The sequence below is a fragment of the uncultured Fibrella sp. genome, assembly GCF_964250085.1.
Lineage (GTDB): Bacteria > Bacteroidota > Bacteroidia > Cytophagales > Spirosomataceae > Fibrella.
Genome location: NZ_CAXUEC010000004.1, coordinates 230461 through 288131, shown reverse-complemented (window position 1 = coordinate 288131; position 57671 = coordinate 230461). Strand labels below are relative to the sequence as shown.

The window sequence follows — 57671 nt, the reverse complement described above, 5'->3', positions numbered from 1 at the left end:
TTTGATGAGCAGCAGCATGACCGTGCCCAACACGCCACCGATACCTACAGTGTGGGCGCTTATTTTCCAGACGGTGTTGATAAGGCCCACCAGCAGGATCGACAGGGTAATGCTGCCCAGGATAATGGCTACTTCAGGCGATGTTTCTGAAAATAAGCTCATCCGAAACGCGAACAGGTACGTTACCACCAGATACACCATACCCGTGATCAGATAGGGAAGCCGCCGGTCGGTACGGTCGGGCATGTTCAGGTCGGTGAGAAAGCCGGTTCGGTAGAGGTAATAGATCAGCAGGCTGGGTACGGCAAAAGTGCCGATAAACACCAGAACAAGCAGGCTGACCCGCAGGCTGGGAGAGTACGTATCAACGTTGAGCCGGGCCGGAGTCACGTAAAGCAACAGCCCAAACAGCCACGTAGGCATCAGCAACGGATGAAAAATAACAGACAGGATGTAAGCGAGGCGGGGATGCAAAGTCAATTATCAGTTATCAATGAACAATGATCAGCGAATCCAGCTACCTCTTTTTTGAACCGATCCAAGTAGCTGGATTCGCCGATCATTGTTCATTGATAACTGATAATTGACTAAAGCTGTTTCCGCAGCCGGGCCACGGGGATATTTAGTTGCTCGCGGTATTTGGCCACCGTGCGCCGGGCAATGTTGTAGCCCCGGTCGTTGAGCATTTTTTCGAGCTTATCGTCGGAAAGAGGATTGACTTTAGGTTCGGTGTCGATCATGTCTTTCAGAATGTTCTTCACCTCGCGACTACTGACATCCTCGCCCGAGTCGGTGGCGATCCCTTCCGAGAAGAAATATTTCAGCGGATAGATGCCAAACTCCGTCTGAACAGCTTTGCTGTTGGCCACCCGCGAAATCGTCGATACGTCCATGTCGATCATCTGGGCAATGTCTTTCAGGATCATCGGCCGCAGTTTGTTCTCATCGCCGGTCAGGAAGAAGTCATACTGGTAGCGAACGATGGCGTTCATCGTTTTCAGCAGCGTCTGTTGCCGCTGTTTGATGGCATCGATGAACCACTTGGCCGCGTCGAGTTTCTGTTTGACAAAGCTGACGGTTTCTTTCAGCGATTTGTTCGTTTTATTGCTCCTGTCGTACGTATCGAGCATATCGGCAAACGACCGGCTGATCTTCAGTTCGGGCGCATTGCGAGAGTTCAGCGTCAGTTCGAGTTTGCCGCCGTTGTTGGTCAGCAGGAAGTCGGGCATCAGGTACTGCACCGCACTGTCGTCGCCTTCGACCGAACCCGGCTTTGGATTCAACTTGATGATAATCTCGACCACTCGTTTCAGGGCCTCATCGCTAACGTTGAGCCGCCGCTGAATTTTGTCGTAATGTTTCTTGGAGAACTCGTCGAAAAACTCGTTGATGATCCGAATAGCCAGTTGAACGTAGGGGTCGGTCAGGTCTTTACGGCGAAGTTGTAACAGCAGGCATTCCTGCAAATCGCGGGCGCCAATGCCGGGTGGGTCGAACGTCTGTATTTTATGGAGAACGTCTTCTACCTCATCAGCATCGACGAAGATATTTTGCGAAAAGGCCATGTCGTTGACAATGGCCTGTAATGACCGGCGGATATAACCGTCGTTTTCAATGCTACCAAGTAATTGCAGACCAATGGCGCGTTGCTCGTCGGTGAGCCGGAGGTAGCCGAACTGCTGCATCAACGAATCCATCAAACTCGACATGGTGGCAATGGGCATTTCGCGGTCTTCTTCGTTGTATGAACCGTCGCCCTGCATTTTGTACCCGGCAAACTCATCGTTGGCCAGGTATCCGTCGATGTCCAGGTCGTCGTTCCGGTCGGTGTATTCGTCTTTATCGTCGAACTCCCCGGGTTCATCAAACTCGTCTTTTGTGTCGTATTCTTCGTCCATACCCTCTTCGAGGGCCGGATTAATTTCCAACTCTTCCTCGATACGGGTTTCCAGTTCAGCCGTCGGTATTTGCAGCAACTTGATAAACTGAATCTGCTGGGGAGACAGTTTTTGTTGTAATGACTGGCTTAGGCTAAGTTTCTGCATACGTTAAATAGCGCCGAAGCGGAAGTGGGTTAGATAAGCGAGGGGGCATGAAAGATGCGCGGCCCAAGAGCCGCCCTCAATTATCAGACCAATTTAACTTTGTTTTGTTGGTACTGTCAAGGAAAAATTCAGAATCAGTATAATAGGCTAGATAGGAAGTGCGTTGTAACTAGTTGTTTTAGAGGAAATAGGCTTATTTGATACGTTTAGGGCAGATTGAAAAAAAAGATGGACCACCAAAATGACATGCTACTAAATTAAACTTAGTTACCACTCTTCGGTAGATCTGGTAACCTATGGGCTCATTTCCGGTTAGTCATGGTATGACCTCTACCGAGCGCTTTATAGATCAGTTCGACGTGATCCTGCTTGACCTGATGGACACGCTGATGTTTGGCGGTAATCGCTTTTCCAATGAGCAAGCCTACGCCCAGACATACCGGAAACTGGGCGGAACGTATCATTCAGACAGTGAGGTGCAATGGGTGATTCAGCAGGTGTATGACACCATGAACGAGCATTATGCAGACCCCGCCTACCACGAGAATTTCCGCCCCGCCAGCACGTATCTGGCCGAAACGCTCGACTCGCTCGGCCTGCCGCAAACCGATGCTGCCCGCCTGCATACGGTGTTTGCTCACCATGAACTGGGACACATACCTGACAGCCACTGCCACGCCCTGCGCCAGTTGGCGAAAACTCACCGGCTGGGCCTGGTGAGTAACCTCTGGTCGGAGAAAGCGCTGTTTGTCCGCGCTTTTCGGCAGTGTCACATTCATCACCTGTTCGATACGCTGGTGTTTTCATCAGAACACAGTATCGTCAAGCCGTCGCCGAAGTTATTCCAGAAAGCGCTCGACCGGTTCAACGCCCCACCTCACAGAATCCTGTTCGTCGGCGACAGTCCCGAACGCGACATGGCTGGTGCCGAGGCCCTCGGCCTGGGTACGTTGCTGGTTACGGGTGGTAACGAAACAACGTACCCAGGCCACACTGCGGTTGACATCTGTCAGTTAACGAATCAAGTTTAATAGCCTGACGACAGGCAATGGGTCTACAAAAAAAGCAGCCCCGCTAAAGGCGAGGCTGCTTCGGGGTGATTTCCGATGGTTGGTTAGGCAATCTGCCGACCGAATACTTCCAGTGCTGAAGCCAACTGTTGCAACGAACCCTGTGCGTCGCCACCAGCTTGTGAAGAGGCTGCGGCTGTCTGCTGAGACAGGCTCAACAAAATAGAAGAGATTTCGCTGCTGTCAGGAGCACCATCTTCTAGCGCTTCTTTCAACGAGTACAGATCATCGCTGATCGGGCTGTCTTCGCCAAGGGTAGCGATCCAGCTATCAATCAGTGAGGTGCCGTCGGTAGGCGATACGCTTGATGGGTCACCATGCAGGGCCTGAACGGTTTGGCTGGCCAGGGTTGAGGCGTCTTGAGGTTGAGAAGTCATGATTTTGTTTTTGTAGTTAAAGACTATAGACTAAAAGGTTTTATGGTGTCTTTTTGTTTATGCTCATTTGATTAAGAAAATACAGACGTTGGTAATTACTGGGTAACAGTAAACGCCAGAATCAGGAGTCGATAGAACTACCCCGATGCAAGCCGGGTTTTTTGTTCCGTACTAACCCAGCAAACCCTTTCATGCCGCATCTTTGTTAGCCAAGTACACAACTCGATCATTCGACCTTGAAACTGCTAAAAGTTGCCGCTGGGGTACTCAATCAGACCCCGCTGGATTGGGACCACAACCAGCAAAATATCATCAATGCCATCGACGCGGCCCGCCAGCAGGGCGTTAGTCTGTTGTGTTTGCCCGAACTATGCATTTCTGGCTACAACTGCGAAGACATGTTCCTGGCGCAGAATACGATCGATCAATCTATCGCGTCGCTGCTCGATATTGTGGGTCATACGGCCGATATTGCCGTGTCGGTAGGGTTGCCCATGCGGCATAACAACCGCACGTTCAATACCGCCTGCTTCATAGTCAACAAGCGGATTCTGGGCTTTGTGGCCAAGCAGTACCTGCCCGGAAACGGCATTCACTACGAACCCCGCTGGTTTCAGCCCTGGACGGTGGGCGTACGGGATGAGACCCATATTGGCGAGTTTAGTTACCCGTTTGGCGATATCGTGTTCGACCTGTCGGGCATTCGGATCGGCTTCGAGATTTGCGAAGACGCCTGGATTGCCAACCGGCCGGGGCGGGCACTGTACGAACGTGGCGTCGATATCATTCTGAATCCATCGGCGAGCCATTTTGCATTTGGCAAATCGGTTACCCGCGAACGACTGGTGGTCGATGCGTCGCGGTCGTTTGGCGTCAGCTATGTGTATACAAACCTGCTGGGCAACGAGGCGGGCCGGGCTATCTACGACGGCGATGCGATGGTGGCCTCCAACGGCGAACTGCTGGTGTCGGGCCCACGACTGAGCTACGAAGACATGCACATTGTTCCGGCTGTGGTCGATGTGGAGATGACACGGCTCAATCAGACCCAGAACCGGGGAAACCTGGCCTTTGCCCTGCCCAACCTGCGCGTTACGGATCGCTTCAACTGGCCGGAGATTAGCCCGGTAGTGCAAAAGGCGGAGCTTGAACCCTGGGAGCGGTTTGGTAGTATCAAGGAAGAAGAATTTGCCCGTGCCGTGGCACTCGGCCTGTTCGATTACCTTCGGAAAAGCCGGTCGCAGGGGTATGTGCTCAGCCTGTCGGGCGGGGCCGATTCGTCGGCGATTGCGGCTACGGTGTACCTGATGGTGCGCATGGCCGTGGAGAATATTGGCCTCGACGGGGTAAAGAAAAAACTGCACCATCTGCCAGCCGTTCAGGACTGCGACAGCGCCGAGGCGATGGTTGGCAAGCTGCTGACAACGATTTATCAGGGCACCTCCAACTCATCGGACGACACGTTTAATTCGGCCAAAGAACTGGCCGAGAGCCTGGGTGCCACCTTCATGAACATCAACATCGACGGGCTGGTGGATACCTACACGGGCCTGATCGAAGGACAGATAGGCCGGAAACTGTCGTGGGATAAGGACGATCTGGCGTTGCAAAATATTCAGGCGCGGGTACGTGCACCGGGCGTCTGGATGCTGGCCAACCTGAAAAATGCGCTCCTGCTCAGCACCTCAAACCGATCCGAAGCGGCCGTTGGCTACGCCACGATGGACGGTGACACGGCGGGCAGTATCTCGCCCATCACCGGCATCGACAAGCATTTTCTGCGGGGCTGGCTGCGCTGGCTCGAAACCGAGGGCCTGAATGTGGTGAACACCCCGAGTCCGGCCGACCGAATTAAACTGTTGGGTCTGAACCGGGTAAATAACCTGCAACCCACCGCCGAACTGCGCCCCCTTGACCGGAACCAGACCGACGAGGCCGACCTGATGCCCTACGACGTGCTAAACGAAATTGAAAACGCCGGTATTCGCGACAAACAGGCCCCTGTAGAGGTGTTCAAGCAGATTGAAGTGAAATTTGCCGGGCAACATAGCCGCGAAAATCTGCTGATGTGGGTAGAGCGATTCTTTAAGCTCTGGAGCCGCAACCAGTGGAAACGCGAACGCTACGCCCCCAGCTTCCACCTCGATGACCACAGCCTGGACCCACGTACCTGGATGCGCTTTCCGATCCTCTCCGGCGGTTTCGAAAAAGAGATCGCCCACATGCGCGACTGGGCCAGCCAACAAAGCGGCAAGAGCGCAAGACGCGGGAAGATTGGGTTTTAGGAAAAAATAGTCATCAGGTTGTCATTCGCTTCGCTGTCATTGGGCGGTCATTAATCGGTAAAACAAGCAATGCCAGTTTAATGACAGCGTAAGAACTTTTTATCTGTATCTGTGCATTCGTCTCCGCGTTCCAATCTGCTCATTTCGGGCCTTTTATTTGCCATGCTGTGGGCGTCGGCGTCGGTGGCCACGAAGTTTGGGGTGCAGTCGGCGGCACCGCTGGTGTTGGCTACGGTGCGCTTCCTGATCGCCGGGGGCGGTATGTTGCTGGTGGCCTACGTGTTTCAGAAAGGGAACCCGATGCCGGTAGGGGCGGAGTGGAAACGGCTGACGATTTTTGCCGCCCTGAATACCACCATTTACCTTGGGCTTTTTGTGCTGGCGCTGAAACAGGTGTCGGCCGGTATCGGTAGCTTGTCGACGGCCACCAATCCGCTGTTTATTACGCTGATGTCGGCTGTGTTTCTGCGGCGGCCCCTGCACTGGCGCGAAGCAGGGGGGCTTGGGCTGGGCCTGATCGGTGTGTGCGTGGCGGCGTATCCATTGCTGGGGCAGGCCTACGCCACCGTCGAAGGGCTGCTGATTTTGCTGGGGAGCATGTTGTCGATTTCTGCTGCAACCGTCTACTACGCCCGGTTCAACTGGCGGTTGCCCAATTTGGTTATCAATGGCTGGCAGGTGCTGATCGGCGGACTGCTTATTCTACCTATCACCCTGCTGACGACCGATATCAGCGCCACCACCTTCGACGGGCAGTTCTGGGCGTCGGTGGCGTGGCTCATTGGTCCGGTATCGGTTGTAGCGCTTCAGCTATGGTTTCGGCTGGTGCGGGCCGACGCGGTTAAAGCTTCGTTATGGCTATTTCTATGCCCTATCTTCGGCTTTGCCTACTCCTCACTGCTGCTGGGCGAGCCAATTACCCTGTATACCATTCTGGGTACGTTACTGGTTGTCGGCGGACTAGGCCTGGGTCGGCAAACCAGGGCGGCTACAGACTAATTTATGTATATGATGAGGCGGCTGCGTTCGTTACGAGTGTGATGGAGCGTGAAGCAACCCCGCCGCTGGCCGAATCGGAGCAGGGCAGGCTGTACCTGAAATGCTCAACGGACAGACCGCCTTTAAATTAATATTTCGTGTATGAATCGATTCTATCGAACTGCCTTAATCGTCCTTTTTTGTGGCTTAAGCAACTGGCTGTCAGCGCAGCAGAATCAACGGTATCTGCTGCTGTCGCTTGGTAATAACTACATCGGAAGCGGAGATAATGGAATTGAATCGATCAATCAGCTAAAAGCGAATGGCGGCAACGGTGTAATGATCACGATGCTCTGGAGCACGATCAACAACTGGCGCAAAGATGACCCGAATCCCTGGCAACAGTACGACGATCAGGTGGCAGCGGCGCGCCGGAATGGCATGAAAATCGCCATTCGTATCTGGATCGATAACCAGCGCTTCGATACACCTTCTGACCCCAACAATAACTTTGAAGATGGTTTTAATGGCTGGAGTGCCGCCGACCGCATGCAGGGGTACAATGTGTTTGGGCAGGACCTGAGGGTATACCAGCATTTCGACGGCCTGTATCAAAACCGGGGAACGTTCCGGGTATTTACCAGCTTCGCCGCGCCAGCTACGATTGAAAAAGGAACCACGTTTGCCGCCCGGGTAGCCCAGCGATACAGTTATTTGCTCAATACAAATGAGCTGTTGTTCATGTGCGTGGCCAATAACGGGCAGGGGGAGTTTGGGTATCCGTATACGACTACAAAAGGCCTTACGGGCGACTACGAACGCCTCTTCGACTACTCAGACCCAATGGTTAAAGGGTTTAGAAATTGGTTGAAAGCTAAATACAGAGGGTCGATTACCCGGTTGAAATCGGCCTGGAAAGGAGACGGTCAGCCAGGTTCCAGCTTTGACCAGATTAGCCCCAAAGCACCCAATGGCGAGTTTAAAGGGGCTTTTGAAGGTGAGGCTGGCCGGGACTGGTATCGGTATCGGCATGGCGTTATGAAAACCTTCCTGTATGAAGTAGCAGCGGCAATTAAAGCCGTGGATAACCGATTCAAAGTTATTCCAGAATACGGGGCCGTTCATGACAAGCTGTCGGTTCAGCGGGGCACCTTTAGCTTCAAAGACATCGGCGAAAGCATGGACGGGATCAAGATAAACGATGGCAACTTCTCCGATTTTCGCTTTTCGACTGATCTGGTTCGCTCCAATATGCCCGGAAAGTTGATCGTCAATGAAGTGGGGGGAAACGCTGGCCGAATCAATGATCCGGTTCCCAGAAGTGAACAGATCAGACAGTTTACGGACTGTTATGAATTCGGGACCCAGATCATTACGATATTCAATTTTGACCTTACCTACCCGCCCGACCGCGACGTTGTCAGAGAGGTAGCCGCCCGATACCTGGCCACAACCGCCAACGTCATTCGTAAACCAGAGCAAAGTGCCACATATACCACATCGGGCATCCTGACCGCGGGCGGGTGTAATGCAACTGGCGCGTCTCCGCTTGATTGTCAGGCGTATAAAGACTGGCGAACGGTACATGAGCTCAACGGGGGGAAACCCGTCAACTTCTATCAGCAGGATGATATTCTCTTTCCGCCTACAGTAGAAATACCACGTTATAGTCGGGTTCTGGTAATCGGTAATGCGCTGACTGAAAATGCACCCGACGCAACCATTGGCTGGACAGGTGGCCCCTGGGGTATGGCCGCAACAAGCCGGGCCAACGACTATGTGAGTTTATTGACCGAGAAACTGAAAGAACAGAATCCCGACGTGTCGGTGCAGCGGCTACGGCTCGACGACTGGGAAAAGACGTACGCCAGCAAGGCATTTCCGTACAAAACGGCGGTTACGGATAAAGTAGCGGCATTCTGGCCGGGAAACAAACCCGACCTGGTGCTGATCTCGCTGTCTGAAAACGTAAGTCAGACCAATTTCGACGCGGCTACGTTCAGAGATGAAGTGTTGAAACTGGTTGTGTCTACGGGCTTTACCACCGGTGTGGCTGTGTTGCGCAATTCGTTTCTTCCTGGTAAAAGCCAATCCAACGCTGTGTTGCGCCGGGTAGCTGACGAAACGGGCTGGCAGTTTGTCAACTTAGCCTGCATTCGGGGCGATGTGACCTACACGGCAGCAACCGACTGGCCCAAAGCCGACAGTTTGGTGAAGCAATATCCGGGCAACGCAGGCATGGACGCCATTGCCAATTTGTACTGTAGCCAGATTCCCGGTCTGAACTGCAATCAGATAGGACCTACGCCAACGATATCTAAAATTCGCATTCATTTCGGCGTCGACTCCTGTCAAACGTGCAGCGACCGGTGCCGGAATGGCCTCATTCAGGGTTCGCAGGATAGCACCTCCTGGACAACGCTGGCTATTCTGTCTCAGCCCGCCCGGGGCTGGAACGAGTTTGTGGTCAATGCCAATCAGCCGTGGCGATACGTCAGGTACGTGGCGGCCAAAAATTGCTTTGCTGAGCTGACCGAACTGGAGTTTTATGAAGGTAACCGCAAACTGGCAGGCAAGGTGTTCAATAGTGGCACCAGCTCGTCTGGTAACGGGTATCGGGCTGCGCTGGACGGTAATCTGGCGACCGTGTGGCGAGGTACCACGCCCGGCCCGCAAAACACGTTAGGCCTCGATTTTGGCGTGCCTTCGACCGATCCCGACCCGATTGTCTGGTGCCCGGAAGCGGATGAATCGAAGCAGACAGCCCAACTGGAACTGGCTCCCAATCCCGCCGATGAGTTTGTAACGTACCTGTACCAGATGCCTACCACCGAAGCCGTTACCATTGATGTCTTCGATATGGCTGGCAGGCGGGTGAGTCATCAGCAACTGGCTGGTAGCGACGTTCGTCAGCAGTATAGAGCGTATGTCGGCGACTGGCAGGCGGGCCTCTACATCGTTAAAATAAAAGCAGGTACGTTCGCCGCCTCAAAAAGAATCCTGATCGCCCGTTGAGGGAAGCTGGTTATTGGTTATTGTGATCGGAGGCTCTGCTGGAGCCCTCGCGCGTCCGTAATAACCAATCACTGCTTAATCACTCGCATTTCGACGCGCCGGTTGAACTGGCGGCTCTTCTCGTAGTTGTTGGTCGCTACCGGTCGGGTGCCTCCATAGCCTTTCGTGAAAATACGAGTGGCGGCAATGCCTTTGCTGACCAGAAATGATTTCACCGTCTCGGCTCGTTGCCGGGAGAGCGTGACGTTCTGATCAAAATCGCCCTGATTGTCGGTATGCCCGGCCAACTCAATACTGATAGTCGGGTTTTGCGTCAGGAATGTCAGCAGGCGGTCTAGGTCGGCCTGGGCTTCGGGCACCATATCGGCCGTGCTCTGGGTGAACTGGATGGCCCTTAACTCAACGGGTTGGTCGGTAATCGTCAGTGGTTTGGCCGCCGTGCTGGCTGGTGCCGATTTTGGCGCGGGCGACGCCTTTTTTTGGGCAGATGAAGCCGCGGCTACAGGTGTAGACGTTGGTAAGGTCCTGTTCAGGTAAATAGTCTTCCCGAAAAGGCGAACAGCCCGGCTATCGGTAAATGCCATGCGATCTTCCGTGGCTATGTAACCAGCCGCCTGAGTCACAATCCGGTACGATTCCTTCGCGCTCAGGTTAAGCTTGAAACTGCCGTCAGGTGCCAGTGACTTTGCCTGCGTGGCATTTCCCGTCTGTGTCAATGCCTGAACCGTTGCACCAATGATCGGTTGGTGAGTAGCCGCATCAAGGACCAGCCCTTCGAGCGACGCCTTATCACCCTGGCTAAATCCGGGCAGTGTACTACAAAAAAGGCCCCAGACGAGGCCTGCTTTACTGAATATAGTCATACTAATTAAGCAACGGGAAATGGCCGCTAAAAGTACACCGGAGCCTGCGATTTACCGCAAAAAAAGCCTGTCAACTGACGGTGAAAATGGTGACAAAATGAGTCGAAAAATAGTTTGTAATTAGCTGTAAATGAGGAGGTTGATTAGGTGTGAAAGCTATTGAAAATTGAACTGGTGAATAGTCTTCTTTGTTAGTAGTGTATGAGAGAAACAACCAATGTGTCGATGGCTTCCAGGCCTACGCAACTGCCCGTGCAAGCTGCCCAGGCAGACGAAATATGGCGGGATGCTGCCCAGCGAAAATCGATTCCGGCGCAGGTGTTTTTGAATCACTTCTTCGCCATGGATTTCCATATCCAGCATCAGAATGACCTGTTCGATCTAGCTAAATTCCCCATCTTCCGGCAGTTTGGCGGCTTGGGCGCGGCCGATCGGCAGGCGGCGTTAGAGAAGTTATTGCTCAATAGCTGGAGCGCCGAATATGCGCTTCGCATAACGCCTGTCCTCAACGATCGGTCGGCCGATTCGGAGCAGTATCTACAAAGTTCGCTGCACTGGACGTTTCCGCAGGCTTACTACAGCGTGCTGTTTAGTGCCCGTGCGTTTCTGGCTGTACAGAATATCAATGTAAGCAATGAAGAGCTGATCCGTAAGCGGATTGGCAACATGGTGGTGCGGGGCCATTATCCGGCTTCTGTGGGTTACTACGCACTGGGGCCAATCAATAATTACCGCATCCAGCGCCTGCCGATGGCGAAGCGGATGGCCGAAGCCGGTCGTTCGGACCTGGCGTTGCCTTCGCGGCATACATCAGCGCAGATCGAGGTGGCCCAGTTCCTGAAAACCACCCGCGACCAACGAATCAAAGCACTACGTAACGCCGTTCAGAATAACCCCAAAACAGCGCTGCGCTCGCCCCGTACCGGTGAGATCCTGCAGAAGTTTGGCCCTGAACAATACAAGGTGCTGGCCCGCCAGATTGGGTATACCAGCTACTTCGATATGCTGAGTCGCCTGCGTATATCATCAGCCAACGGCAACGGCGCACCGCGTGAGATCGAACGCTTTGTCGATTCGGAAGTTGATGTGCGGCTGTTTCACCAGAGTCTGGTCAGCATTGTTACGCATGTGAACTCGATTCACGAAGCCTATATTGCTAAAGCGCTGGGCATTGAACGGTATCGCCAACTGGTGGCCAAACTGCCAACGTACCTACAGGAGAGCTTTGTGCGCGAACGGCTCAACACGGTCATCGAGCCGCTACTGGCCGCTGCCGCCGAATAAACCTGATCGTCAGCCTACTTCCTCGCTACGTGCAGGCCCTCATCTGTTGCCATGATGAGGGCTTTCTTTTTTAGGTCTGTCGCTTACGAAGGCAAAGCCACGGCCTGCTTCAAAACGGCAAGGCCAACGCCTGAATCAGCCGCCCCGTAATAGACCCACCACTCGTTGGAGCCACTAGCTACCCAACCGTTGCTGAACACAACGTTGGGGAAGAAGCCTTCGCGCTCCCAACTCAATTCGGGCGTGAGCAGTGGCGCAGCAGACCGGCCTAGCAACGTACCTGGCTCGTTGGCATCCAGCAAGGCCAGTGCCAGGGCATATTCGTGCTGTTTGCTTGCCCCGTGGTAAAGGAGCAACCAGCCTTCATCGGTGCGGACAGGTTCGGGTCCGGCCCCGATTTTCAGGTATTCCCAGTCTGAGCCGAGGGCACCGAACACGTACCTGTGGTTGCCCCAATGTACCCCATCGGGCGACTCGCAAATCCAGATCGAAGGTTTGCCAATCTCAGAAACCATGGGCCGGTGAAGCATCAGCAGCTTACCATTTACACGCTCCGGAAAAAGGCAGGCATCTTTGTTGGGGGGCGGCAATACCATACCAACCCGCTCTACATGGACAAAATCGGTCGTTTTAGCTAAGCCTACTCCCGGCCCATTCGCCGACACGGCCGTATACGTGATCCAGTAGGTGCCGTCGATGCAGGTGATGCGGGCATCTTCAAGGCCAAAAGCTTCGTCGGGGCGGGCGGGAAACAGGAATGGCTGATCGTCGATGGTAAAGTGAACGCCATCGCGGCTACGCGCCAGCCTGAGGTGACTCAACGAGGTCAGGTACGTTTGCCCGTCGATGGTCAGCACACGCGGATCGTAGGGGCCGTCGGGCTCGCGGAGAATCTTTACGGTCAGCATCGATTGCCCGTTTATTGTCTCGACAATGGGAATGTGTAACCAGCCCGGCTCAGACTTCGGCGCTTCGGCCACGCGAAGCAGCAATAGTATTTCGTCGCCAAATCGGCAGGCGGCAGGGTTGAACGCCCCGAGCACCTCAAATCCATCTCCGTAGGGCTTAACATCCTGTGTTGTGAGCACGGGTTGATCACTATACCGTTGAAGTGTGTAATTTTTCATCCTGTTAGAAGGCCATTGGCTCAAAATTCATATTACCTTAACTAACCAACCACAATTCGGTCGGTTATTGGAGTTCGGAAACCTATTCAACACGCAACAATGGCTTATAATGATGACCTGCTCGACGATGAGCAAGACGATGTACTGATGATGAACCCAGACCCAGATGATGATGACGCTGAATTTGGCGACGAAGGTTCAGGCGCAACAAGCGGCTACGGCGACACCATCGATGACGACTTGAGCGACGATGGGGATATAGAGGAACCACTCGAAGTAGACCCCGACGATGATCTTCAGGGCGATGACTTTGAGGATGAAGATGATGACCTATAATCAACAAAATGATGCCAGAAGACGCAGAAAAACCAGGCCAGGACGAGTCAGTAGCTCCCGATAGTGAAACCCAGTCGTCGGCAGCTTCTGCCCAGGGCGAGCGCAATAATCCCGAGATTAACGAAGAAAAAACCGGAAGCCGGGAGAACGAACCCGCTGAAGGGTAGGAGGTAATTGGTTACTGGTAATTAGTGATTGATAGCTTCGCCAGGTAACGTTGCTTAGCGGAGCTACCAATCACTAATCACCAGTAACCAGTCACCAAGTTACCAACGATGAAGAAGTGCCGTGACGGGCTCGTAGAGCTTTACCCAGGCTAGCCGGGCTGCCACGATGATGAAGACAACGCCCGTGATGCGGTTGAATGCAAGGGCGACTTTGGGCGTAAAGAAACGCTTCAGCTTATGGGCAAAGATGGCCAGTGCCGATTCGGCAGTTGTTACGCCCAGTAGCGCAAATCCCATAAAAACAACCTGCTGGGTGGTATTGTAATGTAATGAGTGCTGCATGTAAGCGGCGATAGTCACCCACGACACAAAGTTGATCGGGTTTAGCGCGTTCAGCAGAAATCCCGTTGTGAAGTAGTAGGCATAGTTGCCAAATTTGGTCTTGGGATAAGCGATACGTGGCGTTCCTTTGATGATGTTGAACAACCCCAGCGCTACCAGAAACAGCACCCCTACGGCCGCTAAAATAGGCTCCAGTGCTTCAGAATGGGGAATAATGGACGTACCCAGCAGGGCAAACGTGACGTATATCGTGTCGCCCAGCACAACGCCCAGGGTAATGGTCAACCCGGCCTTGTAGCCGTTGTCGACACTATTCTGGATAAGGGCGAAAAAAACGGTTCCGAAGGTCAGGCAGAGTGCCACGCCAGTCAGAAAGCCGAAAATAATGGGTAAAAGCATAGAAAGTCGATAGTTGGCAGTGGCAGTTGGCCGATCAGGTACGTGTTCCAACTGGTCGATCAATCAGCGCACCGATACGTTGTACCGTACTTACTGCTACTGTCAACAACCACTTTTTGTTTTCAGATACCAGGCGGTTACACCCCCCTGAGCCGGGCAACCAGTAATAAACCCGCCATACTGATCGAGTCGGTGATGCGGCCATCCATCACCATCGCGACGGCTTCGGCCAGCGGAAGCTTCAGTAACTGAAGATCTTCGGTTTCTTCCGGCGCATGAGGGCCTGGCGTCAACTCTTCGGCGACGTAGATAAACCCTTCTTCATCGGTAGCTGAATTGGAGGTGTGAATACGGGCAAGCTTCGTCCACCGATTGGCGACAAATCCGGTTTCTTCCTGTAGTTCGCGTTGCGCCGAGGCCAGGACGTCTGTACCAACCGGGGAGCCGCCTTCCGGTATTTCCCAGGTGTACTCGTTTAGTGCGTAGCGATATTGCCCAACCAGGTACGTATAGCCCTGATCGTCGATAGGGATTACGCCTACCGCTTTGTTTTTGAAACTAACCACCCCGTAGATACCTGGTGTACCAGCGGGGGTAATCACGTTTTCGTGCCTGATTGACAGCCAGTTGTTTTCGTACTTAACTTCTGAGTCGAGCGTTTGCCAGGGGTTATGCGTCGTGTCCATGCGGCGAAAATACGAACGATTTGTTCGGTTAACCGTATCTTTACGGAGTCTATGAAGCTACTACAACACAGCAAGACCCGCTGGATGGCCGTATCGCTACTGGTGGGTATTGTGCTATTGGTGCTGAAATTCACAGCTTTTTTCCTGACCAATTCGACGGCAATTCTTACCGATGCGCTGGAATCGATTGTGAATGTAATTGCCAGTGGATTTGCCCTCTACAGTCTATATATCGCCGGTTTACCCCGCGACCAGAACCACCCCTATGGGCATGGAAAAGTAGAATACCTGTCGTCGGGTTTCGAGGGGGCACTGATCCTGTCGGCGGGGCTGGTGATTATTTACGAGGCAGTGGTCAGCTTTTTCGAGCCAACCGTTCTGACTGATTTAGGCTGGGGACTGGGGCTCATTGCCTTCACTACGGCCGCTAATGCCTTGCTCGGCTACACCTTGACCAAACAGGGCAAACTGGCCGATTCACTAGCCCTGGTGGCCGATGGTAAGCATTTATTGGTCGATAGCGTAAGTAGTGTAGTAGTGGTCATTGGCGTAGGTCTTGTCTGGTTCACCGGATGGACCTGGCTAGACCGGGTGCTGGCTCTGGCCTTATCGCTGTTCATTATTTACAACGGCTGGTCGCTGGTGCGTCAGTCGGTTGGGCGATTACTCGATGAAACCGATCTGCCAACCATTGATCGCGTGGTGACGGTGCTTGCCGAGAACCGGCAGCGGAACTGGATCGACGTGCATAACCTGCGTGTTCAGAAATACGGTGCCGACCTGCATATCGACTGTCACCTCACCTTGCCCTACTACTGGGATCTGCTCAACACGCACGACGAAGTGCAGCGGTTTGAAAAGACGTTGCAGGATGGGTTTTCCAGCGAAGTAGAAATTTTCGTCCACGCCGACCCCTGCCTGCAGGAGTGCTGCCACTACTGCCGCGTGGCCAATTGCCCCGTCCGTGGCCACGAATTTGTGAGAGATGTGGTCTGGACGGCCGAAAACCTGCCGCTGAATCAGAAGCACTTTGTGCCAATTAACAATTATCAGTGAACAATTATCAGTGGTGCTGTTGAACAACGTACCTAAGCAGGGCATTTGATAATTGTTCACTGATAATTGTTAATTGATTTGACATATTCACTGAAAAAATTGTACCTTTCGACTGTATCATTTCGCTGATGCCAACGGGTTGGTTCACCAACAGAATGATATTCAGGTTGTATTCTGAACTGGAAAGACGGGTTGCCCTACAGCCCGCCTTTTTTTATGCCGTAGATTCAGCCGGTTACTATCTTATACAGTGACAAACTGACAATCATATAGACGCTATGAGTAATCTGAATCGCCGGTCGTTCCTGCAAACAGCCGGAGCACTTGCCGCCACAGTTGTACTGCCTGCCTGGGCCGAAGCGGCCCCTGAAAAACTTGCCTTCGATATTTCGCTGGCCGAATGGTCGTTGCACAAAGCGTTGTTTGGAAAGCAGATCACCAATCTGGATTTTCCGGGTATCGCCAAAAAAGAATTCGGCATCAGCATTGTCGAGTATGTGAACCAGTTTTTCAAAGACAAGGCGCAGGACAAAGCCTACCTGGACGAACTGCTGATGCGCTGCAAAGACAACGGCGTAACCAACCACCTGATCATGATCGACGGTGAAGGTCCGCTGGCTGATCTGGATGCTACGAAGCGTAACCAGACCGTAGAGAATCACAAAAAATGGATTGAGTGCGCCAAGTATCTGGGCTGCAAGACCATTCGTGTCAATGCGCAGGGCAGCGGTTCGCCTGAAGAGGTGGCTAAAGCGGCGGTTGAGGGGTTGAGCAAACTGGGCGAAGTTGGCAAGGCATCGGGTATCAACGTGATCGTTGAAAACCACGGCGGCATCACCTCAAACGGAGCCTGGCTGGCTGGTGTGATCAAGCAGGTGGGCATGAAGAACGTAGGTACGTTGCCCGACTTCGGTAACTTCTGCATGAAGCGCAGCGCCACCGGTTGCGACGATTCGTATGACCGCTATAAAGGCACGCAGGAGTTAATTCCGTATGCCAAAGGTCTGTCGGCCAAAACGTATGATTTTGATGAGAAGGGGAACTGCGTGGAAACCGATTACACCCAAATCATGAAAATTGTAAAAGACAGCAAGTTCAAGGGGATTATCGGAATCGAGTACGAAGGCAGCAAACTCGACGAGTACGCCGGTATCCGTAAAACAAAAGAACTGCTAGAGCGGGTGGGGTAAAAAAAGTTTACCGTTTACGGTCTTCTGTGGCTTCGCTTAGTTACGATACTTAATCAAACGAAGCCACAGAAGACCGTAAACGGTAAACTTTTTTACTTACGCTTTCTCGCAGAACTCTTCGAGGGCCATTTCCAGGTGCTGGGCGATCATTTGGGCCGAGCGACCTTCGATATGGTGCCGCTCGATGAAATGCACCAGATCGCCATCTTTGAAGATACCAATGGCGGGCGACGACGGAGGGTAGGGGAGCAGGTACTCGCGCATCTTCGCTGTAGCGTCGAGGTCAGCACCGGCAAATACCGTGACCAGGTTGTCGGGCTTCACGTCGGTTGTGGCCAGAGCCATTTTCACACCCGGGCGGGCAGCACCAGCGGCACAACCACATACTGAGTTGACAACAACAAGCGTTGTGCCTTCGGCGGCCATAGCGGCGTCGACATCGGCAGCGGTAGTCAATTCCTGGAAGCCCACGCTAGTGAGGTCTTCCCGCATGGGGGCAACTAAATGAGGAGGATACATAATTTTTTAGTCTTAAATTTTACATGAATCCAAGTTCTAACTTGGCTACTTCCGACATCATATCGGATGAGTAAGCGGGGTCGAATGTTAGTTCGACACTGACATCATTGACGCCTTCCACGTTACGCACTGCCTGTTCAATCTCGCCCGGAATAGACCCGGCCGATGGGCAGGAAGGAGACGTCAGCGTCATCAGGATATAGACGTTATTGACGGGAAAAATCTTGATGTCGTAGATCAAGCCAAGCTCGTACACATCCACCGGAATTTCGGGGTCATATACGGTTTTGAGGGCCAGGACGACCTGCTCTTTCAATTCAGTTTCTGACATAATTGTCGCATTCATAGAGTGTCAGGCGTTTGCCATAGCAAACGATTTCATGCGTTGAATCATTGAGGCCATACCGCCCGCCCGCCGCGAGGTAACCAGGTTGCTGAGGCCAATACGGTCAATGAAATATAACTGGGCATTGGCAACATCCTCCGGTTTTTCGTCTGACAAGACCCGGATGAGCAGGCTAACCAACCCCCGGCTAATCTGGGCCGTTGGTTCGGCATCAGCTTCAAAATGCACTACATCACCGTTTAGTTCGCTGTTCAGCCACACCTTCGATTGGCAACCGGGAATCAGGTTCTCAGGTACGTGTAATGAATCGGGGAGGGGGGGCAACTTCTTGCCGAGGTCGATGATGTACTGGGTCTTATCCAACTGATCATCGAAGAGGTCAAACTCCTCGATGATCTCGTCTTGTTTCTCGTTTATCGTCATACTCATAGAGTTCCCAACTGACTAGCCATATGCTTAATGGTGAGAAGATTAATGATCGAGTTCTGGTAAGAGTAGATTATTCGGTAGTCCCCAGCAAATACCTCTCTTATGAATCGAATACGTTTCTCTGGCACGATCCGGCCCATTTCTGGGAATTGAGTCAACAACTCTATTTTGTGAATTACTTCATCTCCCCAGCGATTGGCAGAAGCGGCCGATTGCCTGTCTAGAAACGTACAGACAGCATTGAAATCATCTTCTGCTTCCTGCGACCAGTTTACCGTTGCTGCCACTGACGAAACTTATCAATAACCTCATTATGAGGTGTAGTACGACCTTGCTCAACATCTTCTAGACCTCGCTCTATCTTAGACAATGTGATAATGCGATCAAGCATCTCCTCTGCCGAGAATTGATCTGGCATATCGCTGAGGTACGTCAATACTTTTTGTTTATCAAGGAGTTCCATAATCAATTCAGTTTAGCAGCTTACGCCATCATGGTTTTTACGCGGTGTAACCCTTTCACGAGCCGGTCAATTTCGTCGGTTGTGTTGTAAACCGAAAACGAAGCCCGCGTGGTTCCGGCAATGCCAAGGCGGCGCATCAGCGGTTGGCAGCAGTGGTGCCCCGTGCGCACGGCGATGCCTTGCTGGTCCAGAATGACGCCGGTGTCTTCGTGGTGAATGCCATCCAGCACAAACGAAATCACGCTGACTTTATCCTTCGCCTGACCCACAATGCGCAGACCATCAATGCTTTGCAGCGCGTCGGTGGCGTAGGCAAGCAATTCGTGTTCATAGGTGGCGATATTTTCTTTACCCAGCGCATCAACATAGTCGATGGCGGTTTTTACCGCAATTACATCGGCAATGTTGGGTGTGCCTGCCTCGAACTTATACGGAATATCGTTGTAGGTCGTCTTCTCGAACGTCACTTCCTTGATCATCTCGCCACCACCCCGAAACGGCGGCATGGCTTCCAGAATGGCCCGCTTGCCGTAGAGTACACCCATACCGGTTGGACCAAACAGCTTGTGGGCCGAGAACACATAGAAATCACAGTCGAGGGCCTGTACGTCAATGTCGATATGTGAGGTAGCCTGCGCCCCGTCGATCAGAACGACGGCGCCAACGCCGTGCGCCTTGTCGATGATCGTTTTGATGGGGTTGATGGTTCCCAGCGCATTCGAGACGTGAACAACCGACACGATTTTGGTACGCTCGGTGAGTAGCTTTTCGTACTCATCGATCAGTAGTTCGCCCTCGTCGTTGATCGGAATGACCTTCAGCACGCAGCCACGTGCTTCGCAAAGCATCTGCCAGGGCACAATGTTGGAATGATGTTCGAGTGTCGAGATGATGATTTCGTCGCCCGGCCCCAGGTACGTTTGGCCGTAGGTTTTTGCCACCAGGTTGATACCGTCGGTAGTACCATAGGTGAAAATAATCTCTTCTGCTTCGCCGGCATTCATAAAAGACTGGATAGCCCGGCGGGTCGCTTCAAAATTGGCCGTGGCCCGTTCGGCCAGCGTATGAATACCCCGGTGAATATTGGCGTTGTCGTGTTCGTAGTAGCGGGTAAGCGCGTCGAGCACGGCACGGGGTTTCTGCGTGGTGGCGGCGTTATCGAAATAAACGAGCGGCCGACCGTTAACGAGCTGGTCGAGTACCGGGAAATCGGCCCGAATCTTCTGAATATCGAGCGGTGTCTGCGTAATGGCTTGCATGCTTATAGAACACCGGAACAGCCCCAAAAAGTTGGTTGCGCGCTGAAGAATATGCCAGTTGAGAGCAAGGCTACTCTTCACTGAGTCATTCGCCTGTAAGAATGGAGAAACGCAAGACAGTACTGACTAGCCTACTGTGGTTCTGTGGCGAAAACTGGCTGAACTGGTGGGTATATACCTGAGAAAAGATCATATGGTATACGTAGAAGAACACGTAGCCGTGACGACCGTGACGGCTACAGGTGAGCAATTTTGCCGCTGAGATGGCCCCTGGCAGAGTAGAATCGGTTACTTGGTTTGATGCAGAAGTTGGTAGAAAATAGTAGCCTGGCTAACTACAAAGGTAGACCTGCTGACTCTGAGCCTCAGCGTAAAAAAGCCCAGTTTTTTATATGAAAAGAGTGCTCCTTTTCTTCAATAGTAATAATTGTAAACTCTTTAAGAATCAACTATGAATAGTAACCGTAAAACATTTATGCTGTCGGCGAGCTTTGCAATTTTGGCAGGATTAGCCTTACAAGGTTGTTCCGTTACATCAAAAGGTCCCGGTAAAAATACGGCAAAAAGTGATACCACGCGACGTATTGCGCCTTACTTTAATCAGGCGACAACTTCCAAAAAAATACCGGACTCCGACGGCTTTATTCAGCGTTGGTTGCTGTTGGAGCCAATCAATAAACCAAACCGTAGTAATACTGTTTTTACGGATAGTTATGTCAGAACTGCCTTAACGGCTGACTATTTTAAAGATCAATTTACGGTTATTCCAAAGGGAGGTGAAAAGGTAAAAGTAGGTGAGCAGGAATTAACCTGGCATGCACTGGAAAGCACGAATTTTAACGTCAAGCTATTTCGTTTTGCGTATGGTCTGAGAAAGCCAACTTATGGCGTTCTGTTTTGGGCAGTAACGGTAATCAACAGTCCGCAGGAAATGAAAAACGTGCGCATGGCTGTTGGATCTAATGCTGCATCAATGTGGTGGCTGAATGGTAAGGAAGCCGTTCTTCTTTCCGGCGATAGACGAATGGTAATGGATGATTGCGTCTCATCTCGCCTGACACTAAACAAAGGGAAAAATATAATCCGGGGAGCCGTGATTAATGGGCCTGGAATGAGCGATTTCTGTGTTCGCTTTCTAAACGAAAAAGGAGAACCGGTAAAAGATCTCTCAATTAGCTACGAATGAAATTAATTAGCCATCCAGTTTTACTAGCTCATTTGTTTGGAAATTTATATTATCATGGAAGTAAGAAATAAATTAATGGGTGTACTAACCCTTTTTTTAGTGTGGTCAGCCGGAAATGCGATAGCGCAGGTTGGAAAACCATTTATCCATGATCCATCAACGATCGCGGAATGTGAAGGGAAATACTACACGTTCGGCACAGGCAGAGGCGGGTTAATATCCGACGATGGCTGGACATGGAACGGTGGCGCAGAACGACCAGGTGGCGGAGCCGCGCCGGATGTACTGAAGATTGGTGATCGCTACCTTGTTGCTTATGGCGCAACGGGCGGAGGGCTGGGAGGCGGACATAATGGCCGGATACTCACCATGTGGAACAAAACGCTTGACCCCAAGTCGCCTGATTTTAAGTATTCAGAGGCTATTGTAGTGGCCTCGTCTGATGGTGTTGAGGATAATGACGCCATTGATCCGGGTTTGCTACTCGATCCAACCGACGGTCGTTTATGGCTGTCGTACGGCACCTATTTCGGGTTTATCCGCCTGGTAGAACTGGACCCTAAAACAGGCAAGCGTGTAGAAGGCAACAAGGCAATCAATGTCGCCATCGATTGTGAAGCCACCGATCTGATGTATCGTGATGGCTGGTATTACCTCCTCGGCACCCACGGAACCTGCTGCGATGGGGCAAACTCAACCTATAATATTGTGGTTGGTCGCTCTAAAAAAGTAACCGGTCCATACCTGGATAACATGGGAAGAGACATGTTGAAAGGGGGTGGTAAAATGGTACTTGCCGCTGGCGGCAGAGTGAACGGCCCCGGCCATTTTGGCCGTTTCATTCTTGGCGATGGTGTCGAAAAAATGTCGTGCCACTATGAAGCGGATCTGGATCAAAGCGGGCGTAGTGTATTGGGTATCCGTCCGTTACTCTGGAAGAATGGATGGCCGGTCGCTGGAGATAACTTTAAGGAAGGGACATATGAGATCGAGTCTGAGCGAAGAGGATATGCCCTGGAATTAATCGTCGACTTTACACGGATGCCCGTTGCTCCGCGAGGGGCCAATCGTAACAATGATGAACCGATAAAAGCCGTACCATCGCAGGAATTAGCTGATGTACTTAAAACATGGCCAACCGGAAATATTGGTGTGCGAACAGGGGATTACATGTTTCGTCCCCACCAAAAATGGACGATCACCGCTGTTCCGAATTCGGGAGGTTATCTAGGTGGTACGTATTACAAGATACTAATCGCAGGAACGGACCGAGCATTAGCGGCCACAGCCGAAGCTGAAGTGATAACGGTACCAGCATTTACCGGTGCGCCGGAACAACTATGGCGAATTGATCAATTGACGGATGGTACGTATCGAATTATGTCTAAAGTCGTACCGAATTCAAAAGAAAATTATGTGCTCGTGTCTTCCGGAGACAGCACACCGACACTGGCAACGTTTGATATGAGTAGTGACAATTCCAAATGGAATTTTAAGGCTCACTAGCTAAAATCTGACTTCACATTTTCGCTGCAGGTAACAAGCGATAAATTCAATAAAAAAGGGAACGCTGCACAGTTGCAGCGTTCCCTTTTTTATTGAATTTATACGTACCTATAAGGCCAGCTTTTCGCGGATAATTCCTTCCAGATATTCGCGGATGGGCTGGATTTTTATGTTACTCACTACTTCTTCGGCGAACGCATAGAGCAGCAGCGTCCGGGCAGCATCTTTTGGAATACCACGCGCCTGCAAGTAAAACAGAGCGTCTTCGTTCAGCTTGCCCGTGGTGGTTCCGTGCGAACACTTTACATCATCGGCATATATTTCCAATTGCGGTTTCGTGTTCATGCTCGCATCGGGTGAGAGCACCACGTTTTTGCACGACTGATAAGCGTTGGTCTTCTGCGCGTCGGGACGAACGTAGATTTTACCGTTGAAAACGCCCGTGCCTTTATCGTCCAGTATGCCTTTATACAGCTCGTTACTGTAGCAATTCGGCATGGCGTGGTCAACCAGGGTGTGGTTATCGACATGCTGCCTGCCATTGGGCATGTACAGACCGTACATGAACGTTTCGCAATGCTGACCGTTCAACACGATATTCAGGTCGTTGCGAACGAAGCCGCCGTTGAGCGTAATGGTCGCATTGTAATAGTGGCTATTATCGGCCTGGCTAACCTGGGTACGTCCGATATGGTAGGCGCGTTCAGAGTCGTTCTGGATGCGGTAATGCTCCACACGGGCGTCGGCGGCGACAACCACCTCCGTCACTACGTTGGTGAAACTGGCTCCGTTGCCCAGTGTTCGGTACGATTCGGCCACTTTCACTTCAGCATTACGACCCACCACAATCAGATTGCGGGGCTGTACGGCGACGTTTTTTTGCCGGGTGTCTGTGATAAAGCGCAGAATAACAGGCTCTTCTACCACTTTATTGTCAGGAACGCGGATAAATACGCCGTCCTGGGCAAAAGCCGTATTCAGGGCAGTAAACGCGCTATCCTGAAAATCGGCGTAGCGGCTGAAGTGGAGGCCAATCGTCTCAGCGTCTGTTTGTTGGGCTTCGGCGAAGCTCCGAATCTGTAGGTGTGTGGCCGGGCTAACGATCTGCGACAGGTCGGCTCGGTAATGCCCATTCACGAAAAAGAGAATGTTTCCTTCCAGATTCGGAATCTGCAACGGTTCCAGCTCATCAGCGCTAAGTGCCGTTCCTTCGTCGAACGCATACTGCTCGCCGATCATCGTTTTCACGTTCGAGTATTTCCACTCTTCATGCCGGATGGTGGGGAACCCCAGCGTCTCAAACGATTGCAGGGCTGCCCGACGTACCTGATGAAAGGCCGATTTACTTTCGCCGTTCATGCGTGCCTCTCCCTCGCGGAACGCCGCAATGAGCTGGTCTTTGAAAGACGTATATTCTTGATTTGGAGTCATCATAAAAACAGTTTACAGCGGTCGCCGCTGCTATTTGCAGTTTGCCGTTTTCAGTTGCGTTGCACAGGCACGTTGTAGTAACGTAGCAAAGCAACGGTAAACTGAAGACAGTAAACAGTAAACTTTTTTAAGCCGCCTCAACTTCGGCTTTGATCCAGTCGTAGCCTTTTTCTTCGAGTTCGTAGGCCAGTTCTTTTGTGCCTGATTTCACGATACGGCCTTTGTAAAGTACGTGTACGTAGTCGGGAATGATGTAGTCGAGAAGGCGCTGGTAGTGGGTCACCACGATAGCCGACCGGTCTGGCGAGCGGAGTTTATTCACACCTTCAGCTACGATCCGAAGCGCGTCGATATCGAGACCAGAGTCTGTTTCGTCGAGAATAGCCAGTTTCGGTTCGAGCATGGCCATCTGGAAAATTTCATTTCGCTTCTTTTCGCCACCCGAAAACCCTTCATTCAGCGACCGGCTCAACAGCGATTGGTCGATGTTGACGAATTTCATCCGCTCTTTCATCAGTTTCAGAAACTGCACGGCATCGAGCGGGTCCAGGCCGCGGTACTTACGGATTTCGTTCAGGGCTGTTTTCAGGAAGTTCGTCGTGCTCACGCCCGGAATTTCGATGGGGTACTGAAACGCCAGAAATATCCCTTCGGCTGCCCGTACTTCCGGCGACATATCCAATAGGTCTTTGCCGTCAAAGACAACGTGACCGTCTGTAACCTCATAATCTTCGCGCCCGGCCAATACCGACGCGAGTGTACTCTTACCCGAACCGTTTGGTCCCATGATGGCGTGCACTTCACCCGGCTTTATTTCCAGGTTGATGCCTTTCAGGATCTGCTTATCGCCAATGGAGGCCTGTAAGTTACTGATGGATAGCATATTATCTTATATGTGTCAGCTAAAATGAAGGGGCAAAGGTACGCTTTTAGCCCCAATGTACCTGTATCGTTAACAAACAATTCCGGGTAAAAGTTGAGTGCCGGGATATATCCATACAGACCAAAAAAGCCGCCTGCTGTGAAGCAGGCGGCTTTTGAACGCTACTAAAACTAGTCAGGACTACTACCTGATTTTGCGGATCATGATCGGTACGCAACCAGGCGCCGGACATGTGCAGGCCGCTGGGTCGAGGGTCACCGTCACGGTGCTGGTGCAGATACCATCAACGCCGTAGAGGCGGATCAGGTACGTTACCCGCGCCGTTGGGTTTGGCAGGTTCGTGAACGTGTAGGTACCACCCGTTACTGGTGTTGCGCTGGCGAAGTCAGGTAGGGTAGTGCCATCGGCTGCCGAGATGCTCACCCGAACCGTGTTTTGCAGACCTGTCAGGGCAATGCTGGCGTCGTTGTTGGCCGTTGCTCCGTTGCAGGTTGCCCGCGTAGCAACTACGTTGGCAGGTGCTACCGTTGGGGCAGGCGTAACGGTCACCGTCGTTGCAATCGTGGCCGAGCATCCAGTCGTCAGTACACACGTTGCTGTGTATGACGTTGTCTGGAACGGCGTGACTTCCAGTAGCGCACCGGTAGTACCCGCAGACCAGGTTACGGTACCTGCGCAGCCCGTGAGGCTCAACGTTGCCGATGACTCCTGGCAGATCGTTGGACTGTTGACGGTCAGCACTGGTGTTGGGTTCACCGTGATGGTGGTCGAAGCAACCGCCGCACAACCTGTATCCGTGTTGCTAACCGTCACGGAGTAAACCGTTGTGATGGCTGGCGTTACCGAGATGGCTTGTGTGATTTGCGCCGTAGACCAGAGGTAGCTGTACGATGTGCCGCCGGTTCCTGCTGCTGTCAACTGAACCGTAGTGCCCTGGCATATAGTCTGGCTAGGTGCAACACCGATGGTGGCCGACGTAGCAGGGTTCACCGTCACAGTGGCCGTAGCTACCACCGAACAGCCGTTGCTGTTGGTGATCGTCACTGAGTAAGGCGTTGTGCCCAGCGGTGAAACAACCACACTCTGCGTTGAGCCTGTTCCCACTGGCGACCAGGCATAGGTGAAGCCTGTTCCGCCCGATGCATTCGCCGTCAGCGTGGTTGAGGTGCCGTAGCAGATCGTTTGGCTGGCGACTGTAGCCGTTACCGCCGGGTTGACCGTTATCGTGCCCGTCGCTATAGCCGAACAACCGTAGATGTTGGCTACCGTTACACTATATGGTGTGGTCGTTTCGGGTGAAACAGCCAGTAGACCTGTGCCATTGATCGTGCCATCGCTGAAGGTGTATGAGCTACCGCCCGTTGCGATAAGCGTAGCCGTAGTGCCGTTACAGATGGTGGCACTGCTCAGCGTAGCGGTTACCGATGGGTTGACGGTCACCGTGGCTGTAGCCGTTGTCGAGCAACCGAAGCTGTTGGTAACCACAACCGTGTAAGTCGTTGTTGCCGACGGCGAGACAGTCACACTCTGGGTCGAGCCTGTGCCCACTGGTGACCAGGCATAGGTGAAGCCTGTTCCGCCCGATGCATTCGCCGTCAGCGTGGTCGACGTCGTGTTACAGATCGTCTGATCGGCCACTGTAGCTGTTACGGCTGGGTTCACCGTTACCGTCGCTGTGGCGATGGCCGAACAACCGAAGCTGTTGGTGACTGTCACTGTATAGGGCGTAGTTACCAATGGCGAAACCGTTACCGACTGGGTTGCGCCCGTGCCCACTGGTGACCAGGCATAGGTAAAGCCACTTCCGCCTGATGCATTGGCAGTCAGCGTTGTCGAGGTGCCGTAGCAGATAGTGCTGTTGGCCACCGTTGCCGTTACCGCCGGGTTCACCGTCACTGTGCCAGAAGCCGTACCGATACAACCGTTGCTATTCGTCACCGTGACACTGTAAGCTGTGGTCGAGCTTGGCGAGATAACTAACAGACCTGTCGTGTTAACTGTGCCATCGCTGAAGGTGTATGAGCTACCGCCCGTTGCGATGAGCGTAGCCGTAGTGCCGTTACAGATGGTGGCACTGCTCAGCGTAGCGGTTACCGATGGGTTGACGGTCACCGTGGCTGTAGCCGTTGTCGAGCAACCGAAGCTGTTGGTAACCACAACCGTGTAAGTCGTTGTTGCCGACGGCGAGACAGTCACACTCTGGGTCGAGCCTGTGCCCACTGGCGACCAGGCATAGGTGAAGCCACTTCCGCCTGCCGCCGTTGCGATGAGCGTAGCCGTCGTGCCGTTACAGATGGTTTGATTCGCTACCGTGGCTGTTACGGCTGGGTTCACCGTTACTGTCGCTGTGGCGATGGCCGAACAACCGAAGCTATTGGTGACTGTCACCGTATACGGCGTAGTTACCAATGGCGAAACCGTTACCGATTGGGTTGCGCCCGTGCCCGCTGGTGACCAGGCATAGGTAAAGCCACTTCCGCCTGATGCATTGGCAGTCAGCGTTGTCGAGGTGCCGTAGCAGATAGTGCTGTTGGCCACCGTTGCTGTTACCGTCGGGTTCACCGTTATCGTGCCCGTAGCTACTCCCGTACAGCCGTAGATATTGGTGACCGTCACCGAGTAAGGCGTAGTCGACGTTGGCGAGATAACCAGCAGACCCGAGTTGTTCACCGTACCATCGCTGAAACGGTACGACGTACCGCCCGTTGCAACCAGTGTAGCCGTAGTGCCGTTACAGATGGTGGCGCTGCTCAGGGTGGCCGTTACTGATGGGTTGACGGTCACCGTAGCCGTGGCCGATGCCGGACAGGCGTCTGCTGCAGATGGCGAACAGGTTACCGAGTAGCCGGTCGTAATAGTGGGCGATACCGTAATGCTCACGGTGGCTGCCCCCGTGCTCCAGGCAAGTGTTCCGGTACAGCCGGTTGCCGTTAATACAGTGGATTCACCCACGCAGATAGATGTTGACGTAAGCGCTACCGTCAGGTTGGGAAGTGCCCCGTTGTAGATAATGATCGGGCAACAGCTACTCGCCTGGCAATCACTGCCCACCGTTGTCGACGTGTAGCTATACGTACCTGCCGTGGCAATGGTGAGGCTATTGCCGGTGCCAACCGATACGCCCTCTCTGAACCACTCCACATTGGTCAGGTTTGCCGACAGGCTGGTTACGTACGTATCGCCTGCGCAAAGTTTAACCGGTACCGTAAAGCAGGTGCGGGCCGTGTTGTTGCGGGGCGTTCCATCTGCCGAAGCAGCCGTAACGGCGGCCACGTTAGACAGCACACCATCCATAATGGCCCGCGTCGTGACGGAGTAATTAACCGTAGCCCCCGCCGCAATAGTGCCGGTTACCCAGGTTACCTGCACCTGCCCTGAAGCGAGTAGGGCCGTTGTGCCGGTTGGCGATGATGACACATATTCAACGCCGGGGTCGAGTGTATCACGGATGACTACCCCCGTAGCTGTGCTTCCGCCCAGATTCGTTACTGTAATGTTACAGGTCGCCGTAGCGCCTTTGGTGACACTAAAACTATCGCTGACATTGGTGAGCACCAGGTCGGGGTCACCGGCGGCATAACCGAAACCGAAATTATTGGCCAACGTACCTGCGGGGCTACTTTGCGTTACGATCACCGCCGTGTTACCAATCAGGCTGGCATCACTATCGGCAAAATCGTCGCTCCCCTGATTGGCCAGTACCAGTTTACGATTGGCCGGGGCATTGGCGCCGGTAATCCGAATGTCGTAACTGGTAGTAGGCTGAATTGTACTGGTAAACGAAAACTGACCCGTCGATGTAGTCAATGTCGTTTCACGTAGCACCCCATCACTCGTGTACAGGTTCACCTGCACGTTGGCAATACCAACTTCAGCCGCGTCGAAGATGTTGTTCTGATTGTCATCGCGGAAGACGTAGTTACCCGGTGGGGTAGGACCGGCCAGGTGGACCGGGGGTCGGGACGGAGCTGCATAAGCGCCTGAGTAGTTACTCAGGAACCCTAGCAGCAACAGCAGGCACAACGGCCAGCGTAGCGGATAAGTAACGGTTTTCATAGAGTGTAAGCGGTTATTATTGAGAAGATTATTTATTGCTTTCTAATCCGTGCCGGTTGGCACAAGGGGGGTAAACAAGACGAACAGGGGTTCACCTGACCCGTCAGACGGGCCGTTCGGCAACCTGTATTTGCACTGGTGTTATTACTGTCGCGGATAGTGAGTGAGTAGATAGACGAGCCATTGGCGAGGAACCCTCGGGCGTTGGGTTGCCCCACGCCACCCACCGTTGCCGAAGTGCCATAACTAGTGCCTCCTGGGTTGAGCACCGTGCCGCCCAAACCAGTCGCATCGGCACCCAGCACCACGTCGTAGCGGCCCGAAATGCCTGGCGTGCCATTGGTCGCCTGGATCGTCACCGTGAAATAGTCGTCTGTGGCGGTTGCGTCTGTGCCGTTGTTCAGGCAATTGCTCTGCGTGAAAAGAGTAACGTCTACACCGGCCACCTGGGCTACTGTGGTAGTGGTGGTAGTGGCGCAGCCCGTTTGCACGTTACTCGCTACCACCGTATACGTACCTGGGTTGACCACCGTAACACTCTGGGTGGAAGCCGCAAAACCGTTTGGCCCCGACCACTGGTAGGCTAGTCCCGTCTGGCTGCTGGTAACCGAAAGCGTAGCTACGGGCGTCTGGCAGGTAAGGGTAGCGCTATTGACTGTGGCAGTGATTGCCTGGTTTACCGTCACCGTGCCGGTTGCAATGGCTGAGCAATTGCTGGCGTTGGTGACCGTGACAGTATACGGCATAGTGGCGGTGGGAGCAACAACGATTGCCGGTGAAGTCGCACCCGTCGACCAGCGGTAGTCAGTACCACCCGATGCGGTGAGCGTAGCGGAAAGACCAGCGCAAATACTCTGATTCGTGACAACGGCCGTCACCGCCGGGTTGACCGTTATAGTGGCCGAGGCTGTAGCCGTACAGCCGTTCACGTCCGTTACGGTTACCCGATACACACCTGACTGCGCCACTGATGTTGTCGCCACAACCAATGGGTTCGCGTTTCCTAAACTGCCAGCCGGTCCGCTCCAGACGTAGGTAACGCCGGTAGTCGGACTAGCCGTTAAACTGATGGGGTTGCCCGCACAGTAGACCGTATTGCCGGCAATGGATGGCACTGGCGGCGAAGGAACCGGGTTGATGGTGACGCTCGTGGGCAGCGACACGCAGCCTGTCGTGTTGTCTTTTACCCGAAGCTGATAGACGTCTGGTTGCAGCCCCGATTGCGTTGGCGACACCTGATACGATATGCCGTTGTTGAAACTGTACTGTACCCCCGAGGCAGGTGTCAGCACCTGAATGGTGCCCGTCAGCGTCACGCAGGTTGGCTGCGTAACACTCACCGTTGGCGCGTTTGGCAGCGGGTTGGTCGCAATGGTTATGGTCTGTGCTGTTACACAACCATTGGCGTCGGTAACCACAACTGAATAACTACCACCAGACAGACTGCTCACGTTGGCCGTTGTTGCGCCGGTGCTCCATGAGTAGGAGTAAGGCGATGTACCTCCCGTTACTGAACTGGCAATGGTGCCGGTCGTTTGTCCGGCACAAACGGGGCCGCCGCTGGTCAATGTAACCGCTAGTACCGGCGGTTGCGTAATGGTTGCGGTCTGCGTCAACGAACAGCCATTGGCATCGGCAACAATGATCGTGTAACTGCCCGCTACTGTTTGCAGCGTACTCACGCCCGATGTGGTGGTGGTTGAGATCAGCCCGCCGCTGTTGAAATACCGAACTGTGTACGGAGCCATACCGCCACTGGTTGTTACCGTAATACGACCCTGGGCGTTGAAACAAAGGGCATTGGCTGTTTGTGTGTTTACCGCCAGCGGGTCGGGCGTCATAACCGTTACAGTGGCCGTATTGCTTTGGCAACCGCTGGCATCCGTAACCAGCAGGCTGTAGGTGTCGGGTGTGCTGAATGATGGATTGGGAGATGTGGAAATGACCCCCGCCGCACCCGACCGATACCAGGCATAGCTAATGGGCGGCGAGCCACCGGTAACCTGGGTCGAAATGGCCACCGCTGGCTGATTGTTGGCACAGGTGATGCTGGTGTTGAGAATCTGCACCACGGGCACCGGCTTCACCGTCACGTTGTACGTGGCCGTAGCCGTACAGCCATTGGTATTCGTAACCAGCACCTGATACGTACCTGAATTAGCCGACGTACTGTTGGCAATCGTAAGCGGATTTGCACTGCCCAAACTGCCCCCCGGCCCGCTCCAGGCGTAGGTAAGGCCGGTTGTTGGCGAGGCGGTCAGGGAGATAGGCTGCCCGGCACAAAGCGTTGCATTGCCCGAAATCGTAGGTTGGGGTAATGAATTCACCACTACGGTAGCGTTGGCTACCGCCGTACAGCCTTCAGCCGATGTCACCGTAACCGAATACGGGTTTGTGCCGATGGTGGTTGGCGAAACCGCTAGCCGTCCGGTTGTATTGGTATTGCCTGGTCCGAAACGGTAACTGACCCCTCCCGTAGCGATGAGCGTAGCCGAGTTACCAGTACAGATGGTAGCACTGCTGAGCGTAGCCGTTACCGATGGGTTGACCGTCACGGTAGCCGTTGCCACGGTTGAGCAACTCGTATTATTGGTGACCGTAACCGAATAGGTTGTAGTTGCGGCTGGCGAGACCACCACCGTTTGCGACGTACCTGTACCCACCGGCGACCAGCTATAGGTGAAGCCAGTTCCACCGGCGGCGTTTGCTGTCAGGGTCGCTGATGTGCCAGGACAGATTGTTTGGTTACTCACCGTCGCGGTCACCGCTGGATTCACCGTTACTATAGCTGTGGCGACCGCCGAACAACCGTTGTTGTTGGTCACTGTAACGGTGTAGGCCGTAGTGACCAGCGGCGCAACCGTCACCGTTTGCAACGTACCTGTACCGGTTGGTGACCAGGTATAGGTGAAGCCCGTTCCGCCCGAAGCGTTGGCTGTTAGCGTGGTAGATGTTCCGTAGCAAATCGTTTGATTCGCCACTGTGGCCGTTACCGCCGGGTTGACCGTCACCGTCGCACTGGTTACGGCCGAACAACCCGTGCCGCTGGTCACCGTCACACTGTAAGCCGTTGTGCTGGTGGGCGAAACGGTGATGGCGGCTGTAGTAGCACCCGTTGACCAGAGGTAAGCGGAGCCACCCGAAGCCGTCAGCGTAGCAGAGGTGCCGTTGCAGATGGTGTTGCCGGGGCTGGCCGTAACGACTGCTGTCACTGCGGAATTAACTGTCACCGTTGCCGTGGCGATGGCCGAACAACCGTTGCTGTTGGTCACCGTGACGGTATAAGGCGTGGTAGCCGTTGGTGAAACAACAACACTCTGGGACGTACCTGTGCCCGTCGGCGACCAGGTATAGGTAAAGCCCGTTCCGCCACTGGCGGTAACCGTCAGGGTAGTAGACGTGCCAGAGCAGATGGTGCTGTTGGCCACTGTGGCCGTCACTGCCGGGTTTACCGTGATGGTCGCCGTAGTTACCGCTGAGCAACCCGTGCCGTTGGTAACGGTGACACTATAAGCCGTTGTGCTGGTTGGCGAAACGGTAATGGCGGCTGTAGTAGCACCCGTCGACCAGCGATAAGCCGTGCCACCCGACGCGGTAAGCGTAGCGGAGGTGCCGTTACAGATGGTGTTGCCGGGGCTGGCCGTAATGACCGCCGTCACCGCCGGGTTCACGGTGACCGTCGCCGTGGCCACGGTCGAACAACCATTGCTGTTGGTGACTGTCACCGTGTAGGGCGTGGTGCTGGTAGGCGAGACGATTACGCTCTGGGACGTACCTGTACCGGCGGGCGACCAGGCATAGGTGAAGCCACTTCCGCCGCTGGCATTGGCCGTGAGTGTGGCAGAGGTGCCATTGCAAATGGTCTGGTTGGCCACTGTGGCCGTCACTGCCGGATTGACTGTGACCGTGGCCGTGGCGACCACCGAGCAGCCATTGCTGTTGGTCACCGTGACGGTATAAGGCGTGGTGGCTGAAGGGGCAACAACAACGCTTTGAGTTGTACCTGTACCGGCGGGCGACCAGGTATATGTAAAGCCCGTTCCGCCACTGGCGGTAGCCGTTAGGGTAGCACTGATGCCGTTGCAAATGGTCTGGTTCGCCACCGTGGCCGTTACCGCCGCATTCACCGTCACCGTCGCCGTAGCGATGGCCGAACAACCGTTACTGTTGGTCACCGTAACGGTGTAGGGCGTTGTCGCAGTTGGTGAGACAACGACACTCTGCGTAGAGCCTGTGCCCACCGGCGACCAAGTGTACGTAAAGCCACTTCCACCCGAAGCATTGGCTGTCAGCGTAGCAGAGGTGCCGTTGCAAATGGTCTGGTTGGCCACTGTGGCCGTTACCGCCGGGTTGACCGTCACCGTCGCACTGGTTACGGCCGAGCAATTGCTGGCGTTGGTAACGGTGACACTATAAGCCGTTGTGCTGGTGGGTGAAACGGTAATGGCGGCTGTAGTAGCACCCGTCGACCAGCGATAAGCCGTGCCACCCGACGCGGTAAGCGTAGCGGAGGTGCCGTTACAGATGGTGTTGCTGGGGCTAACCGCAATAACCGCCGTTACTGCCGGGTTGACCGTGACCGTGGCGGTGCTTACTGTTGAGCAGCCATTGCTGTTGGTTACCGTCACCGAATAAAGCGTAGTGGTTGTAGGTGAAACCACCACCGTTTGCGACGTACCTGTGCCCGCCGGCGACCAGTTGTAGGTAAAGCCACTTCCACCCGAAGCCGTCGCCGTCAGAGTAGTGCTGGTGCCGTTACAAATGGTCTGATTAGCCACCGTGGCCGTTACCGCCGGATTGACCGTGATAGTCGTTGCCGTGATAGCTGAGCAACTGTTGCTATTGATGACGGTGACGCTATAGGCCGTCGTGCTGGTAGGAGAGACGGTAATTGCCGCCGTACTGGCACCCGTTGACCAGAGGTAAGCGGAGCCGCCCGTTGCCGTGAGGGTAGCGGAGGTGCCGTTACAGATGGTGTTGCCGGGGCTGGCTGTAATGACCGCCGTCACGGCTGGGTTCACGGTGACCGTAGCCGTGGCCGTTGCTGAACAACCGTTGCTGTTGGTCACCGTGACGGTATAAGGCGTGGTGGCAGTGGGTGAGACGACCACCGTTTGCGACGTACCTGTGCCCACCGGTGACCAGGCATACGTAAAGCCTGTTCCGCCCGAAGCCGTCGCCGTGAGGGTAGCGGAGGTGCCGTTACAAATGGTCTGATTAGCCACCGTGGCTGTCACTGCCGGATTGACCGTGACCGTAGCCGTGGCCACAGCCGAACACCCATTGCTGTTGGTGACTGTCACCGTGTAGGGCGTGGTGCTGGTAGGCGAGACGATTACGCTCTGGGACGTACCTGTGCCCACCGGCGACCAGGTATAGGTAAAGCCACTTCCGCCACTGGCGCTAGCCGTAAGCGTGACAGACGTTCCCTGACAGATGGTGTTGCCGGGAAGGGCAGAGACCGAAACTGTTACCGACGGATTCTGCGTGACCGTGGCGGTTGTTGTGCTTGAACAGCCCGTTGTTGGGTTTGTCGAAACAACCGTATACGTACCTGTTGCCGTGGCTGTCACGCTCTGGGTATTGGCCGTAAAACTGCCGGGGCCAGACCAGCGGTACGTTAAGCCAGTCTGGCTGCTCGTCGCAGTCAGTGTAGTTGACGTAGCCTGGCAGGCAATTGTAGCGCTATTGACCGTTGTGACTGGTATTACCGCGCAATCATTCACAACACCCAGGCGCAGGTTTACCGATAATCCATCGGCGGGGGGGGGACTAAGAAATAGCCAGGTATAAGTTATCGTACCTGTCAGTACAAAAGCCTGGTTTAGTTGGGATGACCGCAAAATAGCGTTGTCAGCATTACCGATAACAAGGCTGCTGGCCGACAGCGTAGTACCCAGAGAGTTTCCATTCAGTGCCAGATTGGTGACGTCTACAGTGGCTCCGAGCAGACTGCTTGCCTGCGCTGATAATTGGATGGCATTAAACTGTAAGGGAAGAGCCGTTCCGCTGGTGAGCGATTGTGGATTAGTCTGGATACTAACCGTCTGTGATCCTGACGACAGGGTGAAAACGGCTCTGTTCTGACCGGTGAGCGAGGGGTTATAGGCAAACGTAAAGGAGTTAGGCGTATTACTTGTCCATGTATACTGGCCAGTTGAGACCGTGGACGTAGCCGGTGTTATTCGATTGAAATCAAGTTCATGGGTGCCATCAGTTGCATTGTTACCGTACCGGGTTTCGGCCGAAAGGGTCTGATATTTAAACTGGGCAACTGCATCTGCCGTTATGTTGTAATTTGTAACTGATACCGTACTGCAACTAGTGGCACACGCGACGAAACACGCCGACGGGCTGACAACAGCCGTTGTTGCCGTGCCGCAACTGGCCAGCGACGTCGAGATCGTTCGTGTCGTTCCGTCCGATTCGGCCACAAACGTGAACGAGACTGCCGTGGTCGAGGTAGTCACGGCCACCGTTTGCGACTGCACCCCGTTGCTGATAAACAACGTACCCGCAACAGGTACGTTACTGAGCCGGACGGTGCCGGTAGTTGTAAACTGGTTATTGGTCGTGCTACAGGCCCCCGTTACTACGTTGGTCAGCGAAATGCCGCAGCAGGTGGCCACCGGAATCGTCACCACATAATCCTGAAAACAGTTGGTGGCTCCGTTGAACAGCCGGACGGTGTAGGTTGAACCGCTCGATAGCCCCGTGAACGATGTAGCTGCGCTAACCACCGTCTGGTTCGTCGGGTCGTTGAAACCCGCCGCCAGCGTATAGGTGCCTCCCGGCGAGATGTTGACCTGCGTGGCATTCGTAATGGCCGTTACGGCAATTCGGGCTAGGGGCTGAGGCACCCCGTTGAAGCAGGTAGCATTGGTAAACGACGTGGTTCCGGTGGGGTTGGTGCAGACAAAAACACCAATGTCATACGTGTGGTCATTCACGCCGTAATTACCTGTTGTCAAGGAAACAACACCCGCTAAACTGGCATCCGAATCGAGAGCAGTATCGATACCAGACGCGGTGGAAGTGACGAGCAACGAGGTACTGGTTGGAATAACCAGTTTGACCTGATAGGCCGTATTAGGCTGTATGGCCGTTGTTGAGGCACTACTGAACAGGTACGTACCTGTGGCCGAAACCGTGGTGGTCGCAATAACGGTCGCCCCCTGAAGTAACTGAACCGTTAACCCCGCAACAGGCGTATAGTTGGTTTCTCCCGGATCCTGCAGGCCATCTTTGTCGCTATCATTCCAGACCCGGTTGCCAATTTCAATGGGAGCCGGATCGAATGATAACTCAATATCACCCAGACCATTGGCTTTGCCGTAGGTTGCCACGTCGGTACTCTGGTAAATCTGTACGCTGGTGGCCGGGCTGGATGACCCGTCGGAATTTTTAAAGCGACGAATACCGCCAGCATCAATCTGGTCGGTTGGGTCAAGAACAACTGACGATACATCACCGCTGCCCATCAGCAAGGCCAGCCCACCCTCACTCATCTCCAGGTGGAAGGGGTTGGCAGTAGAAGGCTGAGAAATAGCATCGCTGTAATAATATTCGCCGTTACCAAAACCCTGCCCGTTGTTGGCCCCACTGAGCGAGGTAACTCCACAAACGGTTGCGTTTGATTCCATAGTCCACTGCGTGGCTGTGGGGCTGCACTTGCCTGCCCTCAGCAGGTCGCCGGGAGCAATAACCCGGTATTGTGTGGTGTTTGCCGGGCCATAGTTGTTGTTGCCAAACTGGTCGCCGGTGCGGTCGCGAATGCTCAGAATCATGGCCCCGTCAACGTCAAATTCAATACCTGTCAGCCAGGGCTGTGGGTACGCTGCATTGGGCAGATCGGCCCGGGCAAAACGCGATGGAACAGCCGTGCTGCCGGGCACTACGTCGGTCCAGGGTAACCAGTAGGTTGCGCGGTCAACGTCTGTCTTGTCGTTGTTGGTGGCCCCTTTTTTATACGTCAGGGGAAACGATAAGACGGATGTAAACGTACTGTTCGTCGGGTCAAATTCATAGACTACCGCCTTCATGCCCGTTGTATCCCGGGTGTATAAATTACCCGGCGTTGACCCGGACCCGAAGTTGATGGTCGTTGAGGTGGGAACACTTTCATTGGTACACACGCCACCGATGTACATCTTGTTGCGATAGCCTTTCAGCGCGAATGGGCGAAAGACACTGTTGGTCCGGCAGACGGAGGCAGAACCCGTAATGCTGAAACTGGTGATGCCGGCGGTGTTGGCAGTTGGGTTAGCCGAAGTTGGGTTATTGATCGGAATACGGTACAGTTTCTGATCCGACAGGTTCACGGCGTAGAGCTGCGTGCCGTCTTCCGACATTTCAAGATCGCCAAGTCCCGTTTTCCCAACTTGGCCAAACGTGGTGGCGTCCTGGTTCAGGACAGTGGTGCTACCCGGAAGCGAACGCACACTGTTGGACGCCACCGTCACCGCTATGGGAAGCGTGGTAAATACGGTCGACGTAAACGAAGTAAGCGCCGCGTTGGTGGGTCTGGTCAGATAGATCGCTCCCGCCCCGCCCGGCCCCAGCCCCGAATGGCGTTTGACAAAGGCACCCGTATAGGCATGTTTAGCTACCCGCTGATAGGCAATACCAAAGACCGTCCCGATCTGGCTGTTTAACGAAATGGCAAACTCGGCCGGCGCATTGCCCGTACTGTTATACGGAAGGGTAACCAGAACACCCTGTGAGCCTGAATTACCAGTGGTGCTGGTTGGATCCCCATTCACGTAGCAGGGAACCAGATAAAACGGGTTTGCCTGGCTGTAGTCGGCCGGATAGTTAATACCCAGGTTAACGTTCGCGGTGGTAGCAGAAGCCACAAACTGAAGCGTTGAGCCGCTGCCACTGCCTACCGGACCCGTGAAATACCCAAGTGGTAGATTCGAGAATTGGACCCGGTACGGAGCCGTGCCGGTTGGGCTTACACTATACGTACCCAGGCTAGCCGTAACCGAGCTAGATGTAACTGTATTGACAACTCCGTTGGCTCCGGTTACGGTAATAGTAACGCCGCCTACCCCAATCTCGCCGGGCGTTTCCCGGGTACCAGAGGCGTTGAAGTCTCTAAAAACCGTGCCAGAAATCTGGGCTGATGCACTACCGGCGGTTAGAATCAACATGATCAAAAACAGTCGCCAGACAGTACTTGGTAAATGAATTGTAGAAAGTACATTCATATGTGAGGATAAAGCGCTGATTACTAATACATATAGCTATACTTAGATAGTTACTGCTGTTAGTTAATTATTTACTTACAGCAGTAATAAAAAAGCGTAGCCCCCGTTAGTGACGAGTTGCTACGCTTACACTTGCAAAAAGTAGACTAGTAATCTATGAAATAGGAATAGTAATACGTTTTTTGAAAAAATTTAAAAATGTGTTTACATATACATCAACAGGTTACTTAGTAAAGACGGCCTGCATTCAGTTGGTCGGCTTGGCCGCCACGGGCATTGAGGCGTGAACACTGGCCTGAATCCGCACGATATAATCGTCCAGAAGCGTACGTATCCGTTCCGGTGAGTCGGCCTGAACGATGAAACCGATATGGTGCTCCCGGTTCATACGCCATACAATCTCTGCATCAGTAAAGGCCGACGTATCTGGCTGGGCCTCAGTAGCCAGCGACGCGATCAGGCCCGCATGCCGACCCGTATCTACGGGCGGATTATAGGCTTCATTTCGGGCGGCGGCGGTTTCCAGTTTAGCCCATTCTGCCCACAGGTTTACGCCCGATGCGGCCTCAACCATTTCGGCGATATGCGCCCCGCCTACCCGCGATGCTGTCTCCAGAAAATAGAGTTCGCCGTCATGATTACCCCGGATGTATTCGGAGTGAGAAGCACTGTGGCGCATACCAAACGCCAACATAACGGCGTCGTTCATGGCGACGAGATCCGCCACCAGCGCACTGTCGGTCGGCAGGGTCTGCGTCCGGAATACCCCACCGCCGTGGGCCACTTCCATAGGCGTAGCCAGGTATTCACTAGCGCGGGTAAACACCGCTTTAGTCTGATAAGAAAGCGAATCGACGTGGAAAACGGCACCGGGCTTAAACTCTTCGATGAGGAACTGGTGGCGATTATCGCCGAGGCTATGCACCACATCCCAGGCCTCCTCCAGCGAGTGCACCTTGCGAATGCCCGTAGTCGAGGCCTCAGAACGGGGCTTAATCAACCAGGGGCTCTCACTCTCCCGCAGGTACGTTGTCAACTGTTCGTCGTTGAAAAGCGAACTGAACCGGGGCACCCGAATTCCTTCGGCCTGAGCCCGCATGCGCATGGCCAGTTTGTCGCGAAAAAAACGGGCGGTGGTTTGGCCCATACCTGGCAGGCGGAACGTTTCGCGCACCAATGCCCCCTTTTCTACATCGAAATCATCCAGCGCAATCACCCGGTCAATCTGCCGCGACCGCATGGTATGGGCGAGGCCCAGAACCATCGTGTCGAGGTTGTGGCTGTCATTGCTTTCGGAAGGCAGGTAGAATATTTCGTCGATGGCGTCATGGGGCCAGGCTTTGTCGCGATGGCGCTCTTCGGTGAGCAGGTATACGGTATGGCCAAGGGCTTTACTGGCCCGCATGAACGCTTCACCTTTGAAAAATGTGGCAATGCATAAAAAAGAGAGCGGCGATTGATCAGGCGTCATAGGCTGTCGTGATGAATTAAAGAAGTATGGGTTGTGAAGGGTGTAGGACAAGTTGTTTTTTGACAGGATTTACGGGATAAACAGGATTTTAGTAGGCTTCAGAGGAAAAGGAATCCTGTTTATCCCGTAAATCCTGTCAAAAAAAGCGATTCGATCATTGATCAAACTAAACGGTGTCCTACACCCGGTTGTGGGTTGTGACTTACAAGATTGGAAATTACCCGAAACTGCCACACAACAGCTCATTTCAGGAGCCAATTTTCTTGAATGGGACCAAAACCGCCTTAATTTTTAGCCGGAGAAGCTGCCTGACCTGGCAATGTTCCTTTTTTTAGTATCCGTACCACTCACCCCACCAGGCTTTCAGGCTACGGAGAATGTCCTGCTCACGTGGATTTTGGCCGGGGTCATACAGTTTGTGGCCTTCCAGCTCGTCGGGCAAATAATTCTGCTGGCTGAAGTTGCCGTTATAATCGTGCGCATACTGATACGAATTACCGTATCCCAACTGCTTCATTAATTTGGTAGGGGCATTGCGGAGATGCAGCGGCACGGGCAGATGCGCCGTTTTTTCGGCCAGTGCCATCGCCGCATCAATGGCCACGTAGCTGGCGTTGCTTTTGGGCGACGTGGCCAGATAGACCGCCACCTGCGACAGGATGATCCGTCCCTCAGGCATGCCAATGACCCGGATCGCCTGCATGGCTTCGGTAGCCATAATCAGGGCCGTTGGGTTGGCGTTGCCAATGTCTTCCGAAGCCATGATCAGCATCCGCCGGGCAATAAAAACCGGATCTTCGCCCGCCACCAGCATGCGCGCCATCCAGTACAAGGCCGCATTCGGGTCTGAACCCCGCAACGACTTGATAAACGCCGAAATGATGTCGTAATGCTGCTCACCCGATTTGTCATACCGGGCAATATTCTGCTGGGCCACGCTCGTCACGTAGTCATCGGTCACCACCAGTTCGTCGGCCGATATATGATTCGTCACCACCAGTTCGAGCAGGTTCAGGAGCTTCCGGCCATCACCGCCCGACAGCCTGAGTAAGGCGTCGTATTCCGCGATACGTACCTGGCGTTGCTTCAGAACAACGTCGGTCGTCAAGGCGCGGTCGATAAGCTGGATCAGGTCGTTGCGGTCCAGTGCTTCCAGTACATAAACCTGGCAGCGCGACAGTAAAGCCCCATTCACTTCAAACGATGGGTTTTCGGTGGTGGCCCCGATGAGCGTGATCTGCCCTTTTTCAACAGCTCCCAGCAAAGCATCCTGCTGGCTTTTATTGAAGCGGTGAATCTCGTCGATGAAGACGACGGGCGGAAACATCCCAGCAGGACGGGCCAGAATATCGCGGACTTCTTTTACACCTGCACTCACGGCACTCAACGCCACAAAGGGCCGTTTTACGGCTTCGGCCAGCAGCAGTGCCAGTGTTGTTTTTCCTACCCCCGGCGGCCCCCACAAAATCATGGAAGGTAACCGGCCAGAGGCCACCGCCCTGCGCAGTGAACCAGCGGGGCCGATCAGTTTGGTCTGACCAATGACCTCATCGAGGGTACGTGGGCGAATGCGTTCGGGGAGGGGCGTTGAGGAAGTAGTCATATTACAAAGCTACAAAAACGGCGAAGGTCAACCTCCATGAGGCCGACCTTCGCCGTTTTTACTAACTCAGGTTGAGAAGTAATCGACTTTATGACTCTGCTGACTACCTGCTGATTGGCTTACCACCCGACTTTGTTTTCTTCACCACGAAAGGAGCACATTTATCGGGTGGGCAGGTGCATTGCGCCGGTGGAATCACCACGACGGTATCGCTAAAGCACCCGGTGGCCGAATACACCCGGATGGTGTAGGACGTACCTGGCGCCACGGCCGGGTTGGCCTGATTGGCCAGCAACACCCCACCTGCCAGGGCCGACAGCGACTGATTGGTGGCAAACAGCGGGGCCGAGGCCGTGAAGCTGCTGCCTGCACTGATGTTATAGCTCACGGCATTGCTGCTGCTGCTGGCCAGGGTAATGGTCGCATCGCTGAGTGGGGTGCTTCCACTACAGGTGGCGGCAATACCCACCGCCGTCAGGCTGGGCACCGGGTCTTCGATCACCTCAAAAGGGCAACAAGAGCCATCGGGGCAGCCGCTGTTATTGATGGTTGTCACCGAGTAGCGGCCCACCGCCGTGACGCTATAGATGGCACTGGTGGCTCCGGCAATAGGCAGGCCATCTTTAAACCACTGGTAAGTGCTGAAACTGGCCGGGGCTGTCAGATCGAACTGGTAAGGCTCGTTGGCGCATACATGAGCGGGCACCGACACGCAGACCGTGCTGACGGTAAGCCCGTCGGGCGTCGTAACTGTATTGTAGGTGATCCCTTGCTCGTTTAGCTGCACCTGGAAGCGCAGGGTGGCGACCGCACCGGCAGCCAGGCTGGGAATGGCCCAGCTCCCGCCGCCCAGACCCGGTGTGAACGTACCTGCCGAAGCTGTGGCACTGCCCACAAAGCTAACGGCGGAATTGCTCAACTGGTCGGTGATCAGCAGATTGGTCCCTGTGGCGGTGCCCGTGTTGGTCAGGGAAACGGTATAGGTAACAAGACCGCCTTTCTCCACGCGGTTCTGATTCGCACTTTTGATGATGGCGTAGGTCGGCGTGCCAGCAGAAGTACCGCTACAACTTGGCGGAGCGGTGTAGGTGGCCGTGATGGCCGTGCAACCACTCAACGTCAACGTCACCAACTGAGTGGTGCCATCTGAAACCAGGCCGTTGAGGGTAGCCGTAAAGGTGTTGCTGCTGGCCGCCGTGGTGGTGAAGGGCAGACTATTGGTGCCCTGACTGATGGTGAACGTTTGTCCGCTGAGGGGGTTATTGACCCGCCCAACAATCGTTACCGAATAGGTATTGGTGGCCGAGGCGCAACTGCCAACGGTGATAGTCGGGCTTAGGACCTGGCTCACTGTCAAATTGGCCGTTGCTATGGCCGAACAGCCCTGAACTGTTGTGCCAGTCACCGAATAAGGCCCTGCCACAGACACCTGGATGGCGGAAGTGCTGGCTCCGTTGCTCCACTGATAGGTGGCTGCTCCGCTAGCCGTCAACGTACCTGACTGCCCCGCACATACGGTTGCCGAAGTGAGTGTCAGACTGGGCCTTGGATTGACCGTCACAACCGCCGTGGTAGTGCTCACGCAACCGGTATTGTTGGTGTAAATCAGGGTATACGTACCTGCGTTGCTGGCCGTGGCGTTGGCAATAGTCACCGTGCCGCTGCTGATAGTAGTACTGGCAGGTGTAATCCAGTAAGCCGATGCGCCACTAGCCAGATTCACCCCGAAACTGCCTCCGTCGCCCTGGCAGAGCAGCAGCGGTGAAAAGGTAGGCAGCGTGGTAGGTGGGTTGACCGTGACCACCACGCCCGTAGCACTGGTGCAGCCCGAGCCGTTGCCCACCGTTACGGAAATGACCGTGCTGCTGGTGGGCGTGAAGGTGAGCAATCCGGTCAGGTTGACTGTGCCGTTACTAAACGTATAACTGGTGCCGCCGGTGGCGGTCAGTGTTACGGACGTACCCGCACATACCGTCGCTGAGTTGAGCGTAGCGGTTGGTCGTGGGTTGACTATAACCGTAGCGGTGGTAGTGCTTACACAGCCCGTGGCGTTGGTATAAATCAGGGTATACGTACCTGCGCTGCTGGCCGTGGCGTTGGCGATGGTCACCGTCGCGCCATTGATAGTAGTGCTGGTGGGCGTGGTCCAATAGGCCGATTCGCCACTGGCCAGGTTCACCCCAAAACTGCCTCCAGCGCCCTGACAAAGTACTAGTGGCGGAAAGGTGGGCAGCGTAGTGGGCGTGTTGACCGTTACCACAACAGCGGTTGCGCTGGTGCAGCCCGAGCCGTTGCCTACCGTCACGGAGATGACCGTGCTGCTGGTGGGAGTAAAGGCAAACAGTCCTGTGGTGTTTATGAGACCAGTACTAAACGTATAACTGTTTCCACCCGAAGCGGTAAGGGTCACGGGTTGCCCCACGCAGACACTGGCTGAGGTAAGCGCGGCCGAGACAGCATTGGGTGCTGTGTAAGTAGTGGTTGCGGTGCAGACGGAGTTTGAGCTGCTTATCGTCACCGTGTGGGCACTGCCATTGCTTGAGCCGGTGAGGCTGATCGTACCTGTGGCGGTGGCCTGTCCCGGCGGTATGTTAATGGTTGATTGAACAAGGCCATTGTCCCGTATGGTCAGGGTCTGCGCCTGAGCAGGGGTTACGGTCAAACTAATAGTAACCGAGACAATGTACTGGTTGCCAGCGCAAACTGGCGTGCCAGCGGTGGCCGTTAAGGTACAGCAGCTTGTCTGAGGCAGTATTGTTGACAGCACGGTGTAGCAGCAGGGGCCATTGTAAACGACTACGGAATAGCTCTGTCCGCTGGTACTGACGGGGTTACTAAGCCCGGTGAAGCTAGCCGCTGAGGCCGACACGGGTTGGCTACCGGTAGCCGTGTAGGAAGGCAGGGCACTGCTCGCCGTTACCAGAAATACTTTATCGGCATTCTGAATCGTAGTGACGGTAACCCGGCCATTATTGCTGACCGTTCCGGCCGAGCAGGTAGCGGGTACAGCCGCTACACTGGCCGAGGTTGTGGGGCAGATAAAGCCAGCATCTATCGTATGATCCACGCTACCGAGCGAGCCAGTAGTAACGGTTGCAGAAGCGAATCCACCCGTAAGTTGGGCGTTGGAATCGTTGATGGTATTGGCCGTTGGAGCTGTTGAAAAAGCTGTCGTCAGTGGATAGCTGATACCGCTCAGCGAAAGGGCACCCGATGTAAACTGGTTGGTAGTTCCATCGGTGCCGAAACGTACCGTGTACGCTGTATTGGCCGACAGGCTGCTCACGCTGGTGGGCCAGGTTGTGCTGGGTTTCGATTTATCGGAGAAGTAATACTCCCCGTTGGCATCAGTGGTTGTGTATGCAACTAGCGTATTGCCTTGGTAAAGAGCTACCTTGACGTCGGCAAGGGGTTTCTCACAAGGGTCCTGAATCCCGTCTTTATCTTGATCGAGCCAGACACGGTTGCCAATTTCCAGGTAGCTTACCAGTCCGCAGTTCAGTTCCAGGTCACCCAGACCAACTGCTTTTCCAAAGGTTGAAGAAGGAGAGTTTCCACTGTAGTACACTTCCGCTCCAATTGCATCTCCCGCCGGGGAAAGCCCGGTGGTGTTGGAAATGTACCGGAAACCACCGGCGTAGGCATAGCCGTCGATAGGGTCCATTGCCGTGAAAATTGTTTGGCCTGAACCCGGTAACAACGCTAATGCGCCTAAAGCAATCTCTGTATGCGCAGTTGGGAAGCTAGCATTGAAATAAAAATTATCATAATAGAACTCCCCAAAGCCAGGCCCCTGATTATTGTTGGGACCGGCCCCTGTTAGCCCAGCTACGTATGCGTTGTTCTCCAGTATATACGTACCATTTTTGAAAGCCGCCCGCAACAGATCGCCGCCAGCGTTGATTTTATACTGGCCCGTTCCGGTAAGTCCATAGTTGAACCATCCAAGTTGCAAGCCCGCCCGATCGCCAAAACCCAGAATCAACGACCCGTCTAAATCCAGTTCAATATCGGTTAAAATAGGCTGTGGATAGGCTCCATCGTTGGAGGCGAGAACTATTTTATCAAAGTCATCGGTCCAGGGCCTCCAGTTTGTAATAGATGGTGTGTTGATGGTTGGATAACCTTTAGGATACGTCAGTGGGAAATCAAACACCGTGCTGAACGTACCTGCGCTTTCATCCAGCGCATACACATACGCCCGCATATCCGATGAGTTTTGCGACGTTGACCCATCACAGACTACCCCCACGTATACGTTGCCATTTTTTACCTTCAGGCCAAAAGGACGAGATGACCCATTGGAACAGGCTGACGGTATCACATACGACGTAACCAGCGTGGGTGTTCCGCTCGTTAAACTTAACTTGTAGAGTTTTTTGTCATACAGGTTGGTGAAATACAGGAAGTCGCTGTTTTCCGAAATGTCCAGGTCGCCGATCCCTACTTTACCGATCAACGAAAAAGAGGTTGGGTCGTTAGAGCCAATGGTTGGCGTTGTACTTAGGCCACGCACGGCATTGGTTTGCCCAAAAAACGGATCGCTGTTGGTTGAGCTACCCACGTTGATACCCAGTGTGGTGACATCGATCAGCCCAGTAGTTGCGTTGGTGAGGCCATTGGTGGTGTAGATACCACCCAGACCCAGTGGCCCCAGCCCGGCATGACGCCGCAGAAAAGCAGAAGCATACACCTTGTCGCGTTTTTTGTCGTAGGCTACTCCCCATAACGTACCTACCTCCGAAGCATTGGCAACGTGGGTAATAGAGGGAGCTGTGCCTGAGGTGCCATAGGGTAATCGCACAAAAGCGTCCCGTGCACCAGCCGCCGAACCACTTGGAAGTGGGTCACCATTCACGTAACAGGGCAGAAAAATAGCAGGGTTGCTCTGACAATAGTCAGCTTGGTTCAAAACGCCCAGATCTACACTACAGTTGGCTGCATTGACAAACTGGGTTGTGGTGCGCCCATCAAGGCCATTGGGCGTACCACCCACACCAACAAAAGCGGGCAAGTTGCTGAACTCTACCCGCACCGGATACGTAATAGCGGCGGTCAGACTCCACACCCCGTTAATGTCGGAGGTAGTTGTAAATACGGTGCCGTTACAGTCAATAACCTTTACCGTAACGCCCGACGTACCAAAGGTTTCACCCGTCTCTTTAGTGCCATTGGCGTTGTAATCATTGAAGACGGTTCCGCCTAAATTGCCGGTACTACAAACGGTGCCCGGACAGGCTACCGGAGCTGTAAAATTGGCGGTGGTGCCTGCACATGAAGTATTATTGGTCAACGAAGCCGTGATAGCACCGGCTGCACCGTTCGCGCCAATTTCAAACGCAACTACCTGCGGAGATTTAATGGTACCAATGCTCTGTGGTGTATTGTACTGACCAGGCTTTATCCACCGGGTTTGCCCGCCCAGCACCACTTTAATACTGTCGGTAGGCAAAACGTTAGTCCAGGCCACTTCAACACTAACCGTCGATTTAGATTGATTACTGCTATTGAGGTAACAGCCCGATACAATCGTTTTATTAATGACAATCGACTGGGTGGCTACGCAGAATGTTGGAATGATCTCGATCGCACAAAATTGAGCAGAGCCAACCTTCCCTAGAAGGGTAAAATCTAGGTCATTATCCGTAACGGTAGTCGTATACTGTCTGACAACAGCGGTGTTTGCCGCATTGCCCGCAGCCACAAAGATATCAAAATCAGTAGCGACCCTATTTCCTTCAAGGTACACATCGAATACTCGTTGGCCTGCGCTTGTAAAACTCGTTTCAGCGTAGTGGAGCAGAATAGTGTAGGTGCCATTGGGAACAGCAAAATGCCGGTCGAAGCCTCCGCCGAGCGCATGCTGATACAGGGCCTGCGAGGATGTGCCATTCGCGCCACCGCTATTGGTATTGCTGATACTGTTAGTAGTGCTGATCTGATTACCATACAACCTGTATGTAGTAAACGCATCAAACACCCGTCCCTGGGCATCTGGCGTTCCAACACCGGCAGAAAAACTACTAATCCGGACGGGCTTAGCCAACACATCGCAGCCAGTCACAGAACTGGGGCAGTTGACGGCTTGCGCCAGCACCTGGCTGTTGACCCCTATCAGCAAGCTAATTATAGAGAGTGAAAGCAAAAGTAGATGTCGTTGCTTCATGTCAATTAAGTTATTACGGAGGATGGCTTTTACTTACTAATTGGATGTCAGTAGTCGGCAATAACTGAAATTCATGCTTAGTCCGCTAAACGTAAAAATGCCTGATCCCGTAAGCCGAATACCCGACTGACAGGTCGGTACTCAGCTATGGAAAAATTACTGCTTTAGCTACCTGTAAATAGATACATGCCAACTACAAGCAGTACGACAAACAATTTTGAAGCCTTACATACATTTTTGTATGTTACCGATGTTTTTGTTACTATAACAAAAAGTATATTAGAAATATATATGATAAATAACTATATGATAATCAGTGATTTATGTAATATGAAACACACTGCAAGTTTGGGCAGCTAGTCAAATATTTTTAAGGAATAGCCTGGTGTTTTTATACGCTCTTATCGAAAAGTAGACGGTTTTGCCGCCTTATCAAAAAATATGCCAATCTGAGGGCACCTGCGCTAATTCTCAAGCAAAAATGCGTAGTTCCTTTAAGTGAAAGTTAAAGGAACTACGCATTTTTGCTTGAACTCGGAATTGATTCTATCGTCTTATCACTAGTTTCTTCACCACGAGAGGAGCACATTTATCGGGTGGGCAGGTGCATTGCGCCGGTGGAATCACCACGACGGTATCGCTAAAGCACCCGGTGGCCGAATACACCCGGATGGTGTAGGAGCTACCCGGGGCCGAGGCCGGGTTGGCCTGCTGGCCCAGCAGCACCGCCCCGCTCACCAGCCCGCTCAGGGGCTGGGCACTGGCAAACAGTGGCGCTGAGGCCGTGAAGCTGCTGCCCGGGCTGACGTTGTAGCTGACCGCAGCGGTGCTGCTGCCCACCAGCGTGAGGCGGGCATCGCTCAGCGGGGTGGCTCCCGTACAGGTGGCTGCCACCCCCACCGCCGTCAGGCTGGGGGCTGGGTCAGCGACGATCACCACGGGGCAACATGAGCCATCGGGGCAGGGGGCAGCACTAGTAGTAACAGTGTACTCGCCAATTGCTGTGGCGTTGAACGTAGAGCTGGTAGCACTCGCAACTGGCACACCATTCAGGCTCCACTGGTAGGCGCTGTAACTGGCCGGCGCTGAGAGTTCAAACGCGAAAGGCGCATTGTCGCACACGTGGATGGGCACTGTCAGGCAGGCGGTGGCCGACGTGCCATCAGGAGCGGTCGCCGTGTTGTAGGTAACCCCTTCGTCAGTCATCTGCACCTGAAAAGCCAGAGTAGCTACCTGCCCGCTGGGCAGCGTCGGAATGAGCCAGCTGCCACTGTTGCTCGCTGGTATAAACGTACCCACCGACGCCGTGGCACTACTCAGGAAGGTAACGGCGGTCGTGCTGAACTGATCCGCAATGACCAGGTTGGTGCCTGTGGTGGTGCCCGCATTGGTCAGCGATACGGTGTAAGTAACAATTCCTCCTTTTTCAACCCGGCTTTGATCAACCGTTTTGCTCAGGTTATAAGCGGGCACAGCTACTATACAGGAACTAGGCGCTGTGTAGACGATACTGGCAGAGCCACAGGTTGGTAGTGACACAACAAGGGTGTGCGAATTACCGTCGGAGATTAGGCCTGTCAGCGAATAGGCTGCACTAGTGGTCGACGATGCAATGGTAACCGTTGTACTAGCTGTTCCGTCTGCTATTGTTGCCGTGCCACCTGTTGTATTACTGGTTAAACTTAGGCTGCCCGATACCGCATACTGATTTGTTAGCATGTTGCAGACGCCAACTGTTGCCGTAGCTGTCAATAAACAGGGTGGTGTTGGATTCGGGATGACATTTGAGAGAGCCGTAAATTGAGCCGTTTCAACGCCGGCTGCTGTTTTAATGCCTGTTTCGGGAAGTATATCCTGCGCTCCTGCCGGACAGGTTTCGTAGTTGCCATATGTATCCCGGGCCCGGGCATAGTAGTAAAAATTAAAGCCATTTGCGTGGGCCGTCGCAATGGCCAGGGCAGGTATGGTTGCTGTATAGGTACTACCGCTGCTCAGCGTGGCCGTCACGGTCGACCAGGTTGCTCCGTTATCGGCTGTATACACAATCTCAACACCCGCAATACCGGAGTTGTCCAGCTTATAGGTCAGGTACTGCCAGTCATTGTCGATAACGCCCGTGACCGAAATGACAGCCGTGCTGCCAGCCGTCCAGACGTGGGTACAGGTACCAATATCGGGCGATTGCCAGTCTGCAATTGGCACATCGACACCCCCCGAGAAGCAGGGTTTATAACGGGGTGTTCCTGAGTTTTCCAGCCAGGCTGCCACCCCCGATGTATTGTCCCAAAACGTGCTGTTGCAATAGTCCCAATACGCTTTGGCGGTGGTTTTCAGAGTGGAGGCTGTAAAATCGGTGGGCCAGTTTGGGTTCGATCCATTATTGGCGTAAAACATACCCCCATTTACCCCAAACGAGTAAAAATGCCAGGAACTGCGCAGGACCGATGCGAATAATTCACGGCCTTTGAAATGTTGAAACGCTACAGTTGGATCTTCGCCCAGGCTAATCAGTTCGGCCGGTGAGTTAATGTCGTAGACCGGATAGCTGTTCCCACGTTCATACAGGGGCGAAAAGCCAAACTCCTGGAACGGTTGCCGTTCGCCAAACGTGGCTGTGAAGCCCAGCGCGGCCCGTTGCTCGAGTTTGCCAAACGTGATTGCCCGCCCAAAACCCGCCACATACGCGCCATCCTGAACAGCGAAGGCAGGCGGATTGCCCAGGTTTGGGTTAGTGCCAGCACTGCCCAGTGCGTTATGCATGTAGGGCAACGCACCAAGCCGTGAACCATCACTCATGGTGCCGGGGCCGCTTTTGTATTCGCCAAGGCCAGTCAGTTCGTTTAGGGTTAACCCCAGCGCACCGTAATACACATCACGTCCGGCACCATAGTTTCCATTTTGGCCATAGCCATAGCCAACGTAAACAGCTGTTGTTTTGCGCCAGACCCACCAGTTGACAGCCTCGTCTATGTAGGGTTGATAAATGGTAGGCGATACCCCGGCGTCTTTCATGGTTAGGGCCAGCTCCGCCAGCGCCCACGGCACAATCGATTCTGGCGTAGCTGCACCACCAATGCCATCGGGCGTTCCGCCTGTTCCGTCCGCTTTCGTTCTGCCCCAGTAATAGAGTTTGTTCGCGTTAGTACCCAGGGCAGTTTGTCCAGCCGCAGTTATCTTGAATTTACTGCCCGTCACCGAAAAGTCTGCTATGTTTTTTGCCCAGGTAGTCAGGAGGTCGAGCGGAGCGGTTAGCTGTCGGGCTGGATTCGTGACCAATGCATTAATTCCTGAAACTCCCTTCTCTTTAGTCCGGTGGTACTCACGGATGAAATACAGCATAGCGATAGCCTGAGCAGTCGGTGTTTTCGAAGATGATAATGTACCTGGTGGTGCAACGCCGTTCCAGACGTTCACCCCCGATAAGTCAACAATGGCTCCGCTCTCATTAACGGCCAGATAGATGCCCCCATTGGCCGGGTCAATGGCGTAGTTGAGCAGAAAGGCGCTCTCCCGGTCATAGTAGTAACTTGGCGTGGCCGTAGTTGGTACCTGAGCGTAACTGATGTGTACAGCCATCAAGGCAAAAAACAAACTTCCAATGACAGCATGGAAGAAACAAGGCAACTGGTATTTCCCTGACCTTGAGGTGAATAATTGGTGATAATTTGTCATGGCTAAGTAAAAATCTGGGAGACATTTGAGTACTTTCTGCCAATAGACAATTATGAAGCCACTTTGTGCCTAAAAAAATATTTTGTTACATAAACAATAAGTATATTTATGTAGATTCGTACATAAATTATAAGTAAGCCCTTGATATAAAGCTGATTAAACCGTGATCCTTGCTTGTGGGTACACTAAATACTTAAATTAAAATAAAATGGAAGAGATTACTCAACGGCTAAACACGACCGGAATAAGGGCGCTTCGGTCATGCGAAAAGCACAAATAGCTGTGCCAAATTTGTAGTATCATTTGATGATACGTCTGAAGTTACATCATTAATAATCAATTGATTATGCCGGAAGATGGCGTGCACCGCCGCGCGCCTGCAGGCTCTAAAACGAAATCGGGTCAGCCCTTGTGAGGCTGACCCGACGGTAAAAAAACGATTTAAAGGCTGGCTCAACGCCGAGCTACTTTCTTAACTAAAAGCGGGATGCACCGAGTGGGCGGGCACTGGCACTGGGCGGGCGGAATCACTACCACCACGTCGCTGAAGCAGCCCAGCACCGAGTAGACCCGGATGGTGTAGGACGTACCTGGCGCCACGGCCGGGTTGGCCTGATTTGCCAGCAAGACCGCTCCATTGACCAGCCCGCTCAGGGGCTGATTGGTGGCAAACAGCGGTGCCGAGGCCGTGAAGCTGCTGCCTGCACTGATGTTATAGCTCACCGCTGCGGTGTTGCTGCCCACCAGAGTGATGGCTGCATTGTTGAGCGGGGTGGCTCCTGTGCAGGTAGCTGCCAGGCCCACCGCCGTCAGGTTGGGCACCGGGTCGGCCACCACCACGAAGGGGCAGCATGAACCATCAGGACAACCCGCTCCAGTACTAGTCGCCACGGTGTACTCCCCAACCACTGTCGCGCTGTAGGTGGCTGAGGTAGCCCCCGGAATCGGCGTGCCGTTCAACGACCACTGGTAGGTACTGTAGCTGGCCGGAGCCGAGAGCCCAAACTCGAAGGGTGTGTTGGCACACACATGAATGGGCACCGTTAGGCAGGCTGAAGCGGTGGTGCCATCGGGGGTAGTGACGGTGTTGTAGACCAGCCCTTCTGTGTTGACCTGCACCTGGAAGCGCAGGGTGGCCACTTGTCCCCCTGCCAGAGTAGGCAGGCTCCAGCTTCCCCCCGTTGGGGAGGGGGTGAACGTACCGGTGGTGGCTGTAGCCGAGCCTACCACACTCAGCCCTGAGGTGCTGAAGGCATCGGTGATGACTACATTGGTGGCCGAGGTCACACTCGTATTGGTCAGCGAGATGGTGTAGGTGACCATACCGCCCCGCTCCGGCCGGCTGTTGCTGACGGTTTTGGCGATGGCGAAGGTGAGCGGTGGCACCAGTGCCCGCACAAAGCCCGCATCCAGGGAGGTGTTGTTTTCCCCGGCTGTCAGGGTCAGGGGTGCCGTTATGCCGCCTACCGGGTCGGAGTCGATGGCATCGTTGCTGCCTGCGTTGGCGGTGGTAGTGGTGGAGTAGCCGGTTGGGTTGGTAAAGCTGACCGAGTAGGGAATACCGGGGGTTAGTCCGGTGAAGGAGTAGAGTCCGTTGGCGTCGGTCAGGGTTGTGGCGGCGAGTGTCCCGCTTTGGAGCAGGGTAACTACTGCGCCTGGAATTGGGAGATCGCCCCCATCCTGAAGGCCGTCTTTATTGACATCCTCGAAGACGAAGTTGCCCAGGCTAGCGGTTGGCTGGTAGAAACCGGCATCCACGCTCGTGTTGCTTTCGCCCGAAGTCAGCGTCAGGCCCGAAGTACGGCCCGTTACCGGATCAGCATCTGAGTCCAGCCCGTCGAAGCCCACATTGGCTGAAGTAGCGGAGAAGCCCATTGGCTGGGTGAAGCCCACGCTATAGGTGTTGGCTGTACCCGGCGTCAGACCGGTAAAGGAGTAGAGTCCATTGGCATCGGTAGCGGTCGTGGCTACCGGTGAACCGTTCAGGTAGAGTACCACGGTTACGCCCGGGATTGGCGTGTCACCAGTGTTCTGGATGCCATCGCGGTTTTTGTCGTTAAAGACATAGTCACCCAGCGAAGCCAGTTTGTAAAAGCCTGCATCCACTGTTGGGTTGAACTCATCGGCGGTGAGGCTGTAGGGTCCCGTCAGGCCGGTGGTGGTACTGGCATCCGAGTCAAGTCCGTCATTGCCCGCGTTGGCCAGGGTGGGGACGTATCCGGCTGGCTGGCCGAAACCAACCGTATAGGACGTACCTGGCGTGAGGCCCGTGAAGCTATACAAGCCGTTGATATCGGTAGAGGTTGTTCTGACGATGGTGCCGCTGGCATAGAGGGTGACCGTCACCCCGGAGATAGGCAGATCGCCCGCATCCTGAATGCCATTGGCATTTTTGTCTTCGAAGACATAGTCGCCCAGGCCGGCTGTGGGCATGTAGAAACCTGCATCCAGGGTAGGGTTGTACTCGCCCGGTGTCAGGGTGACGCTCTGGGTACGTCCCGTAATTAGATCAGCATCCGAATCGGCCGTATCGGAACCCACGTTGGAGATCGTGGCTGTGAAGCCCGCTGGCGTGGTGAAGCCCACTACATACGAATTGGACGTACCCGGCGTGAGGCCCGTGAACGAGTAGAAACCTGACCCGTTGGTCGTTGTCGTGGCCACGGCTGATCCATTGCGGTACAGCGTAACCGTAACGCCGGCAAGTGGCGAATCACCGGCATTCTGGATACCGTCTTTGTTGGTATCGATGAACGTGTAATCACCCAGCGAGGCAGGAATCAGGTAGAAGCCTGCATCCAGAGTAGGGTTGTACTCACCCGGTGTCAGGGTGACGCTCTGGGTCATACCTGTTACCGGACCGGCGTCCGAATCGGCCGTGTCGGACCCTACGTTGCTGATTGTCGCCGTATAGCCTGCTGGTGCGGTGAAACCAACCACATAACTAGTAGCCGAGCCGGGGGTAAGACCCGTGAATGAATAGAGCCCCGACGCATTCGTAGTAGTCGTTGCCACGGCAGAACCATTTTGGTATAATGTTACCGTTACACCTGGTAGCGGTGAATCACCTCCGTTCTGGATGCCGTCTTTGTTGGTATCGATAAAGGCATAATCACCCAGCGAGGCAGGAATCAGGTAGAAACCAGCGTCCAGGGTAGGGTTGTACTCGCCCGGTGCCAACGTCACTGACTGCGTTTTACCTGTGATTGGACTGGCGTCTGAATCGGCTGTGTCCGATCCCACGTTGGAGATCGTGGCCGTGTAGCCAGCAGGAGCAGTGAAGCCCACCACATACGAATTGGACGTACCTGGGGTAAGACCAGTGAAGGAATAAAAGCCTGACGCGTTGGTCGTCGTCGTCGCCACGGCTGATCCGTTGAGGTACAGTGTGACCGTCACACCCGGCAAGGCTACGTCACCCGTATTCTGGATACCGTCTTTGTTGGTATCGACGAAGGTGTAGTCACCCAGTGAAGCAGGCTGATAGAAACCCACATCGTATGTATGGTTAACGCTACCTGCCGCACCCGTTGTCACGCTGATGACCGGTGATGTAATGCCAGCTACCGTAGCAATCAACGCATCGGAATCGTTCTGGTCATTGGCATTGGTGGTGGTGCTGTTTGGTATGGTCAGCATATACTGCTGCCCACCCACCGTCAGTTGGTTGTTGCTGAACTGAGTTTTGCCAAATACGATCTGGTAAGCGGTATTGGGCTGAATCGCCGTGTTCGACACGGTGCCCGCTACCGTGCTGCTCACGGGGTTGTTGTTGAAATAATACTCCCCACTGGCGTTGGTGGTGGTAGAGGCCACCAGTGTACCGTTGTTATACAGCGATACGATTACACCAGCCAAAGGTGGTTCGCAAGGGTCCTGCACACCATCTCTGTTGGCATCGTTCCAAACCCGGTTACCAATTTCCAGGTACGTAGGTACGTCGCAGGTGAGTTCGAGATCGCCCAAGCCGGTGGCTTTACCAAACGTGCCGGTATCTGTATCACTGGCATACAGGATGAAACCCTGGGCTGAGCCACTTGGTGATAAACCGGTTGTGTTGTTGAGGTAGCGTACGCCAGCCGCATTGAACGAACCGCCGTTGAAAATATTGATCGGGTCCATAGCGCTGATCAGCACCTGACCAGAGCCAGGAAGAAGGGCCAGCCCACCCAGCGCAATCTCGGCATGCGACAGGTCTGTCGGCACGAAGAGCAGATCGTCGTTGTAGAACTCGCCAAATCCAGGGCCCTGATTATTGTTTACACCCGCTCCGGTGATGCCCGGTATTTTCGCGTTGTTTTCCAGAATATAGGTTCCGTTGGTAAAGGCTGCCCGCAGGATATCTCCGCCCGAAACGCCATCATACAACGCAGTTCCACCCAGTGGGCTAAGGTTTCGGTAGCCAGTCTGAAAGCCTGTACGGTCACCAAAACCCAGCACCATCGATCCGTCAATGTCGAATTCAATATCTGTGAAAATAGGTTGCGGGTAAATTGTTCGGAAAGAACCATTGGCCTGCGAGGTGGTTGGCAACTTCGTGAAGTCGTCGGTCCAGGGATACCAGCCAACGATGTTGGGCCGGAGATTCACCGCGTATCCCTTTGGGTACGTGAGGGGAAAGTCAAAGGCGGGGGCTGAAGCAAAAGTCCCGCCTGTAAACTGATGAACATACGCCCGCATCTCGGACTTGTCCTGGGTTGTCAGGCCGTCGCAGACGGAGCCAACATAAACCGAACCTCTGTATACTTTCAGCGCGAATGGCCGGAAATTACCTCCTGCACAGCCCGGATCAGGAATGGCGTATGACCCGCTGAGGGTAGGCGTACCGCCGTTCAGGGCTAATACATACAGCTTTTTGTCATACATATTGACAAAATAAAGCGAGTTGCCATCTTCCGATATTTCCAGATCACCAATCCCGATTTTGCCGATCAGGCTGAACGATCTTGGATCTGTATTTCCCACCGTAGGGTCTGTTCCCAGGCCACGGCTGGCATTTGTCACGCCAAACCAGGGGTCAGCCGCCGTTGAGGAGCCAACGTTGATCCCCAGTGCTGTTACATTAACAAGGGGCGTGGTTGCTGCTGTGGCCATGTCGGTCACGTAGATACCGCCCAGGCCAAGTGGTCCCAGACCGGCATGTCGCTTCAATGTAGCTGACGAGTAGGTTTTTTTACGGTATTTGTCATACGACACTCCCCATACCGTGCCTATCTCTTTTGCCTGAGCCAGCATCGTAATCTTGGTCATATCCTTGGGGCCGCTGGTGCCATACGGGAAGGCAACGAGTGCGTCGACCAGCCCACTGGCCGAACCATTTGGTAACGGATCGCCGTAGGTAAAGCACGGAATAACCACCATCGGCATACTCTGGCAGTAGTCATTTGGATTCGATACGCCCAGATCGACCGCACAACTTGGAGCCGCCACAAACTGTGTGGTGGTGCGCCCATTGGCTCCGTTGACTGTGCCCTGACCGAGCAACGCCGGAATGGCGCTGAACTCAACCCGAATTGGATAGCTGGCGGCGGTAAGCCCGGTAAACGAATAGTTGCCCGATAGGTCCGTTGTGGTCGTACCGACCAGGTTGCCGAGGCAATCAAAGGCTTTAACAACAATGCCCGACTGACCAATGGTTTCGGTTGCGTCTTTCACGCCGTCGGCGTCATAATCTTTAAATACGTTGCCACCTGTTTGCCCTGAAGCGGCCACGCAGGGCACTGGTACACAGGCCACTGGGAGCGTAACTGTTGTCTGGCTATTGCAGGTAGAGACGGCAAAGGATGTGCCAAAGAAGGCCCGAAGGGGTTGGGTAGACCCATCGGCGGGTACTTCGAAAGCAACTACCTGTGGAGAAACAATTACCTGCTGCCCGGATACGAACGGGGTGTATGTTACAGAAAAGGTGCCAGTGGTGATCGTGCGTGTTTGCCCGCCAAAGGTAACGGTGATTGTATTGCTTGTGGGCGCGTTTTCCCAGGCCACCTCAACGCTCACAGTAGCCCGGCTACCGGCGGTGGTGTTGTAGCAGCCCGATACGGTAGGCGTGAGTGAAAGGGAGCAAATGGGGGCTATATAGGCGGCATCATAAGTAAAGTTGTTTTCGCCTGCATTGCCCAGTGTGAAACTGACCACACCCGCCGCCGTAGGGTCGGTATCAATCCGGTCGGCGTTGGTGCCGGTAGCCGAGTTGGCTTTGGTGCTCAGGGCTAACGTACCTGCACTGGCACTGGTTGGAAAGGTCAGGGT

33 protein-coding genes (2 of these 33 only partly in view) are annotated in these 57671 nt (G+C 53.9%); 11 read left to right on the top strand and 22 right to left on the bottom strand.

What is annotated here, in order from left to right:
• Together ACFE8Q_RS14760 and rpoN are read right to left on the bottom strand one after the other, a co-directional pair.
• On the bottom strand, nt 1-474 hold the 5' portion of the coding sequence (locus tag ACFE8Q_RS14760; RefSeq protein WP_375446176.1) for a hypothetical protein. The gene continues 165 nt to the left of window position 1, outside the view; 474 of the gene's 639 nt are visible here — the first part of the coding sequence; its start codon is at nt 472-474; its stop codon lies beyond the left edge, outside the window.
• A gap of 113 nt (nt 475-587) precedes the next feature.
• A complete protein-coding gene (rpoN, locus tag ACFE8Q_RS14755; protein ID WP_375446175.1) occupies nt 588-2045 on the bottom strand; it encodes an RNA polymerase factor sigma-54 in 1458 nt (485 codons plus the stop codon).
• Nucleotides 2046-2368: 323 nt separating this feature from the next.
• Between rpoN and ACFE8Q_RS14750 the strand changes: the two genes are divergently transcribed.
• Entirely contained in the window at nt 2369-3076 is a 708-nt protein-coding gene (locus ACFE8Q_RS14750; RefSeq protein ID WP_375446174.1) for an HAD family hydrolase, read from the top strand.
• Nucleotides 3077-3159: 83 nt separating this feature from the next.
• Here ACFE8Q_RS14750 and ACFE8Q_RS14745 read toward each other — a convergent pair whose 3' ends face one another.
• Nucleotides 3160-3492 carry a hypothetical protein gene (locus ACFE8Q_RS14745; RefSeq protein ID WP_375446173.1) on the bottom strand — a complete coding sequence of 111 codons (333 nt, stop codon included), beginning with the start codon at nt 3490-3492 and terminating at the stop codon, nt 3160-3162.
• A gap of 236 nt (nt 3493-3728) precedes the next feature.
• Between ACFE8Q_RS14745 and nadE the strand changes: the two genes are divergently transcribed.
• The 3 genes from nadE to ACFE8Q_RS14730 all read left to right on the top strand — a co-directional run bounded on the left by nadE (nt 3729) and on the right by ACFE8Q_RS14730 (nt 9770).
• Nucleotides 3729-5777, top strand: coding sequence for an NAD(+) synthase (gene nadE / locus ACFE8Q_RS14740; protein ID WP_375446172.1), 2049 nt, complete (start codon nt 3729-3731; stop codon nt 5775-5777).
• Between the two features lie 111 nt (nt 5778-5888).
• A complete protein-coding gene (locus tag ACFE8Q_RS14735; RefSeq protein WP_375446171.1) occupies nt 5889-6776 on the top strand; it encodes a DMT family transporter in 888 nt (295 codons plus the stop codon).
• 141 nt (nt 6777-6917) lie between these two features.
• Nucleotides 6918-9770 carry a T9SS type A sorting domain-containing protein gene (locus ACFE8Q_RS14730; RefSeq protein WP_375446170.1) on the top strand — a complete coding sequence of 951 codons (2853 nt, stop codon included), beginning with the start codon at nt 6918-6920 and terminating at the stop codon, nt 9768-9770.
• A 68-nt stretch (nt 9771-9838) separates the two neighbouring features.
• On the opposite strand, the gene ACFE8Q_RS14725 is transcribed toward ACFE8Q_RS14730, so the two are convergent.
• Nucleotides 9839-10633: an OmpA family protein gene (locus tag ACFE8Q_RS14725; RefSeq protein ID WP_375446169.1), complete on the bottom strand. Its 795-nt coding sequence runs from the start codon at nt 10631-10633 to the stop codon at nt 9839-9841.
• Between the two features lie 201 nt (nt 10634-10834).
• Between ACFE8Q_RS14725 and ACFE8Q_RS14720 the strand changes: the two genes are divergently transcribed.
• Complete coding sequence (locus ACFE8Q_RS14720) at nt 10835-11917, top strand: hypothetical protein (protein ID WP_375446168.1); 1083 nt, start codon at nt 10835-10837, stop codon at nt 11915-11917.
• An 83-nt stretch (nt 11918-12000) separates the two neighbouring features.
• On the opposite strand, the gene ACFE8Q_RS14715 is transcribed toward ACFE8Q_RS14720, so the two are convergent.
• Complete coding sequence (locus tag ACFE8Q_RS14715) at nt 12001-13044, bottom strand: glycoside hydrolase family 130 protein (RefSeq protein WP_375446167.1); 1044 nt, start codon at nt 13042-13044, stop codon at nt 12001-12003.
• 99 nt (nt 13045-13143) lie between these two features.
• Here ACFE8Q_RS14715 and ACFE8Q_RS14710 point away from each other — a divergent pair, with 99 nt between their 5' ends.
• Together ACFE8Q_RS14710 and ACFE8Q_RS14705 are read left to right on the top strand one after the other, a co-directional pair.
• Nucleotides 13144-13380 carry an adhesin gene (locus tag ACFE8Q_RS14710; protein ID WP_375446166.1) on the top strand — a complete coding sequence of 79 codons (237 nt, stop codon included), beginning with the start codon at nt 13144-13146 and terminating at the stop codon, nt 13378-13380.
• 8 nt (nt 13381-13388) lie between these two features.
• Nucleotides 13389-13547, top strand: coding sequence for a hypothetical protein (locus ACFE8Q_RS14705; protein WP_375446165.1), 159 nt, complete (start codon nt 13389-13391; stop codon nt 13545-13547).
• A gap of 99 nt (nt 13548-13646) precedes the next feature.
• Here the strand turns inward: ACFE8Q_RS14705 and ACFE8Q_RS14700 are convergent, their stop codons facing one another.
• Nucleotides 13647-14288, bottom strand: a complete 642-nt coding sequence (locus tag ACFE8Q_RS14700; RefSeq protein WP_375446164.1) for a LysE family translocator — start codon at nt 14286-14288, stop codon at nt 13647-13649.
• A gap of 137 nt (nt 14289-14425) precedes the next feature.
• Nucleotides 14426-14974, bottom strand: coding sequence for an NUDIX domain-containing protein (locus tag ACFE8Q_RS14695; protein ID WP_375446163.1), 549 nt, complete (start codon nt 14972-14974; stop codon nt 14426-14428).
• Between the two features lie 51 nt (nt 14975-15025).
• Between ACFE8Q_RS14695 and ACFE8Q_RS14690 the strand changes: the two genes are divergently transcribed.
• Nucleotides 15026-16030: a cation diffusion facilitator family transporter gene (locus ACFE8Q_RS14690; protein WP_375446162.1), complete on the top strand. Its 1005-nt coding sequence runs from the start codon at nt 15026-15028 to the stop codon at nt 16028-16030.
• Between the two features lie 278 nt (nt 16031-16308).
• Nucleotides 16309-17220 carry a TIM barrel protein gene (locus ACFE8Q_RS14685; protein WP_375446161.1) on the top strand — a complete coding sequence of 304 codons (912 nt, stop codon included), beginning with the start codon at nt 16309-16311 and terminating at the stop codon, nt 17218-17220.
• A 96-nt stretch (nt 17221-17316) separates the two neighbouring features.
• Here the strand turns inward: ACFE8Q_RS14685 and ACFE8Q_RS14680 are convergent, their stop codons facing one another.
• Genes ACFE8Q_RS14680 through ACFE8Q_RS14655 form a run of 6 tightly spaced genes read right to left on the bottom strand, consistent with a single transcriptional unit; the run spans nt 17317 to nt 20236 of the window.
• A complete protein-coding gene (locus ACFE8Q_RS14680; RefSeq protein WP_207332576.1) occupies nt 17317-17739 on the bottom strand; it encodes a BrxA/BrxB family bacilliredoxin in 423 nt (140 codons plus the stop codon).
• Between the two features lie 19 nt (nt 17740-17758).
• Entirely contained in the window at nt 17759-18070 is a 312-nt protein-coding gene (locus ACFE8Q_RS14675) for a DUF59 domain-containing protein (protein ID WP_375446595.1), read from the bottom strand.
• Nucleotides 18071-18091: 21 nt separating this feature from the next.
• Nucleotides 18092-18508 carry a SufE family protein gene (locus tag ACFE8Q_RS14670; RefSeq protein WP_375446594.1) on the bottom strand — a complete coding sequence of 139 codons (417 nt, stop codon included), beginning with the start codon at nt 18506-18508 and terminating at the stop codon, nt 18092-18094.
• 2 nt (nt 18509-18510) lie between these two features.
• Nucleotides 18511-18801: a type II toxin-antitoxin system RelE/ParE family toxin gene (locus ACFE8Q_RS14665; protein WP_375446160.1), complete on the bottom strand. Its 291-nt coding sequence runs from the start codon at nt 18799-18801 to the stop codon at nt 18511-18513.
• Nucleotides 18786-18977, bottom strand: a complete 192-nt coding sequence (locus tag ACFE8Q_RS14660; protein WP_375446159.1) for a hypothetical protein — start codon at nt 18975-18977, stop codon at nt 18786-18788. Before ACFE8Q_RS14660 ends, ACFE8Q_RS14665 begins: the two co-directional genes overlap by 16 nt.
• Nucleotides 18978-18997: 20 nt before the next feature.
• Nucleotides 18998-20236: a SufS family cysteine desulfurase gene (locus ACFE8Q_RS14655; RefSeq protein WP_375446158.1), complete on the bottom strand. Its 1239-nt coding sequence runs from the start codon at nt 20234-20236 to the stop codon at nt 18998-19000.
• Between the two features lie 451 nt (nt 20237-20687).
• On the opposite strand from ACFE8Q_RS14655, the gene ACFE8Q_RS14650 reads away from it, so the two are divergent.
• Both ACFE8Q_RS14650 and ACFE8Q_RS14645 read left to right on the top strand, forming a co-directional pair.
• Nucleotides 20688-21422: an acetylxylan esterase gene (locus ACFE8Q_RS14650; protein WP_375446157.1), complete on the top strand. Its 735-nt coding sequence runs from the start codon at nt 20688-20690 to the stop codon at nt 21420-21422.
• Between the two features lie 75 nt (nt 21423-21497).
• Entirely contained in the window at nt 21498-22928 is a 1431-nt protein-coding gene (locus tag ACFE8Q_RS14645; RefSeq protein WP_375446593.1) for a family 43 glycosylhydrolase, read from the top strand.
• A gap of 108 nt (nt 22929-23036) precedes the next feature.
• Here the strand turns inward: ACFE8Q_RS14645 and sufD are convergent, their stop codons facing one another.
• The 9 genes from sufD to ACFE8Q_RS14600 all read right to left on the bottom strand — a co-directional run.
• Nucleotides 23037-24359: a Fe-S cluster assembly protein SufD gene (gene sufD, locus ACFE8Q_RS14640; RefSeq protein WP_375446592.1), complete on the bottom strand. Its 1323-nt coding sequence runs from the start codon at nt 24357-24359 to the stop codon at nt 23037-23039.
• 127 nt (nt 24360-24486) lie between these two features.
• On the bottom strand, nt 24487-25242 hold the full coding sequence (gene sufC, locus ACFE8Q_RS14635) for a Fe-S cluster assembly ATPase SufC (protein ID WP_375446156.1): 756 nt from the start codon (nt 25240-25242) through the stop codon (nt 24487-24489).
• Nucleotides 25243-25425: 183 nt separating this feature from the next.
• A complete protein-coding gene (locus ACFE8Q_RS14630; protein WP_375446155.1) occupies nt 25426-29298 on the bottom strand; it encodes a beta strand repeat-containing protein in 3873 nt (1290 codons plus the stop codon).
• 32 nt (nt 29299-29330) lie between these two features.
• Complete coding sequence (locus ACFE8Q_RS14625) at nt 29331-38453, bottom strand: SdrD B-like domain-containing protein (RefSeq protein WP_375446154.1); 9123 nt, start codon at nt 38451-38453, stop codon at nt 29331-29333.
• 304 nt (nt 38454-38757) lie between these two features.
• Nucleotides 38758-39981, bottom strand: coding sequence for an acetyl-CoA carboxylase biotin carboxylase subunit family protein (locus ACFE8Q_RS14620; protein WP_375446153.1), 1224 nt, complete (start codon nt 39979-39981; stop codon nt 38758-38760).
• 331 nt (nt 39982-40312) lie between these two features.
• Complete coding sequence (locus tag ACFE8Q_RS14615; protein WP_375446152.1) at nt 40313-41584, bottom strand: replication-associated recombination protein A; 1272 nt, start codon at nt 41582-41584, stop codon at nt 40313-40315.
• A gap of 103 nt (nt 41585-41687) precedes the next feature.
• Nucleotides 41688-47750 (bottom strand): SdrD B-like domain-containing protein, encoded by a 6063-nt coding sequence (locus ACFE8Q_RS14610; RefSeq protein WP_375446151.1) that lies wholly within the window; start codon nt 47748-47750, stop codon nt 41688-41690.
• Between the two features lie 546 nt (nt 47751-48296).
• Entirely contained in the window at nt 48297-51326 is a 3030-nt protein-coding gene (locus ACFE8Q_RS14605; RefSeq protein WP_375446150.1) for a hypothetical protein, read from the bottom strand.
• Nucleotides 51327-51875: 549 nt separating this feature from the next.
• A protein-coding gene (locus ACFE8Q_RS14600) for an SdrD B-like domain-containing protein (RefSeq protein ID WP_375446149.1) crosses the window boundary here: on the bottom strand, nt 51876-57671 show its 3' portion. 2097 nt of this gene lie beyond the right edge of the window; only the last 5796 of its 7893 coding nucleotides appear in the window; the start codon falls outside the window, past its right edge — the gene reads right to left on this strand; it ends in the stop codon at nt 51876-51878.

What these genes read in the sequence shown, in the direction of transcription:
- ACFE8Q_RS14660 (WP_375446159.1), bottom strand. Translation starts at nt 18,977, where the DNA reads ATGGAACTCCTTGATAAACAAAAAGTATTGACGTACCTCAGCGATATG.
- ACFE8Q_RS14690 (WP_375446162.1), top strand. Translation starts at nt 15,026, where the DNA reads ATGAAGCTACTACAACACAGCAAGACCCGCTGGATGGCCGTATCGCTA.
- ACFE8Q_RS14645 (WP_375446593.1), top strand. Translation starts at nt 21,498, where the DNA reads ATGGGTGTACTAACCCTTTTTTTAGTGTGGTCAGCCGGAAATGCGATA.
- sufD (WP_375446592.1), bottom strand. Translation starts at nt 24,359, where the DNA reads ATGACTCCAAATCAAGAATATACGTCTTTCAAAGACCAGCTCATTGCG.
- rpoN (WP_375446175.1), bottom strand. Translation starts at nt 2,045, where the DNA reads ATGCAGAAACTTAGCCTAAGCCAGTCATTACAACAAAAACTGTCTCCC.
- ACFE8Q_RS14615 (WP_375446152.1), bottom strand. Translation starts at nt 41,584, where the DNA reads ATGACTACTTCCTCAACGCCCCTCCCCGAACGCATTCGCCCACGTACC.
- ACFE8Q_RS14655 (WP_375446158.1), bottom strand. Translation starts at nt 20,236, where the DNA reads ATGCAAGCCATTACGCAGACACCGCTCGATATTCAGAAGATTCGGGCC.
- ACFE8Q_RS14705 (WP_375446165.1), top strand. Translation starts at nt 13,389, where the DNA reads ATGATGCCAGAAGACGCAGAAAAACCAGGCCAGGACGAGTCAGTAGCT.
- ACFE8Q_RS14630 (WP_375446155.1), bottom strand. Translation starts at nt 29,298, where the DNA reads ATGAAAACCGTTACTTATCCGCTACGCTGGCCGTTGTGCCTGCTGTTG.
- ACFE8Q_RS14680 (WP_207332576.1), bottom strand. Translation starts at nt 17,739, where the DNA reads ATGTATCCTCCTCATTTAGTTGCCCCCATGCGGGAAGACCTCACTAGC.
- ACFE8Q_RS14750 (WP_375446174.1), top strand. Translation starts at nt 2,369, where the DNA reads ATGACCTCTACCGAGCGCTTTATAGATCAGTTCGACGTGATCCTGCTT.
- ACFE8Q_RS14605 (WP_375446150.1), bottom strand. Translation starts at nt 51,326, where the DNA reads ATGGCTGTACACATCAGTTACGCTCAGGTACCAACTACGGCCACGCCA.
- ACFE8Q_RS14700 (WP_375446164.1), bottom strand. Translation starts at nt 14,288, where the DNA reads ATGCTTTTACCCATTATTTTCGGCTTTCTGACTGGCGTGGCACTCTGC.
- ACFE8Q_RS14670 (WP_375446594.1), bottom strand. Translation starts at nt 18,508, where the DNA reads ATGACGATAAACGAGAAACAAGACGAGATCATCGAGGAGTTTGACCTC.
- ACFE8Q_RS14745 (WP_375446173.1), bottom strand. Translation starts at nt 3,492, where the DNA reads ATGACTTCTCAACCTCAAGACGCCTCAACCCTGGCCAGCCAAACCGTT.
- ACFE8Q_RS14695 (WP_375446163.1), bottom strand. Translation starts at nt 14,974, where the DNA reads ATGGACACGACGCATAACCCCTGGCAAACGCTCGACTCAGAAGTTAAG.
- ACFE8Q_RS14620 (WP_375446153.1), bottom strand. Translation starts at nt 39,981, where the DNA reads ATGACGCCTGATCAATCGCCGCTCTCTTTTTTATGCATTGCCACATTT.
- ACFE8Q_RS14650 (WP_375446157.1), top strand. Translation starts at nt 20,688, where the DNA reads ATGAATAGTAACCGTAAAACATTTATGCTGTCGGCGAGCTTTGCAATT.
- sufC (WP_375446156.1), bottom strand. Translation starts at nt 25,242, where the DNA reads ATGCTATCCATCAGTAACTTACAGGCCTCCATTGGCGATAAGCAGATC.
- ACFE8Q_RS14720 (WP_375446168.1), top strand. Translation starts at nt 10,835, where the DNA reads ATGAGAGAAACAACCAATGTGTCGATGGCTTCCAGGCCTACGCAACTG.
- ACFE8Q_RS14730 (WP_375446170.1), top strand. Translation starts at nt 6,918, where the DNA reads ATGAATCGATTCTATCGAACTGCCTTAATCGTCCTTTTTTGTGGCTTA.
- ACFE8Q_RS14675 (WP_375446595.1), bottom strand. Translation starts at nt 18,070, where the DNA reads ATGTCAGAAACTGAATTGAAAGAGCAGGTCGTCCTGGCCCTCAAAACC.
- ACFE8Q_RS14625 (WP_375446154.1), bottom strand. Translation starts at nt 38,453, where the DNA reads ATGTTGATTCTAACCGCCGGTAGTGCATCAGCCCAGATTTCTGGCACG.
- ACFE8Q_RS14725 (WP_375446169.1), bottom strand. Translation starts at nt 10,633, where the DNA reads ATGACTATATTCAGTAAAGCAGGCCTCGTCTGGGGCCTTTTTTGTAGT.
- ACFE8Q_RS14710 (WP_375446166.1), top strand. Translation starts at nt 13,144, where the DNA reads ATGGCTTATAATGATGACCTGCTCGACGATGAGCAAGACGATGTACTG.
- ACFE8Q_RS14715 (WP_375446167.1), bottom strand. Translation starts at nt 13,044, where the DNA reads ATGAAAAATTACACACTTCAACGGTATAGTGATCAACCCGTGCTCACA.
- ACFE8Q_RS14610 (WP_375446151.1), bottom strand. Translation starts at nt 47,750, where the DNA reads ATGAAGCAACGACATCTACTTTTGCTTTCACTCTCTATAATTAGCTTG.
- ACFE8Q_RS14685 (WP_375446161.1), top strand. Translation starts at nt 16,309, where the DNA reads ATGAGTAATCTGAATCGCCGGTCGTTCCTGCAAACAGCCGGAGCACTT.